At 45.9% G+C, this 57,671-nt stretch carries 52 protein-coding genes, 1 tRNA gene and 1 other RNA gene (1 of these 54 running past the window's edge); 20 read left to right on the forward strand and 34 right to left on the reverse strand.

The genetic code is table 11. The features are described from left to right. Positions 1 to 217 precede the first annotated feature (217 nt). The 3 genes from NDI42_RS07050 to lgt form a co-directional block, all read right to left on the reverse strand. Positions 218 to 1,051 carry a dienelactone hydrolase family protein gene (locus tag NDI42_RS07050; protein WP_190452139.1) on the reverse strand — a complete coding sequence of 278 codons (834 nt, stop codon included), beginning with the start codon at positions 1,049 to 1,051 and terminating at the stop codon, positions 218 to 220. Between the two features lie 138 nt (positions 1,052 to 1,189). Then, positions 1,190 to 2,032 (reverse strand): precorrin-4 C(11)-methyltransferase, encoded by an 843-nt coding sequence (gene cobM / locus NDI42_RS07055; protein ID WP_190452328.1) that lies wholly within the window; start codon positions 2,030 to 2,032, stop codon positions 1,190 to 1,192. Positions 2,033 to 2,473: 441 nt separating this feature from the next. Further along, positions 2,474 to 3,352: a prolipoprotein diacylglyceryl transferase gene (gene lgt, locus NDI42_RS07060; RefSeq protein WP_190452141.1), complete on the reverse strand. Its 879-nt coding sequence runs from the start codon at positions 3,350 to 3,352 to the stop codon at positions 2,474 to 2,476. A gap of 178 nt (positions 3,353 to 3,530) precedes the next feature. Here lgt and rlmN point away from each other — a divergent pair, with 178 nt between their 5' ends. Then, a complete protein-coding gene (gene rlmN / locus NDI42_RS07065; RefSeq protein WP_190452143.1) occupies positions 3,531 to 4,592 on the forward strand; it encodes a dual-specificity RNA methyltransferase RlmN in 1,062 nt (353 codons plus the stop codon). A 54-nt stretch (positions 4,593 to 4,646) separates the two neighbouring features. On the opposite strand, the gene NDI42_RS07070 is transcribed toward rlmN, so the two are convergent. Further along, positions 4,647 to 4,826 carry a replication restart DNA helicase PriA gene (locus NDI42_RS07070; RefSeq protein ID WP_190452330.1) on the reverse strand — a complete coding sequence of 60 codons (180 nt, stop codon included), beginning with the start codon at positions 4,824 to 4,826 and terminating at the stop codon, positions 4,647 to 4,649. Between the two features lie 680 nt (positions 4,827 to 5,506). Beyond that, complete coding sequence (locus tag NDI42_RS07075; RefSeq protein ID WP_190452145.1) at positions 5,507 to 7,840, reverse strand: glycoside hydrolase family 31 protein; 2,334 nt, start codon at positions 7,838 to 7,840, stop codon at positions 5,507 to 5,509. Positions 7,841 to 8,175: 335 nt separating this feature from the next. Between NDI42_RS07075 and NDI42_RS07080 the strand changes: the two genes are divergently transcribed. Further along, the gene (locus NDI42_RS07080) at positions 8,176 to 8,784 is read left to right on the forward strand and encodes a hypothetical protein (protein WP_190452146.1); all 609 of its coding nucleotides are present in this window, start codon (positions 8,176 to 8,178) and stop codon (positions 8,782 to 8,784) included. 18 nt (positions 8,785 to 8,802) lie between these two features. Here NDI42_RS07080 and NDI42_RS07085 read toward each other — a convergent pair whose 3' ends face one another. The 3 genes from NDI42_RS07085 to NDI42_RS07095 form a co-directional block, all read right to left on the reverse strand. Continuing rightward, positions 8,803 to 9,804 (reverse strand): zinc-dependent alcohol dehydrogenase family protein, encoded by a 1,002-nt coding sequence (locus tag NDI42_RS07085; protein ID WP_190452147.1) that lies wholly within the window; start codon positions 9,802 to 9,804, stop codon positions 8,803 to 8,805. 258 nt (positions 9,805 to 10,062) lie between these two features. Beyond that, the gene (locus NDI42_RS07090) at positions 10,063 to 11,016 is read right to left on the reverse strand and encodes a type II secretion system F family protein (RefSeq protein WP_190452150.1); all 954 of its coding nucleotides are present in this window, start codon (positions 11,014 to 11,016) and stop codon (positions 10,063 to 10,065) included. Positions 11,017 to 11,102: 86 nt separating this feature from the next. After that, complete coding sequence (locus NDI42_RS07095; RefSeq protein ID WP_190452152.1) at positions 11,103 to 12,407, reverse strand: endonuclease/exonuclease/phosphatase family protein; 1,305 nt, start codon at positions 12,405 to 12,407, stop codon at positions 11,103 to 11,105. Positions 12,408 to 12,590: 183 nt separating this feature from the next. Between NDI42_RS07095 and coaD the strand changes: the two genes are divergently transcribed. Together coaD and NDI42_RS07105 are read left to right on the forward strand one after the other, a co-directional pair. Further along, positions 12,591 to 13,142: a pantetheine-phosphate adenylyltransferase gene (coaD, locus tag NDI42_RS07100; protein ID WP_190452153.1), complete on the forward strand. Its 552-nt coding sequence runs from the start codon at positions 12,591 to 12,593 to the stop codon at positions 13,140 to 13,142. Next, positions 13,052 to 13,756: a F0F1 ATP synthase subunit B gene (locus tag NDI42_RS07105; RefSeq protein WP_190452155.1), complete on the forward strand. Its 705-nt coding sequence runs from the start codon at positions 13,052 to 13,054 to the stop codon at positions 13,754 to 13,756. The genes coaD and NDI42_RS07105 overlap by 91 nt, the downstream gene beginning before the upstream one ends. A gap of 198 nt (positions 13,757 to 13,954) precedes the next feature. Here NDI42_RS07105 and cysC read toward each other — a convergent pair whose 3' ends face one another. Then, positions 13,955 to 14,545: an adenylyl-sulfate kinase gene (gene cysC, locus NDI42_RS07110; RefSeq protein WP_190452157.1), complete on the reverse strand. Its 591-nt coding sequence runs from the start codon at positions 14,543 to 14,545 to the stop codon at positions 13,955 to 13,957. Positions 14,546 to 14,881: 336 nt separating this feature from the next. Between cysC and gor the strand changes: the two genes are divergently transcribed. Beyond that, a complete protein-coding gene (gene gor, locus NDI42_RS07115) occupies positions 14,882 to 16,282 on the forward strand; it encodes a glutathione-disulfide reductase (RefSeq protein WP_190452159.1) in 1,401 nt (466 codons plus the stop codon). 312 nt (positions 16,283 to 16,594) lie between these two features. Here gor and NDI42_RS07120 read toward each other — a convergent pair whose 3' ends face one another. The 3 genes from NDI42_RS07120 to NDI42_RS07130 all read right to left on the reverse strand — a co-directional run bounded on the left by NDI42_RS07120 (position 16,595) and on the right by NDI42_RS07130 (position 19,328). Further along, a complete protein-coding gene (locus tag NDI42_RS07120) occupies positions 16,595 to 16,813 on the reverse strand; it encodes a hypothetical protein (RefSeq protein WP_190452161.1) in 219 nt (72 codons plus the stop codon). 274 nt (positions 16,814 to 17,087) lie between these two features. After that, entirely contained in the window at positions 17,088 to 17,261 is a 174-nt protein-coding gene (locus NDI42_RS07125) for a hypothetical protein (RefSeq protein WP_190452163.1), read from the reverse strand. A gap of 78 nt (positions 17,262 to 17,339) precedes the next feature. Next, positions 17,340 to 19,328: an eIF2A-related protein gene (locus tag NDI42_RS07130; RefSeq protein ID WP_190452165.1), complete on the reverse strand. Its 1,989-nt coding sequence runs from the start codon at positions 19,326 to 19,328 to the stop codon at positions 17,340 to 17,342. A 204-nt stretch (positions 19,329 to 19,532) separates the two neighbouring features. Between NDI42_RS07130 and NDI42_RS07135 the strand changes: the two genes are divergently transcribed. From NDI42_RS07135 to NDI42_RS07150, 4 genes are all read left to right on the forward strand, one after another. After that, entirely contained in the window at positions 19,533 to 20,123 is a 591-nt protein-coding gene (locus NDI42_RS07135) for a sigma-70 family RNA polymerase sigma factor (RefSeq protein WP_348253502.1), read from the forward strand. After that, positions 20,120 to 20,476 (forward strand): hypothetical protein, encoded by a 357-nt coding sequence (locus NDI42_RS07140; RefSeq protein ID WP_190452167.1) that lies wholly within the window; start codon positions 20,120 to 20,122, stop codon positions 20,474 to 20,476. Before NDI42_RS07135 ends, NDI42_RS07140 begins: the two co-directional genes overlap by 4 nt. 73 nt (positions 20,477 to 20,549) lie before the next feature. Beyond that, positions 20,550 to 21,044 carry a Spy/CpxP family protein refolding chaperone gene (locus NDI42_RS07145; RefSeq protein WP_190452169.1) on the forward strand — a complete coding sequence of 165 codons (495 nt, stop codon included), beginning with the start codon at positions 20,550 to 20,552 and terminating at the stop codon, positions 21,042 to 21,044. A 78-nt stretch (positions 21,045 to 21,122) separates the two neighbouring features. After that, positions 21,123 to 21,758 carry a YqiA/YcfP family alpha/beta fold hydrolase gene (locus NDI42_RS07150; protein WP_190452171.1) on the forward strand — a complete coding sequence of 212 codons (636 nt, stop codon included), beginning with the start codon at positions 21,123 to 21,125 and terminating at the stop codon, positions 21,756 to 21,758. A 592-nt stretch (positions 21,759 to 22,350) separates the two neighbouring features. On the opposite strand, the gene NDI42_RS07155 is transcribed toward NDI42_RS07150, so the two are convergent. The 8 genes from NDI42_RS07155 to NDI42_RS07190 all read right to left on the reverse strand — a co-directional run bounded on the left by NDI42_RS07155 (position 22,351) and on the right by NDI42_RS07190 (position 29,601). Then, positions 22,351 to 23,349 (reverse strand): hypothetical protein, encoded by a 999-nt coding sequence (locus NDI42_RS07155; protein WP_190452173.1) that lies wholly within the window; start codon positions 23,347 to 23,349, stop codon positions 22,351 to 22,353. Positions 23,350 to 23,399: 50 nt separating this feature from the next. Beyond that, positions 23,400 to 23,777, reverse strand: a complete 378-nt coding sequence (locus NDI42_RS07160) for a hypothetical protein (protein WP_190452174.1) — start codon at positions 23,775 to 23,777, stop codon at positions 23,400 to 23,402. Between the two features lie 242 nt (positions 23,778 to 24,019). Next, positions 24,020 to 24,799, reverse strand: a complete 780-nt coding sequence (locus tag NDI42_RS07165; RefSeq protein WP_190452184.1) for a peptidoglycan-binding domain-containing protein — start codon at positions 24,797 to 24,799, stop codon at positions 24,020 to 24,022. Positions 24,800 to 24,829: 30 nt separating this feature from the next. Further along, entirely contained in the window at positions 24,830 to 26,110 is a 1,281-nt protein-coding gene (locus NDI42_RS07170) for a M16 family metallopeptidase (RefSeq protein ID WP_190452186.1), read from the reverse strand. 68 nt (positions 26,111 to 26,178) lie between these two features. After that, positions 26,179 to 27,444 carry a M16 family metallopeptidase gene (locus NDI42_RS07175; RefSeq protein ID WP_190452187.1) on the reverse strand — a complete coding sequence of 422 codons (1,266 nt, stop codon included), beginning with the start codon at positions 27,442 to 27,444 and terminating at the stop codon, positions 26,179 to 26,181. A gap of 196 nt (positions 27,445 to 27,640) precedes the next feature. Further along, positions 27,641 to 27,823: non-coding RNA, 6S RNA (gene ssrS / locus NDI42_RS07180), on the reverse strand. Positions 27,824 to 27,937: 114 nt separating this feature from the next. Beyond that, positions 27,938 to 29,113 (reverse strand): 5-(carboxyamino)imidazole ribonucleotide synthase, encoded by a 1,176-nt coding sequence (locus NDI42_RS07185; protein WP_190452189.1) that lies wholly within the window; start codon positions 29,111 to 29,113, stop codon positions 27,938 to 27,940. Beyond that, the gene (locus NDI42_RS07190) at positions 29,110 to 29,601 is read right to left on the reverse strand and encodes a pentapeptide repeat-containing protein (RefSeq protein WP_190452191.1); all 492 of its coding nucleotides are present in this window, start codon (positions 29,599 to 29,601) and stop codon (positions 29,110 to 29,112) included. Before NDI42_RS07190 ends, NDI42_RS07185 begins: the two co-directional genes overlap by 4 nt. A 297-nt stretch (positions 29,602 to 29,898) precedes the next feature. On the opposite strand from NDI42_RS07190, the gene NDI42_RS07195 reads away from it, so the two are divergent. Further along, positions 29,899 to 30,249 (forward strand): phage holin family protein, encoded by a 351-nt coding sequence (locus NDI42_RS07195; protein WP_190425022.1) that lies wholly within the window; start codon positions 29,899 to 29,901, stop codon positions 30,247 to 30,249. A gap of 1 nt (position 30,250) precedes the next feature. Here the strand turns inward: NDI42_RS07195 and cobJ are convergent, their stop codons facing one another. The 3 genes from cobJ to NDI42_RS07210 form a co-directional block, all read right to left on the reverse strand. Further along, positions 30,251 to 32,161, reverse strand: a complete 1,911-nt coding sequence (gene cobJ / locus NDI42_RS07200; RefSeq protein WP_190452193.1) for a precorrin-3B C(17)-methyltransferase — start codon at positions 32,159 to 32,161, stop codon at positions 30,251 to 30,253. Further along, on the reverse strand, positions 32,162 to 32,572 hold the full coding sequence (locus NDI42_RS07205) for a hypothetical protein (protein ID WP_190452195.1): 411 nt from the start codon (positions 32,570 to 32,572) through the stop codon (positions 32,162 to 32,164). Between the two features lie 558 nt (positions 32,573 to 33,130). Then, positions 33,131 to 34,708 carry an NAD(P)H-quinone oxidoreductase subunit N gene (locus tag NDI42_RS07210; protein WP_190425014.1) on the reverse strand — a complete coding sequence of 526 codons (1,578 nt, stop codon included), beginning with the start codon at positions 34,706 to 34,708 and terminating at the stop codon, positions 33,131 to 33,133. A gap of 227 nt (positions 34,709 to 34,935) precedes the next feature. Between NDI42_RS07210 and NDI42_RS07215 the strand changes: the two genes are divergently transcribed. After that, a complete protein-coding gene (locus NDI42_RS07215) occupies positions 34,936 to 35,490 on the forward strand; it encodes a Uma2 family endonuclease (RefSeq protein WP_190452332.1) in 555 nt (184 codons plus the stop codon). Positions 35,491 to 35,731: 241 nt separating this feature from the next. Here NDI42_RS07215 and NDI42_RS07220 read toward each other — a convergent pair whose 3' ends face one another. Next, positions 35,732 to 36,025: a hypothetical protein gene (locus tag NDI42_RS07220; protein ID WP_190452197.1), complete on the reverse strand. Its 294-nt coding sequence runs from the start codon at positions 36,023 to 36,025 to the stop codon at positions 35,732 to 35,734. A gap of 307 nt (positions 36,026 to 36,332) precedes the next feature. Between NDI42_RS07220 and topA the strand changes: the two genes are divergently transcribed. Then, positions 36,333 to 38,984 (forward strand): type I DNA topoisomerase, encoded by a 2,652-nt coding sequence (gene topA / locus NDI42_RS07225; protein WP_190452199.1) that lies wholly within the window; start codon positions 36,333 to 36,335, stop codon positions 38,982 to 38,984. Between the two features lie 149 nt (positions 38,985 to 39,133). Here topA and ald read toward each other — a convergent pair whose 3' ends face one another. Then, the gene (gene ald, locus NDI42_RS07230) at positions 39,134 to 40,225 is read right to left on the reverse strand and encodes an alanine dehydrogenase (RefSeq protein ID WP_190452201.1); all 1,092 of its coding nucleotides are present in this window, start codon (positions 40,223 to 40,225) and stop codon (positions 39,134 to 39,136) included. 522 nt (positions 40,226 to 40,747) lie between these two features. On the opposite strand from ald, the gene NDI42_RS07235 reads away from it, so the two are divergent. From NDI42_RS07235 to NDI42_RS07255, 5 genes are all read left to right on the forward strand, one after another. Then, entirely contained in the window at positions 40,748 to 40,918 is a 171-nt protein-coding gene (locus tag NDI42_RS07235) for a chlorophyll a/b-binding protein (RefSeq protein WP_190425002.1), read from the forward strand. A 225-nt stretch (positions 40,919 to 41,143) separates the two neighbouring features. Next, entirely contained in the window at positions 41,144 to 41,437 is a 294-nt protein-coding gene (locus NDI42_RS07240) for a hypothetical protein (protein WP_190442646.1), read from the forward strand. Between the two features lie 21 nt (positions 41,438 to 41,458). Next, complete coding sequence (locus NDI42_RS07245; protein WP_190452203.1) at positions 41,459 to 41,887, forward strand: heavy metal-responsive transcriptional regulator; 429 nt, start codon at positions 41,459 to 41,461, stop codon at positions 41,885 to 41,887. A 236-nt stretch (positions 41,888 to 42,123) separates the two neighbouring features. After that, positions 42,124 to 43,035, forward strand: coding sequence for a WD40 repeat domain-containing protein (locus NDI42_RS07250; RefSeq protein ID WP_199311018.1), 912 nt, complete (start codon positions 42,124 to 42,126; stop codon positions 43,033 to 43,035). 280 nt (positions 43,036 to 43,315) lie between these two features. After that, positions 43,316 to 47,026 carry a PAS domain S-box protein gene (locus NDI42_RS07255; protein ID WP_206755900.1) on the forward strand — a complete coding sequence of 1,237 codons (3,711 nt, stop codon included), beginning with the start codon at positions 43,316 to 43,318 and terminating at the stop codon, positions 47,024 to 47,026. Positions 47,027 to 47,039: 13 nt separating this feature from the next. On the opposite strand, the gene NDI42_RS07260 is transcribed toward NDI42_RS07255, so the two are convergent. The 5 genes from NDI42_RS07260 to NDI42_RS07280 all read right to left on the reverse strand — a co-directional run bounded on the left by NDI42_RS07260 (position 47,040) and on the right by NDI42_RS07280 (position 49,511). After that, a complete protein-coding gene (locus NDI42_RS07260; protein ID WP_348231389.1) occupies positions 47,040 to 47,270 on the reverse strand; it encodes a hypothetical protein in 231 nt (76 codons plus the stop codon). Between the two features lie 71 nt (positions 47,271 to 47,341). Continuing rightward, a tRNA-Leu gene (locus NDI42_RS07265) sits at positions 47,342 to 47,425 on the reverse strand. Next, the gene (locus NDI42_RS07270) at positions 47,404 to 48,279 is read right to left on the reverse strand and encodes a M48 family metallopeptidase (protein ID WP_190452334.1); all 876 of its coding nucleotides are present in this window, start codon (positions 48,277 to 48,279) and stop codon (positions 47,404 to 47,406) included. The genes NDI42_RS07265 and NDI42_RS07270 overlap by 22 nt, the downstream gene beginning before the upstream one ends. A gap of 349 nt (positions 48,280 to 48,628) precedes the next feature. Then, entirely contained in the window at positions 48,629 to 49,048 is a 420-nt protein-coding gene (locus NDI42_RS07275; RefSeq protein WP_190442616.1) for a tetratricopeptide repeat protein, read from the reverse strand. Positions 49,049 to 49,154: 106 nt separating this feature from the next. After that, on the reverse strand, positions 49,155 to 49,511 hold the full coding sequence (locus tag NDI42_RS07280; protein WP_190424984.1) for a HesB/IscA family protein: 357 nt from the start codon (positions 49,509 to 49,511) through the stop codon (positions 49,155 to 49,157). 305 nt (positions 49,512 to 49,816) lie between these two features. Here NDI42_RS07280 and NDI42_RS07285 point away from each other — a divergent pair, with 305 nt between their 5' ends. The 3 genes from NDI42_RS07285 (at position 49,817) to NDI42_RS07295 (ending at position 53,702) form a co-directional block, all read left to right on the forward strand. After that, complete coding sequence (locus NDI42_RS07285; RefSeq protein WP_190452209.1) at positions 49,817 to 51,496, forward strand: DUF6930 domain-containing protein; 1,680 nt, start codon at positions 49,817 to 49,819, stop codon at positions 51,494 to 51,496. A gap of 247 nt (positions 51,497 to 51,743) precedes the next feature. Further along, positions 51,744 to 53,207 (forward strand): 9,9'-di-cis-zeta-carotene desaturase, encoded by a 1,464-nt coding sequence (zds, locus tag NDI42_RS07290; protein ID WP_190452212.1) that lies wholly within the window; start codon positions 51,744 to 51,746, stop codon positions 53,205 to 53,207. 36 nt (positions 53,208 to 53,243) lie between these two features. After that, positions 53,244 to 53,702, forward strand: a complete 459-nt coding sequence (locus tag NDI42_RS07295) for an SRPBCC family protein (RefSeq protein WP_190452214.1) — start codon at positions 53,244 to 53,246, stop codon at positions 53,700 to 53,702. 59 nt (positions 53,703 to 53,761) lie between these two features. Here NDI42_RS07295 and NDI42_RS07300 read toward each other — a convergent pair whose 3' ends face one another. The 4 genes from NDI42_RS07300 to NDI42_RS07315 all read right to left on the reverse strand — a co-directional run. Continuing rightward, entirely contained in the window at positions 53,762 to 55,414 is a 1,653-nt protein-coding gene (locus NDI42_RS07300; protein WP_190452216.1) for a site-2 protease family protein, read from the reverse strand. 28 nt (positions 55,415 to 55,442) lie between these two features. Then, positions 55,443 to 55,682 carry a 2Fe-2S iron-sulfur cluster-binding protein gene (locus tag NDI42_RS07305; protein WP_190452335.1) on the reverse strand — a complete coding sequence of 80 codons (240 nt, stop codon included), beginning with the start codon at positions 55,680 to 55,682 and terminating at the stop codon, positions 55,443 to 55,445. 70 nt (positions 55,683 to 55,752) lie between these two features. Beyond that, on the reverse strand, positions 55,753 to 57,255 hold the full coding sequence (gene cobQ, locus NDI42_RS07310) for a cobyric acid synthase CobQ (protein ID WP_190452218.1): 1,503 nt from the start codon (positions 57,253 to 57,255) through the stop codon (positions 55,753 to 55,755). 94 nt (positions 57,256 to 57,349) lie between these two features. Further along, positions 57,350 to 57,671, reverse strand: partial view of an Npun_F0494 family protein gene (locus NDI42_RS07315; RefSeq protein ID WP_190424963.1) — the 3' portion only. It continues 83 nt past the right edge of the window; the window shows 322 of its 405 coding nt (coding positions 84-405); the start codon falls outside the window, past its right edge; it ends in the stop codon at positions 57,350 to 57,352.

Genomic DNA, 57,671 nt, shown 5'->3' on the forward strand with positions numbered 1-57,671 from the left:
TAACTCAGGATGGTTAGCATTGACCATTTTTTGAATTTTTCTCTACGCCCTTTTTTTCAGATTTTTACCCGCTTTGCAACCCCACTTCTTGAGAATGGTGCAAGATGTCAGTTTTAACGGGTTTTAGCTTTGAGCCGTGAAATAAATTTCACGGCTTTAGTTCACGACTCAAAAGTTAAGTGCCATTCAACCTACACGGGTTTTTAACTCAAGCTTCTCAAGCGACACCATGCTGCTTAAACCATGCCTGTAGGCGTTTCCAACCATCCTCAGCTTCCTCTTTCCGGTAGCTGGGGCGGTAGTCGGCAAAGAAACCGTGCGGAGTGTCTGGGTAAAGTACAATTTCCGAAGGACTCTCTGCGGCTTTGAGAGCTTGACGCATCTTTTCTACCGTCTCATTAGGAATTCCGTTGTCACTGCCGCCATAGAGTCCCAGAACTGGCGCTTTCAACTCATCTGCAATGTCAATGGGGTGTTGGGGAGTAAGGGGACTAGACTCGCTAACTAAGCGTCCGTACCAAGCAACTCCAGCTTTTAGATTCGGGTTGTGAGCAGCATACAGCCAAACGACGCGCCCACCCCAGCAAAAGCCTGTGATTCCGAGTTTATCTGCGTTCCCCTTACTTGATTTGGCTGCCCAAGCGACAGTTGCATCCAGATCAGACATGACTTGAGCATCTGGAACTTTTGAGACAACTGTGCTGATAATTTCCTGAACGTCGGTGAGTTTGGAGACATCGCCTTGACGGGCATAAAGTTCAGGCGCGATCGCTAAATAACCCATTGTGGCAAAGCGGCGGCATATATCTTGCAGATGTTCGTGTACGCCGAAGATTTCCTGCACTACTAACACTACCGGGAAATTGCTGCCAGTCGCAGGCATTGCCCTATATGCTGGAATTTCCCCATCTCCTACCGGAATCTTCACCTCACCCGCCACCAAACCTTTAGCATCTGTGGTGATAACTTGGGCAGAAATCGGGTGAACTGCTAGGGCAAATCCTGCGGCCAGCGTGGTTACAGCGATAAATTGTCTGCGTGTGAATTGCATTAGCGGTTTTTCTCCAACATATTCTTACAAAAGTGCGCTTATGTCACATGGTGGCGCTACACAAGCAAAGCCTGCCAACGCAAAGGCTTTATATAATTTAAGGCAGCAAAGACAAACTTCGTTGGCAAAGCATCCCGGCTAAGGCGATGTGGGCGACTGGCGAAATAGGTGGCTGTGTTCGGGATGGTAAAGACGCGAACGGCGTTTCTCCGTCGCCAGAGGCTCTTGCCCTGCCACATTCCCTAAAGCTGGACTAATTACATAAAGTGTGGTACGGATTAAATTTTCCTGCCTAGTTACAGCTGCCATTTGGTGCAGGGGAACTACCCAAATTTTTTCATCATGCCACCCTAAGCGAAAGCAAATCGCTACTGGTGTCTCGGCGGGGTAATGTTGCATCAGTTTCGCTTGTGCATCTTCGACATGACGCGCCGCCAGGTAAAGACATAAAGAAGCTTGATGCGCTGCCAGAGATGCTAACTCTTCTCGTTCTGGTACGGCGGAGGCGCTACCACTGATGCGAGTCAGGATAATAGTCTGTACCAATTCTGGTACAGTTAGTTCAACTTTGAGTTTGGCAGCAGCAGCTTGGAAGGCGCTGATGCCGGGGACGACTTCAAAAGGAATATCTGCCTCATTTAAGGCTTGCATTTGCTCGTGTACGGCACCGTAGAGACTAGGATCGCCAGAGTGGAGGCGGACTACAGATTTATGCGATCGCACTCTTTCGATCATCACTGGTAAAATCTCTTCGAGAGTTTTATTGCCAGTGCGGATAATCTCCGCGTCCGCACGCACACCCTGCAAAATCTTCACAGGAACCAGGGAATCAGCAAATAAAATTACATCTGCAACAGCCAGTAATTTTTGCGCCTTGACAGTCAATAAATCTGGATCTCCCGGCCCTGCACCGACGATGTAAACTGCTGGTGCCAAGGGAGGCAATGATTTTTCACAGATAGATTCAGTTACATCAGACACTGTAAAACCTCGGAAATGGGGATTGGGGATTGGGGATTGGAGAAACAGAGATTTTAATTTGTTGGTTTTGATGAGCCGCACCCGTGGTATCTATTATCTGAGATGCTGTAGAACAAAAAATTTGGCTTATTTGCGGCAATGTTCCGGGTTTTTCCGATTTTCCTAGTAATCAAGTAATGGTAGATGCACCCTGGTTTGGCTCTAGAGTTAATCTCTAGGGCTTTTTTTTTTGCAAAATTTCCTTTATCTTTTGAGGAATTGCTAATGTTGTGACCGCGTCCTTCAGATACCCGACTTCTTGAAGAAGTCGGGTATCTCGCCTTCTCACCTTCAGATTTGTGGACTTTTTCAAATCAATTAAATACACAGGAAAGAGGGAACAGAGAAGTTCATCAATTCTGCAAGGATTACTATATCCTGGTTATTCCGATTACCTAATGGCTAATGACTAATTTCATCAGCATTCTGATTATTGGGGGATGATACAACATCTGGCAGAGAGCGGCGGAATAGATAAAGCCAAGCTAAACCAGCTAATCCTAGAGTCATTCCACTCAGACTTATTACTTGAGCAATCCGCAGTGGGCCCAGCATCAGACTATCGGTACGTAATCCTTCAATCCAGACGCGGCCGGCACTATAAGCCACCATGTAAATTAAAGCGAGAGTACCCAATTTGAGGCGTGGTCTCTTCAAATCCCGAAAAAACAAAGTTATCAGTAATCCAAACACCATTAAATTCCAAAGGGATTCATAGAGAAAGGTAGGATGGAAATACTCAAAATTTTTGTACCCAGCCGGACGATTAGGGTAAGGAATAAAGAGTTTCCAGGGCAGATTTGTCGGACGACCGAAGGCTTCAGAATTGAAGAAATTGCCCCAACGTCCGATTGCTTGACCGAGAATCAAAGAGGGCGCTACCAAGTCGGCTAATTGCCAGAAGGGAATTTTTTGAAGTCGGGCAAAAATCAAAGCTGCCAAGCTACCGCCGATTATGGCTCCGTGAATGGCAATGCCACCTTTCCAGATCGCAATAATATCACCTGGCTTTTGGGCGTACTCTGACCACTGAAACAAAACATAGTAGAGTCGGGCGCTGGGAATTGCCGAAACGATTAGCCATAGTGCCAAGTCGCTGATTATGTCTGGGTTGACTTTACGGCGCTTTGCCAGATATTGAGAAAGGCTTACCCCAATTAATACTGCTGAGGCAATTAAAAGGCCGTACCAACGGATGGCTAAAGGCCCTAGTTCAACTAGAGTCGGGCCTGGGGAGGCAAATTGAAAAGCTAGAGGCAAAGTGGAAATATCAAGAAGCATGGGCTTTGGTTGATCGTATCTTGGGGATCGACCCGTTAATGTGCTTTGCTTTCATGTGAGCATCGCACTTCAATAGTGTATCGGATGCTTGCTTCGAGTCTTGTATTTCATGAGCTATACCCTACTCCACTTTTAAGCCAGAAGCTATAGCATAGAGATCCTAGAAAGATTTGCTGCTATGTCTCAAGTTACTCCTATGATTACTACCGATTCGTCTACCAAAACCTTAACTCGTCCCCTGTTGGGATTAACCCTGTCAGAATTAACCCAATGGGTTCAGGAACAGGGACAACCCGCTTACCGGGGACAGCAACTATATCAGTGGATTTATCAAAAAGGGGCGCGATCGCTTTCTGACATTACTGTATTTTCTAAACAGTGGCGCGACCAAGTAGCCGATTTCCCCATCGGACGCTCCACCCTACATTACCGCTCGGTCGCCCCAGACAAAACGGTAAAATATCTGCTGCGACTTGCTGACGGTCAAATTATCGAAACTGTTGGTATTCCCAGCGAAAAACGCTTCACTGTCTGCGTATCGTCTCAGGTGGGTTGTCCGATGGCGTGCGACTTCTGCGCCACTGGTAAGGGAGGTTTCATCCGCAACCTCGCCAAACATGAAATCATCGATCAGGTGTTGACGGTTCAAGAAGACTTCGGGCGACGAGTTAGCCACATTGTATTTATGGGGATGGGCGAACCGTTGCTGAATACAGATAATGTACTCGGTGCAATTGAATCTTTGAACAAAGATGTGGGAATTGGACAGCGGTGGATGACAGTTTCCACAGTGGGAGTACGCGATCGCATTCACCAACTCGCTAAACATCAACTGCAAGTCACTCTCGCCGTCAGCCTGCACGCCCCAAATCAGCCGCTACGCGAAAAACTCATCCCTACCGCACACCGCTATCCTCTAGACGAGTTATTAGCAGAATGTCGCGAGTACGTAGAGATAACTCGTCGTCGCATCTCTTTTGAATATATCTTGCTGGCGGGTGTAAACGACCTCCCAGAACACGCCGAACAATTAGGCAAACACTTGCGGGGTTTCCAGTGTCACGTTAACTTAATTCCCTACAATCCTATTCAAGAAGCCGATTATCAGCGTCCTAGTTCTATGCGGATTCAATCTTTTGTTTCCGCTTTGAAAAAGCAACATATTGCTGTTAGCATCCGCTACTCGCGTGGTTTGGAAGCAGATGCAGCTTGCGGACAACTTCGTGCCAGTAAAAAGTAAACTCTCATCGGTAATGTAAAAAGGCAAAAGAATTCTTTTGCCTTTTTTTACTGTTTATTTATGGGCGTATAGTCCAGGCGCATAAGCTTCTATCACTTTGCCCGTGAGAGAGCAAGTCACCATCAAGTAGTCGCAGCTGTGGCATTGTGTCCGAGTCAGATTACTACTATTAATATAGTAACGTTCCGCCGGACTGCCACAGTTTGGGCATCTAATTGCTTGGACTATTTCCATTTTTAAAGTCTTCATTTGAGTCAGTTTCTTAAAGTAAAAATTTGTCAAATTTAGCAGCAATGCCGCTAGATAAAAATGAGCTAAATTAACAATTTAGCTAAACTCAATGTTTTAAAAATTGTAAAGATTCAGAAGTAGAAATACAAAATTAATTGTATTGGTGTATGCCCTACGCCTCTACGCATAATGACTTTTTCTTGCTCTTTACTCCTGAAGGCTTACATAAAAAAGATTGAGCTTTCTTTTCTATTATGTCCCTATGATTCCTAATTAGCCAGCATATTTAAGGATTTTTAATTAATTCAGTCCTAAGAAATATAATCTATATCCTTTGATCCCCAGGCGGATTACCTGCATATAAAGGGCGTATTCGCCATAAATAGCCGTATTTAGACCTTTGAAAAGCCAATATAATTTAAAGATTGTGTAAAGTTTGCCTTACATTAAGCGCCGATTTGTATGTTTTTTTACACCAGTTAGAAATGTTTCTTTGCTAAAAATACAACCAGAAGGATATTTTTTTTATTAAAAATAAAAATATTGAAGGTTTAATTAATATTTTTCATCAGCCTGTGGATATATTCAAAAGTGACAAAAGATAGAGATAGACGCGATCGCCTACTTCAACGCACCTCTGCGTTAGCGTTGCGGCGCGACCGCGCTATCGCCAGCGTTTAAACTTAAAACCTCAGCTGGCGCGAAGTGCCATCATCAACGAAACGCTGTTCGCCCACACCAACAACTTGTACAATGGTTTCGCGACTTGGTGTCCATTGCCCTTGACGCGCTTCGATATCTACAATTGTTTCCAGCCCCTCAGAACTAACACGGTAAGTTGTAGTCGCCCAAGCACCATTTTGATATTCAAAAGTATGCCCATCATCTTCGTAAAGCGTAAATTCGCCATTTCCGGGGAAGATGCGAAGAGTAAGTTCCTCTAATGGACGCTCATCAACATACTGCATCACAGGCTGCATTGGGATAATCGCACCAGCACGCACGTAAAGCGGCATTTTTTCTAACGGTGCGTGTGCTAAAATATGCGTCGCTCCTTCGTAACGCTCTCCAGTCCACCAGTCGTACCAGGTACCTTGGGGAAGATACACAGCGCGGTATTCAACTCCCGGACGATAAACGGGTGCAGCCATCAGCGACGAACCGAGCAATACCTGATCGTAAAGTTTATAAGTGTGGGTATCGTTGGGGAAATGATACAGCAAAGGGCGCAAAATCGGTGCGCCTGTGGTCGCGGCTTCCCAGAAAAGAGTGTAGAAATAAGGTAGCAGCTGGTAGCGGAGATTAATGTATTCGCGGCAGATATTTTCTGTGCGATCGCCAAATACCCAAGGTTCGTGCTGCGCTGTCGTCATCGCCGAGTGTCCGCGCATCAGTGGGTACAGCATCCCCACTTGCATCCACCGCGCAAATAACTCAGCGGTGGCATTTCCGGCAAAACCGCCAACATCGCACCCGACAAAAGCCACACCCGATAGTCCCATATTACAGAGCATCGGCAGCGAGTTTTCCAGGTATTCCCACAACGATTGATTATCGCCCATCCATACGGAAGAGTAACGCTGAACGCCGGCAAAACCGGATCGGGTTAAGATAAACGAGCGCTGATTAGGACGCAATTTTTTCATGCCTTCATAAGCAGCTTGCGCCATTGACTGTCCGTATAAGTTATGAGTTTCGGTGTGGGTAGTGCGTTCTGCTTCGGAACCTTGCGGCGCATCGGGGGGAAACCAAATTTTTTCCCCCGGATCTCCGAAAGGACGATCTGCGATCGCTGGTTCGTTCATATCATTCCAAATCCCAGCAACACCCGCCTCAGTTAAGCTGCGGTGCAAATCACCCCACCACTCTCGCACTTCCGGACGCAAAAAGTCGGGAAAAACAGCTTTATCCGGCCAAACGTAGCCGTGGAATAACTCACCATCTGTCTTTCGCACAAAGTAGTCTTTTTCAACACCCGCGTCGAAAACGTGATAATCGCCTTCTGGCTCATACTTCACTCCCGGATCTATAATAGTCACCGTCTTGAAGCCATCCTGCGCCAGTTCGCTTACCAATTTTGCTGGTTCAGAGAATCGCTTCGGACTCCAGGTAAAAACCCGGTAGCCGTTCATGTAGTCGATATCTAGATGAATTACATCGCAGGGAATGCGACGTTTCCGAAATTCGGCTGCAAGTTCCCGCACCACATCTTCTGACTCGTAACTCCAGCGACATTGGTGATAACCAATAGCCCACTTCGGCGGTAACGGCATTCTACCGGTTAACTGGGTGTAGGTGCGAAGAATTTGCGCGGGTTCGGAACCATAAACGATGTAATAATCCAACTCATCGCTTCGCGTTTCCATCCGCAAGACTCCTGGTTCTTCTGCACCAATGTCAAATTGACTCCAGAATGTGGTGTTGAAGAAGATGCCATAATTAACATTTGGGCGCAGGGCGATAAAAAATGGGATGCAAGTGTACATCTCATCAGTGAGCGAGTCATAATCTAGAGCATCAAGTGTCCAGTTCGTCTTAACTTCGCTTAGTTTGTCGAGTAGTCGGGTGCGTTCGCCAAAGCCATAGAAATGTTCGTCAGCTTCGATGCGCTTCCAAGTTACGATCGCGCCTGTACGCCAAGCCATTCCCATACCAGTATCGTGCGCGATCGCTTGACCTGCTTGATCAAAACACTCTACACGACACTCGTTACGTTGAACGCGCACGCGAAGCTGTTCTGTTAAAATTTCTACCGCTGCATCAGTTTCTTTTACTTCAAACGGTACAACTGACCATTCTGCATCATCGGGTGTCACCGCCCAAGACCGACGCGGCATAAATTCGCCCTTTGGTGCCAAGCGTACCCGAATTAAATTTGCTGCTAGTATGCTGATGGCAAGACGCGAACCACCACAATCAAAATCTACACCCTGCTGGTGACGTTGTATTCCTTGTACTGCCCCTATAGTTGACCAAGATGCCCCTGTTGTGGGAAGTTTTCCAAAATATTGCGGCATAGTTTCTGGTTTTACAAATCAATATCGATTCCACCAGTTCCAATGGACAATATACCCACAGGCTGAATTACTTCGTCTGTAGGTTGGCGAATAAAAAACCTAACCCCCAACCCCTTCCCACCTCTTTCTAACCCTCTCCTAAGAGGAGAGGGAAGCCAAATAAATGTTTTATACGAGGAAGGGGAGAAAAAAACTCCTCCCCTAGCACCTGGTGGGCTGGGGAGAGGTCACAAACTCACAATTAATCCTGCAAAAGTTGTGTTGGAAACAGTACAGATTGCCCGTCCAAGGGTTAATAAAGATATAAAATCGAGCAAATTAAGTAACGCTGTCTTATGCTTTCGCAAATTGTGCGCCCAATGGTTCGCACTCAAATTCGGTCACTGGCTAACTCTTTGGCAACACGTTCCACACTGATTTCGACGATAGCCCAATGGCTGGGATTTCTTGGTGTACAGGCACAGGTGACTCACCTGGAGGCGGACTCTGACCAAAAAATTTCTATTTGTTTGACAGTAGGGAAACCCGAAGGGTGCGACTCTCACGACTGGCAGCAAATTGTCCACAATCTCAACCAAGGAGCAAATGATGTCCCAGTCGAGTATTTACAGCCTCAGTTGACACCTCAGCAACAAAGTAAGCTACAGCGGTTGTTTGCTTATTTAATTCAAGTTGCCGAACCGGAGGTGAGAGTTGGTTGGGAAATCCGATCTCATCAGCTGCAAGCACTGGGTTTAGATGAGCAAATGCTACTAGGCATCAGGTCGGCCCTGAAAGTTCCCCAGTCGCTTGACCGCCTGATGGCAGGAATTGATCCAGACTTAGCAGCGATCGCACTTCCCAAAGCTGTCAGCATTGCTTGGCTTGATGGACAAGTTAATTCCTCGGAAGACGACGCTTTAACTGCACTTTTGGAGGTGATGAAGCAACCTGCAAAAGTGTAGTCCATAGTCGAATTATTGCTAATCAATTACTAAGGCAATTTTCCCTGTAACTGACCCAGCTTCTAACATTTTGTGAGCTGCTGCTGCTTCTGCTAAAGGGAAGGTTTTACTAAGGTGAATTTTCAGCGAACCTTCATCAATCCAGGTTGCACATTGTTCTAAAATTTCTCCGTGATGCTGTTGCGCTTCCACAAGTCCCTGCAACATCGGAGTTAGCATCAGTTCAAAGCTGATTCTGAGATTGCGCGATCGCGCTGTCTTCCAATTAATATAAGCTGGGTCAGGCTCCAAAATCGTCACGACATCCCCGTAAACCCGCACCGCCGGAAAAGTTTTATAAAATGTTTCCCCGCCTATCGTATCAAAAGCTAAATCTACGCCCTCTCCTCCAGTCCAATCCAGAGTAGCTTGCACAAAGTCTGTTTCTTTATAAAAAATTACCTGATCCGCACCCAACTCGCGGACAAACTCAGCCTTTTCTTCAGAACTGACAGTAGTACAAACATCCGCACCTTTCAATTTAGCTAGTTGAATTGCTACATGACCAACACCACCAGCACCAGCATGAATTAATGCCTTCTCTCTAGGTTCCAAACGTCCTCGTTCATATAAGGCTTCCCAGGCGGTAATTAAAACTAGAGGTGCAGCAGCAGCTTCAGCAAAGTCCAACGATGCAGGTTTCTTAGCAACAAAATGCTCATCTACCACAGCTTTTTGTGCATAATTCCCCAATTTAGCACCCAGTCCACCACAGCAGAAATACACCTCATCCCCTACTTGAAATCGCTGCACCGCATCACCCACAGCTTCCACCACGCCAGCACCATCACAACCTAAAATAGCTGGCATTTGATCGGGATAAAAAGTGCCGCGTCCCCGCAATTTCGTATCAATTGGGTTAATTCCTGCTGCATGGAGACGCACCAAGATTTCTGTATCTTTTTCTATGGTGGGATCTGGTACTTCTTGAAGTTGTAAAACTTCAGCTTCGCCGGCTTCTGTCATCAAGACTGCTTTCATCTTTAATTCCGATAGCTTTTTGATAATATTTTACGCGATGTGCAAGTTTTATTAATTAAAATTATATTTTATTCTTTTGAATAAATTTTGATGGTTCTATAGTAATCCTAAATGATTCGTGAAACCCTGTAGGGACACGGCACTGCCGTGTCCCTACGCCAAGGCGAATACTCATTCACAACTTAAATAGGATTGCTATATAGTAGAATATTGCTTGTATAGAAGGAAAAAATATTCGATTAACTTCCTCCTCTCAGCTTAAGTTGGTAGCGAGTTTATTAGCGAGTTAATCGCTCTAATTCCTACTAACGCCACCAAACATCCTAAGCTTATAATACTCGCAGGGCGCAAGATGCCCTGTAACTGTTGCAAGCTTCGATCTAACTCGCTTTCGTAATATTCCCCCATTTTTCGCAACGCCTCGTCGAGATTTCCTGTTTCTTCGCCAGTACGAATATACTGAATTGCAACTGGCGGTAATTTGCTTTGTAAACTTTCGCTGAGGGTTCTTCCGGCGCGAATTTGTCGAGAAGCTTTCGCGACATGGGTTGATATTTGAGGATCGGGGATATGCGATCGCAATAATTCTAAGGCGGTGAGGATAGGGATACCGCAACTTAAGGGCAACGCCAACTCGGTAAAATAAAGTAGCGATCGCGTTTGGATTATTTTCCCCAAAACGGGAAGTTTCGCTGCTAACCGCTGTAACCCTCTACCTGGAAAGCGAAAACTCAACAAACTTACACCAACTAAAAGCAATGCTAACCCAATACTGCACAGCCAAAAACCAGGATGGGTGAGATTTTGGGGGTTACGTTTAAAAATTGCAGCTGCGAGTACCAACAGACTCCAAATCAGCGCGATCGCGCTTTGCAGTACCGAACGATACAGGCGTTCTCGTTTGGCTTTGGTAAAGTGTGCGATCGCTAGTTTTTTAAAAGCTTCTGTTAGCGATCCACTATATTCTGAATAGCCTATCAAGCTTATCGTCCAACTGTCAAAATATCGAGAATCAAGAGCAAGCGCCCCCGCCAAACTTTGACCTGCTCCCACAGCTACTGCTACTTTCTGTAAATAGCTTCCAAAAGCAGAATTTTGACCTTTTCCCGCCAAGTTTAAGCTTTGCTGTATCGACATGGCATTCAGCAAACTTGCGAATTGTTGAAAAAATAGAGCCTTTTGTTTGGTTGTTAATTTTGCTGGTAGAGGCACTGTTAAATTTATTATTGCTGTTTACAATAATTCTAGTAGGTTGAGGGGCGCGGTGTTTCAAGTAACAAAACCCCCCAAATCCTACTTTAAGCTTTTTTAGGCATTACTAGATCGGCAATTACGGGCAGATGATCTGACCCCACATCCCTACCTCTGCGAAAATTTTTAACCTGAATTTCTGGACTGACTAAACAATGATCTAAGGGAATATAAACCCACGGAATAGGAGTTTTCCATGTTGGTAGGATGCCAAATCCCTGCCGAGTGTTAATAAGTCCGGCATTATCTACCATTCTTTGGTAGAACGGCGACCACATAGTTGTATTCAAATCTCCAATTAACACAACTAGATTTTTAATTCTAGGAACATAATCTCCTATCGCTTTAAACTGCTGATTACGCTGTTTAAAAGAAGAGTTTGTAGTGGGGATATTAGGATGAGTGGCGATAATTGACACCACTTTTCCTTGAATAGTTACATCTGCCAGTAAAGCAGGTCTACCTTCTCCCAAAGATTTTATTTGGGTGTTTTCCAGAGGCACTTTACTATAGATTTGTAGATTTAGGCTTTTTTCGGGCATTTTTGATGTAAAAGTGTATGGAAGAATATCTTGTAATTTTTCTAACTCTTTTGACCAAAGATTGTTGACTTCTAAAAAAACAGCAACATCTGGTTTTTCTTCTCTGACTAGCGAAATGACTCTAGAATGACTTTCATTTTTATAATATACATTCGATAGTAGAAATCTAGAACTTTTTTGTAATTGTTCAGATGCTATTGCTGGCTGAGGAATATACCAAGGCAGAACCTCAAGCAAGTTTAAAATTATACAAAGTATCGTAATAATAAATAAAAGTTTTTTCCTGCGTTGTCTGAGTAAAAATAAAATAAAAGGACAAAAGCTAAGAATTAAATATTGAAGCTTGAAATGGGAAGTAAGTTCTAATAATTTGTGGAATCTTCCAAAATAACCAGCCAGAGAGAAAAGGGCTAGGACAACAGTTAAGAAGGTAAATTCTTTTTTGAGGAGGCGTTTTCCTTGAGGAAAAGGGCGGATAGGGTTTTTAGTGACAGCCCATTTGAGCTTAATTTTTAAGTCAGTAGAAAGTGGGAAATTGTCAATCTCTTTAAGGAGGGTTTCTTCGGGTTCAGAGTTGCAGCGCTTTTGATAAAACCAGATTAGCAAACCATCAACAACAATTTTACTCAAAGCGTTGGCAATTAATCCGGCAATTACTAAAATTATCAAACCAGCCCCTGCACCCAAGGGAGAACCGAGCTTTCCCAGCGCTGTGCTAATAGTTGCGTCACCGACTGAACCAGGCAATTTCGTCAGGAGTATGAAACCTGGCAATGATAGAGTGATTAGGATTCTGGCGATCACATCCATCGATTATCTTGGTGTATAGTGCGTCCGGTAGTATAGCTATTCCCCAAAGAGTGCTGGATACGTTCTTTCAGGGGAGCAAAAAGCGATCGCGCTGGTGACAATCGCCAATAACATTTAAAAATTCGCAGTTTTTGGGCTAAGGAACCAGTAAAATTGCCTTAAGCTAGCTGAGACTTATCCCCCGTGATTGCAATTTATCCAGGCAGCTTCGATCCGATTACCCTCGGTCACTTGGACATCATTAAGCGCGGCTGTCGCCTTTTTGAGCAGGTGATCGTCGCCGTGCTGCGTAATCCTAACAAAACGCCACTGTTTACAGTGGAGGAGCGGATAGAGCAGATACGCATATCTACCCAAGGCTTGCAAAATCTAGAAGTAGACAGCTTTGATGGTTTGACGGTTAATTATGCCAGAATACGGGGGGCAGGTGTGCTGCTGCGCGGTTTGCGGGTGCTTTCTGACTTTGAACATGAGCTACAGATGGCTCACACTAATAAAACGCTTTTCGAGCAGATTGAGACGGTTTTTCTGGCTACTTCTAACGAGTACAGTTTCTTAAGTAGTAGCGTAGTGAAAGAGATTGCCAGATTTGGCGGCTCTGTTGATCATCTTGTTCCCCAGCACGTCGCCTTAGATATCTACCGATGTTACGCCAAGACTCTTCCCGACTCGACCCCGACAGTAGTGGACGCTTCCCGGAAAATGAATTACCCGATAGTGGATCATCCGGTGTAGATATTCAGGGGGAACTCGACCGAATTGAGGAAATGATTCTCGATAGTAGGCGCATCCCTTTAACTGGTATCCGCTTGATTGATGAGGAACCGTTGCTGGATCAGTTGGATCTGGTGCGGATTAATTTGCCATCGGCTTTTCAGGAAGCGGAAGAAATTGTCCGCCAGAAAGAAGAAATTCTCCTGCAAGCTGAGGAGTATGCACAGCAGATCATTGAGGCGGCTGAACGACGCGCCGATCAGATTTTGGATGAAATGGGCATTATCCGACAAGCCGAACGGGAAGCTCAACAAATCCGGCAAGCTGTGCAGCAGGAGTGCGAAGCGATGAGCGAGCAAACAATCTCTGAGATTGAGCGAATGCGCCTACAAGCACAACAGGAACTACAAGAGATGCGATCGCTTGCTATGCAAGAAGCTGAAGACATTCAAAACGGAGCTGACGATTACGCCGATCGAGTTCTGGTAAATATCGAGCAGCAGCTTAACGATATGTTAAAGGTAATCCGCAACGGTCGGCAACAGTTGCAAAGTGATGTTCCGACTCCACGTAACTCCCATACTGATGCTGGTGGTTCCTCAACCCGCACTTCCCCAAATTCACCTAAAAAATAAGCAACGTTAGTTTCTTTCGAGCCTCTGCCTCCCCCAAAGGCGAGAAAAGCTCTAGTAGTAAGGCAGTCGCTTCACTACTAGAGCTTTCTTCGGCAAAGTTGTTTCAAAAGACCCGACTTCTTAGAGAAGTCGGGTCTTTTGCCTTCACGAATTATTTAGGACTGCTGTAGCATTCCCAGTCGGAGACTCTTAACGAGACTAGATTACATAACTATTTGCTACTAATTTGCCATTGTTGCTAAAAATGCCTAATGGTTTAACATAGCCCATTTCTTCTAGCTTCAATATCACTTTTTCCATGCTTTGAGCTATGCTTTCGGCGTTTGTACAACATTCTACTTCCGGGTTGAGAGGCGGCTCATAAGGGTCATCAATACCAGTGAACTGTTTAATCTCTCCAGCCCTAGCTTTCTTATACAAGCCTTTAACATCGCGCTGTTCGCAAGTTTCTAGCGGTGCATTGACATAGACTTCAACAAAATCCCCGATACGCGATCGCACTTCTTCTCTAATTTCCCGATACGGTGAAATTGCTGAAGTAATTACTATTACCCCATTCCGCGTCAGCAGTTGAGACACAAAACCAATGCGGCGGATGTTCTCGTCCCGATCCTGTTTACTAAATCCCAAATCCTTAGTTAGGTTTTCGCGCACAATGTCACCGTCGAGAATCTCAACCTTGTATCCCCGTGCCTGTAAAGCTTGGGCTACTGCCTTGCTAATGGTGGTTTTACCTGCACCGCTTAAACCCGTAAACCAAACGGTTACACCACGCTGTTGTCTTTCCATTTTGCCTCACTGAATTTTTAAGTGTGCTTCCCTGTGAATACAGGCGATTCCAGAAAATTTAGCTTAAGAGCATCGGTAGATCAAATAAGCTTTCTGTACGCCTCAATTTAGTATTCCCCGCCATAAAGACGAAATTTGCACCCTAAAAGTTTTCAAGTAACAAGTATAAGCTAAGACTTTCATTTGCTTTGGCTACGGGGAAACTGGACAGAAGGGGACAAGAGACTACAAGCGCTACAGAGGAAATTCCCAATCCCCACTTCCTTTTTGCTCAAGATAAACACCCTCAAAGCCTGTGTCTTTTACACTGGTTAAGAAAAGAGAGTATTTGCCATCATGACATTTGATTACGATTTATTTGTGATTGGGGCGGGTTCTGGCGGTCTAGCGGCATCAAAACGGGCGGCTAGCTATGGGGCAAAGGTAGCGATCGCAGAAGGAGATTTAGTCGGCGGTACCTGCGTCATCCGTGGCTGTATTCCCAAAAAGCTCATGGTCTACGCCTCTAAATTTTCCCACCTGTTTGAGGATGCCGCAGGCTATGGCTGGACTGTGGGAGAGAGAAGCTTAAACTGGGAGCATCTGATGACGACTATCGACAAGGAAGTCCACCGTCTGAGTCAGTTGCATATTGGATTTTTGGGAAAAGCTGGGGTGGAGTTAATTAAGAGTCGTGCCACTTTGGTAGATCCTCATACCGTAGAAGTTGATGGAAAAAGGTACAGCGCTGACAAGATTTTGATTGCAGTGGGTGGGGAAGCCATCAAGCCGAATTTACCAGGGATGGAACACGCCATCACGTCCCGCGAGATATTTCTCCTCAAGGAACAGCCGAAGCACATCGTCATTATTGGCGCTGGCTATATTGCTGTAGAATTCGCTTGTATTATGCACGGACTGGGATCGAAAGTCAGTTTGTTGCTTCGAGGCGATCGCATTCTCAAAGGTTTTGATGACGATATTCGCGCTAGCATTCAGGATGCCATGAGCCATCACGGCATCAACATTATCACGAATGTTACCGGGAAAGGCATTGAAAAAACCCCAGAAGGTCTGAAGGTTGCCTTTACCGAAAAAGGCAAAGACGTGGATACAACCCTGACCGCAGACCAAGTTCTAGCCGCCATTGGTCGCGCACCTTTGTTGGGAAAACTTGGTTTGGAGAATGCGGGGGTTAAGGTTGTTAATTGTGAGGACGAAGATTTACCCAGGTTGCACGGCTACAGCGTCAACTGTGCCATTGAAGTCGATGAGTACAGCCGCACCAACCAGCCGAATATTTTCGCTGTAGGCGATTGCACGAACCGGATCAATTTAACGCCCGTCGCCATTGGCGAAGGTCGCGCTTTTGCCGATACTGAATTTGGCAACAATCGCCGGGTATTCAATCACGAAAATGTTGCCTCCGCCGTATTTACCCAGCCAGAAGCCGCTACGGTGGGAATCAGCGAAGCCGATGCGCGGAAAAAGTTGGGCGATGACAACGTACAAATTTATCGCGCCCGATTCCGTCCTCTGTTCCACAGTTTGACGGGCGCGGATGAGAAAGTCACGGTCAAGTTAGTAATTGACAAAAATACCGACCGCGTGCTAGGTGCTCACATGGTGGGCGACTATTCAGCGGAGGTGATTCAAGGAATCGCGATCGCAGTCAACATGGGAGCCACCAAAAAAGACTTCGATGCTACCGTTGGCATTCATCCTTCGACAGCAGAAGAGTTCGTCACTCTGCGATAAATTCCCCCTACTGTGTTATTATCCCCCCGCTCCTGAAACTTTCTAGGGGCGGGTGTTGCTATTTAAGTTATCTGTTGGACTTAGAGAATCTCAATCGCTATTAAATTATGTTATGTAGCAATCCTATTTGAGGTGTGAGCCAGCCCTTCAGTTCCCCGACTCTAAGAAGTCGGGGATCTAGCCTTGAGGAATCATTTAGGAGTGCTATATCTATGGCTGCTAATGAGTGCCTCGGCTGCTCATGAATAATTACTAACTATTAATCGACCATCAACGAAGCAATTATCGAGACATAGTATTATATTTAATCTATTATTCCTCGTTCTCACCAAAGTTAAGTGTTTCTTCGGATGCTCTTTCTGCACTTCTTTGTATATCGATAGGTCTATTTAACACGCATCCGGCATTATCCGGACTAAGATTACAACCATTTATATCTGGAGTTAAACTAGATAAAAAACCTGCGCCCATTCCCAGCATTAAAGCAGTTCCAGCAGTAGCTATAGATAAATTTTGGTAAGTCTTAATCATATTTACTGAGATTGGCTAAACACGTAAATCAATATACTTATAATTACGAAATTTTCAGGTAAAGTTTTAGCAAATAGAATCAAAAATCAGTAAATTTTCGATAAAGGCTTTAAGGACTTGGGCAAATTTTAAGTAGATATTTTTGACAGGTTGCCATAAATAATTAGAGATAACAAATAAAAGCCGTATTTATACTTAAGTGTTTACCACATTCTTCCGCCTTCAGTTTTGAGTGCTTACGTAGTTATACGGATAAAGTTAAGAATAAGCATAGCTACTTAAAATTCTCTGAGTGAATTTGAAAGCGGCGGTATGGTGTATTAGTCATAAAAGAGCGATCGCCTGCACCAGCATCAAAAGAAGTTAGCGATCGCAGAAGGATATCTAGTCTGCGGTACCTGCGTTCATCCGTGGCAGCCTTCTCGAAGAGTAAGCCAACAAATTGCACCAGTGCTGGGTTGAGTTCACGAAACCCAGCCTACACATCCGAGATTTGTCAGTCAATCAGCCCATCTAACCTACCGCCTCAATCACACTGCCAAATCTTGATAGTTTTGTCATTACTACCACTGACAATCGTTTTACCATCAGGACTAAAGGCAACTGACCCAATACTCTCTGAATGTCCCGAAAGAGTATTGATCAATTCTCTTGTCCCCAAATGCCACAATTTAATTGTTTTGTCGTTACCACCACTAGCAATAATTTGCCCATCAGGACTGAAAGCAACACTGCGAACACCGCTTGTATGCTCAGAGAATGTGTGGAGTAGGCTGCCAGTGTGAAAACTCCAAATTTTGATGGTGTTGTCCGCACTGCCACTAGCCAAAGTCTTTCCATCAGGACTAATGGCGACTGACCAAACATAATTTAAATGTTCAGTGAGGGTTCGGATTGCTTTTCCAGTGCTTAAATCCCATATTTTGATAGTTTTGTCGCTACTCCCACTAATTAAGTTCTGTCCATCGGAACTAAAAATAATAGGACAAACAGCCTCTTTATGACCCGTAAGAGTACAAATTACCTCGCCAGTGTTAAAGTCCCATATTTTGATAGTTTTGTCCTTACTGCCACTAGCGACAGTTTTACCATTGGGGCTAAAAGCAACACAATGAAGCTCGTCTGAATGTTCAGTAAATGTTACCCCTGTACGTGAATACCACAGTTTAATAGTATTATCGGCACTGCCACTAGCGAGAGTTTGCCCATCAGGGCTAAAAGCAAGTGAAGAAACACTACCTGAATGTCCGGTGAAGGTGCAAATAGAATCTCCAGTGGTCAAATCCCAAATTTTGATGGTGTTGTCTGCACTGCCACTAGCAATTTGACCATCAGCGCTAATAGCGACAGAATAAACATGATTTGAATGCCCAGAGAGAGTATTTGCACATCTCCAGGGCTGAGTTTTACTAGTTTCCCAATCTGCCAGCAATTTTAAGTCAGTATTATAGGCTTTTTGATACTGTTGCTGAGTCAGCTTAAGCTTATCAGTAATTGTTTTTGACCAGGCGTTCGGAATCTCTGAGTCTAAATTAAATAGCTGAGGTTCATAATTTGGGTCGATGTTGAGGTAGTACCAATCTGCTAAAAAAGCTGCTAACAGCTTGTGAAGGGTGACAATTGTCTGCCGAATGATGCGAAGACTTTGAATTTCATCATTTCCGGCTTCCTGTAGTTGCTTTTTTGCCTCTTCCCAGTTCCAAGGCTCAAACGACAAGGAAACTGTATCTTGCAGTCCCCAGAACCGAACATTAAAGTAAACTTCATGATCGGTAATGTCGCTGTAAATAATTGCCGTAGGGACAGCAGCCAAAATAGTCTCCAACTGTTTGACTTCTGCATCAAAAATCGAACGCTCAAAATACTTCCCGTAAAACTCAACAGGGCAGATTTCGCCGTCTAGGGAATAATGTCGTTCCAGAAATCCTTTTAATTGATTGCGAACCTCTTTTTTTAGGCTGTCACGGAATGATAGTGGAAAATCATCGCTGATATCTGGTGGTGGAACCAACATCAGTAATCGAGGTTTTTTTTGCTCATCACCAAAAATCCGTTCAACTTCATCACGACTCAAAACACCAGGCCATTTTTGCTGATCGAAAATAGCCTGAATTTCTTTTTGCTTGAGTTCAATTTCTTTTGCAGTCTTCTCCCGCATCAGTTCTAGATACAAGGAACTCATCTGACGCTTGTCTGCCAATTCCTCTGCTTTTAGTTGCAGTTCTCGTTCTGTGAGCTTAAGGGAGCGTTCTTCGCGTTCAGCACTTGCCGATTCAATCTGGAGGTCTGCTTTCAAGCGGAGGTCTTGAAGTTCTAGTAAATTCTGCTCTCTTGCCTCTCTGCGCCGATAGTAGTCAATTTCTGCCTGACGCGCTCGCTGATCTAATCTAACTTCCTGAACTTTAGTAGGAAGATTAGATGTCTCATCGACAACATTTTTAAAAAATGTTGAAGCAATTCTACCAGCAGCACTAGCAACAAATCCGACGACAGCACCAATAATATTAAATGGCATAAAATTTAAATTTGAGAAAATTTCTAGTTATCGCTAAATCTGGGTCATTAGCTTGATATGTTCAAGTGTAGCCCAGCCCTAAGTGGGAGTCACTGGTTGAGAAGAGCGTGGGATGGAGTTGTGCGATCGCATCTTTGAACCTTTTGGCCAGCAGCCCAGTCTAAAGTCTCGTCCATCAAACAGCGGTGAGTGGAGATGCAATCGGTGTCATCTGTACCAATCGATGCGCTAACCAACGATCAACCCAACGACAAGCGCGACACCGACGCCAACCTCATCAAGCGTTGCAAGGAAGGCGACACACAGAGCTTTCGACAGCTTTATCTGCGTCATCAGCAGCGAGTCAGGTCAACTATTTATCAACTTTGTGGCACCTCATCCCTGGATGATTTAGTGCAAGAGGTCTTCCTTCGCGTCTGGAAAGGATTACCAAAGTTGAGGGAAACATCTCAATTTTCCACCTGGCTTTATCGCATCAGCTGGAATGTCGCGTCCGACCAGCGGCGACAGTTTGCACAAGCGTATTCCCAGAGGCAAACCCTGACAAATTCTCTGCCAGTCGAGCAGTCAGCTCCCGATTTGATGCACCTGCACTATCAGGATATTGTGCAGCGCGGACTCAATGAACTAAGTTTCGATCATCGCGTTGTACTGGTTTTGCACGACTTGGAAGACGTTCCGCAAAAAGAGGTAGCAACTATCTTGTCGATTCCAGTAGGTACAGTGAAGTCTCGCCTCTTCCATGCTAGAACGTTGATGCGGCAATTTTTCCAGCAACAAGGAGTCCAACTATGACTCAGTTTCCTAATGATGACAAACGTTTGGTAGAGTTTCTACGCCAAAACCAGGGTGATGTTCCAACGGCTGCACCAGGTTTAGAGAGCAAGATTATGCAGGCGGTGGCGTCTTCGCCTAGACAATCGCACAAGCGGCGGCAGATGTGGATTGTACCACCAGCGATCGCTGCTTGTCTGCTAGCGGCTGTAACAGGATATCTGATGCTGGTGCCTACCACAGCATCCGTTAAAACTGCCGAGTTAGAAGCATTTATGGAAAATAACTGGGATAGCGTCGTAGACGAAAGCCCAGAGACATCCAAAAGCCAAGATCCAGAAGCCTCTTGGTGGCTTGCAGACAATAACAATTAATTAGTCAGTAGAAAATAACTGATAACTGACAACTCACAATTAACAACCAACCCTAACAAAGGATTTCATTTCCATGTCACTAAGTCGTGTTTCTCTTGTAGCCGTTCTCATGCTATCTATGGGTAGCAGCGCGGCTTTTGCCACTCCTACGCTGTTACCCCAAACGGTTGCACAAACCCCCGGCGATTCCACCAGTCCTCAACCGCAGCGTCGTAAAAATCGGGATTCGTTCCTTCAGGAACTTAATTTAACCCCGCAGCAAATGCAGCAGATGCAGGCAATGCAGGCTAGATACAAACCCCAAATTTCCCAACGCGCACAAGCCATGCGTCAAGCTAAGCAAGAGCTGGCTTCGCTGATGAGCAGCACTACAGCTTCCACTAGCCAAATTACCGCTAAAAATCAGCAAGTTGAACAGTTGGCGCAGCAGATAAGACAGTTGAAGTTTGAAAGCATGATGGCGATGCGGGAAATTATGACTCCAGAGCAACGCACTAAGTTTGCCCAACTGATGCAACAGCGTCGGCAAAATTACCAAAATCGGGCTGGGAAAAGAAACGCACAATAGGGGCTGGGGGCTGGGGACTAGGGACTAGGTAAGACTTTTCCTAATCCCCAATTCTCAATTCCCAATCCCCTATCCCCAATGACCAATTACATTTATCTACACGGATTTGCTTCTAGCCCGAAATCTGCAAAAGCTGAATATTTCTTACGTCGCTTCCAATCTCTAAATATTTCCCTAAAACTCCTCGACCTCAATCAAGGCGACTTTTCTCACTTGACAATAACACGACAAATAGAACAAGTTGCCGCCGAATTTCCTACAGATGAAACACCAGTAACTTTAGTTGGTTCCAGTTTAGGCGGTTTAACTGCTGCACATACCTCACAAAAATATTCAAAAGTCAAACAATTAGTTTTATTAGCTCCAGCCTTTGGGTTTCTCTCCCACTGGGTGCCAAGATTAGGGGAAGAACAAGTGCAACGCTGGCAGGAGGAGAAGTATTTGCAGGTGTATCACTATGGAGACAAGCGATCGCTTCCTCTACATTACAAGTTTGTCACCGACGCTTCCCAATATCTGGACGAACACCTACAACGGCCAATTCCCACCCTGATCCTACACGGGCGTTACGATGAAGTCATTCCGATCACAGCCAGCCGTAACTATGCAGCCTCACGCCCTTGGGTGGAATTAATCGAACTAGAAGACGATCACAGCTTGGGCAACGTCCTGTCTGAGATGTGGAAATTGATTCAAGCCTTCTGCCAGTTGTAGTAGGTTGACTCCTTGGAACCTCACCCAACACCGAAACTTTCTTTTTACTGCACCCCGATTTATCGGGAAGTTTAGGCGATCGCATGAGTACCTAAAAAAATTAAACCCGCCACAAGAGAGGCGGGTTTATCAACGAAATGAACGGTCAGAATACTCAAACGAAAGACAAAAAGTTAATGACAATTAGGATTACTTTAACTTACTAGAGTGGGCTGAACTCGCAACGAACCTTTTTCTAACTTTGCCTCTCTTCCACCAATTCAGGCAGTAATTTTAGCTCTACGTCCAACAACTCAATAAAAGAAGCGAATGAGTTTGAACGCCATGCTAATTTGTATTGATAGCAACCAGATTCGGCGTTGCGTGGGATGAGAGCGGGAGGCACAGGCTCAAATCCGAAGTTTGTTATCGAAGTTTCGTACTTCGTTGTGCCTATATTTAAGTTACCACCTAATTTTGACTAAAAGCTCGATATTTAATAAAATTCATACTCCTTTATCTGATGCAACGATTTGAAAATGTTTGTTTATAAACTGAAGAATAAGGGCGGGTTTCAAACCCGCCCTTATTAGAAGAAAGTGGCTTTTAACGCTTACTGACCTGAAGAACTACCGCCTGATGTAGTGCCAGTTGTCCCACCAGTGGTAGAAGTGCCGCTTGGCGTGGTGCCAGTTGTCCCGCCAGTGGTAGAAGTGTCTCCTGGTGTGGTGCCAGTTGTTCCGCCAGTGGTGCTACCCGGTGTCGTAGTAGTGCTGCCGTTGGTGGTGCTGCTACCTGGTGTCGTAGTAGTGGTGCCGGTGGTGCTGCCACCCGGTGTCGTAGTAGTGGTGCCGTTGGTGCTGCCACCCGGTGTCGTAGTAGTGGTGCCGTTGGTGGTGCTACTACCTGGTGTGGCACCATTGGTAGAAGTGCGACCTGGTGTGGTAGTGGTGCTGCGGTTGGTAGAAGTACCAGAAGTACCTGTTCGGTTTTGGCTTTGTGGTTGAGCAGGAGCTTCGTTAATAATTGTCGTGTTGTTTGGTCGAGCTGGCTGTTGGCTAGAAGGCGCAGGAGAAACATTAACGTTAACATCTGGCGCTTTTTGAGCAGGCGGTGCTGCTTGTCGCTGAGGAACCGGAACTGGAACCGCTTTTTCAACAACTCTTTCTCTGATTATGGTGTTAGTTTCGCCTGACTCTTGAGAAGCATCAGATGAACTAGAAGGTGCCGTTGAGTTCGGCGAAACTGAAGGCACAGGTGAAGCTGTAGGTACAGGTACAGGTACAATCTGAGCTGGTGGATTGTATTGTTCTACCTGATTATTTCGCTGGTTGAGGAGGAAGAGACTACCGAGGGTTAGACCCAGCAGAGAGGTAAGACCAATTCCTAGCAATAAGCCACGAGCAGCATTGTTATTATCGCGGACTTCTTGTACTTCATCTTGGCGGTGGTGTTCAGTAACTCGACCATGTACGTAGCCATCCCGGTAAGAGTTCGCCTTGGCAGGATCTACGGTGTTATTTGTATGAACTGTTTTATTGGTGTGAACCTGACTGTTCGGGTTCGGGTTAACTTCAGGCTTGTCGTTATTGCGATTTTGTAGGTTAGACATGGTTACTACTAAAACTCCTGAATGAATAGATTTTTAAAACTTGTGTATTTTCAGTAGATGTGAGCAACATCTGATGTACTCCATCGCCCTTGCTTTATTTGATTTTTGATGCTTGACTCTTTGTTACTGCTTTGAGATGGAGTATCGTTGAGGGCAGGCACTATAAGCAGAGAATCTTCATTTTTGTGAGCTATAAAGAAGAGAGCGGCAACAAGAAAACTTATAATCGACGTGAGGCTAAGATTCATTAGCCCATTAATAACGGCATTGTTATTTTTATCAGCTAAGTAACTCCGTTCCTGAAAACGACGCTCAGAAGCTCGATTTTGAAGGTTGCTATTCCGGGAGGTAAACCGATGAGGATTAGCTTTTCCCTGATTCACCGATTCTGGCGTCTGATTTGTATCGGTTTTAGGGTAGTTGCACATGGGGAAAAGATCGAACTTGTAATTTAGCTGAGGACACAGAGAACACCCTGAAATTCGTAGGCGATCGCATTCGGCTAAGAAGTTATTTCACCTAGCTTTTTGTCCTGTAAGCAATAAGATATCCGCTGGAAACTACCAAATCGCTCTATCTGGAAAGGTATTATGTACTACACCCAAGGATTGACCTTCCTCAGTAGTTCCTTGGCGTTGTCAGGTTCTAACAACCTTTCAATGACTGATCTCTAACGCAATAGAGCGCTCCAGGTGGCGGGGCCAACAACACCGTCGGCGGTTAGCTTAAATCTCTGTTGAGCGGCTATGACGGCTGCTTGGGTAGGAGCATCAAAGACACCGTTAACTGCTCTTCTGTAAAGGCCAAGAGTTCGCAATCGCTGTTGCAATGTGGTGACGGCGGGGCCTTGCATTCCCACTCGGAGAATGGGAAAGTCAGTCGCGGATCTGGTAGCCTGGTTTACCCGTGCTTGTGGAGTTGGGCGGGGTGTTGGCTGACGGTTGGGGGTTCTGGGGGTTCTGGGGGTTCTGGTAGGTGTTGTCTGACGCTGGGGGACTCTAACTGCGGGACGGGGAGTTGCTGCTGGAGTAGGAGTGGCGGCGGCTGTTGTTGTGGTTGGGACAGGAAAAGATGCGGCTCCTGTAGTTGATGTGGGTGCTGGTGTTGGGGCGGGTGTCGTTGCTGCGACTGTTGCTGACGGTGGGGATGTAGGAAATAAGCGTCTCCAGGTTTCTGCACCAACGACTCCATCAGGCTTTAATCCAGCTGCTTGCTGAAACCGGGAGACTGCGATCGCTGTACTATCTCCATACACGCCATTCACTTCGCCAGTATAGTAACCCAAGAGTTTGAGAACTGCCTGGAGTTCACTCACTGCACCACCTTGGCTTCCAGTTTTTAAGTTTGGGCGGTTGATTGCTGTCGGAGTTGTCTGGGCAAAAGAAGGCAAATTGTTAAAGGCAAAAGGCAAAAGTAAAAAGGCAAAAGGCAAAAGAAATAATTTTTTCATCGTCACTTTTTCCTCTTTACTTTTTCCTTTTTAAGCTTGAATTTCTATCTTTTCAGATGGGCCAACTAGCGATACGTAAGGCTCTATGAAGTATTGGGAAGCCGCTGTTTGTGCCATTTCTGGGGTGACACTGGTGATTTTTTCCTGAAACTGGGTGTCAAACTCTATTCCCAATCCTAAAGTTTCGTACCAGCCGAAAACCTGGGCAATTTGGGAATTTGTTTGTTTGCCTAGAGCGTACTGACCGAGCAGTTTGTTCTTGGCAGATTGCAGTTCCGTGTCGCTCAGTTGAGTGGTGCAAAGTCGTTCCACTTCGGTTCGCAAGCCTTCATAAGCGATCGCAGTGTTTTCCGGTGCCGTACCCATATATACTACAAACTGCGACGTTTCTAACCGTGTGGGAAAAAAAGCTGACACATCGTAAGCCAATCCTCGCTTTTCCCGCAGTTCTACAAACAATCGGCTGGAAAGACCGTTACCCAGGTAAGTATTCAGCAATTTCAGGGCTGAATAGTCGGTTTCTTTCACTGATGGGGCTATGTGTCCCAACATTACAATTGATTGCTGCGTCTCTTGCGGAGTTTTTGCCCAGTGGGGTTGGGGGGTAATTTTGGGTAGAGTTAGGGTAGGCAAGGGTGTTGGGGGAGCTTGCCAATCTCCAAACACTTGATTAACCAAATCTACCGCATCTTCTGGGGTTAAGCGGCCGACTAAACTAATTACGACGTTATCGGGGCGGAAATAAGTTTGATGGTAGCGCTGGAGGTGGGCGCGATTTAGCCCAGACATAGTGGCTTCTGTTCCCAGGCTGGATAAGGCGTAGGGATGATCTTGATACATCGCCTGTCGCAACTGGTCAAAAGCAATTGTAAACGGCTGCTCCTGCTGGGAACGAATATCTTGCAAGGCGAGACGGCGTTCCAGTTCCACTTCCGCTTCAGGGAAAGTAGGCGATCGCATAATTTGCCCCGCCAGACTTAACATATCGGGAAAGTCTGCGGAAACTGTCTTGAGACTGAGTAAAAAATAATCCGCAGCCGCATCAGTACCTAAACTGGCTCCGACTGACTCCACTCGCTCAGCAATTTCCAGGGAAGAAAGTTTTTCAGTCCCTTTGGTGATTACTGCTGCTAAGAGGTGAGATACTCCAGCCTCTTCTCGTGCTTCCCAAGCCCCTCCAGCCCGCACAAAAATGCGTCCGGCAATGATATCAGCCGCTGGATTCTCTACTGTAATTAATACGATGCCATTATCTAAAACGGTGCGATGAATATTTGGATGAACAAGCGATCGCGTCACACTTTGAGCCATTGGTAATTGAAGGATTGCTAATTAAAGTATGGCTAATTGCTAGTTGCCAATTGCCACCTCTATTCACGCTAACAGGCTTTGAGGCTTGTGACTGCATATCGATAGGGTGAGAGATACTGCTGCGCTAGTTGCTGGAGTTGGCAACTCTCAAAAGACTCAATTTTCTCTGGATAGGTGACTGCTAGTTCAGCAGTGGCGATGGTGTTGTAGTAACCATACAAGCCTGCTAGTTGGCTGGGTGTCTCTGTAGAAAAAGCATAGTCATTACACAGCAGGCGCTTACACCGAGCAACTTCTGCCTCCGAAACAGGTCTATTCTGCAACTCGGAGATCGCATCGCCGATGAGTGCTTCGACTCGATCTAAATTCTCTGGCTCTAAGTAGGCACTAATTGTAAACAAACTTGAGTCTTGCTGAAGCGAGAAACTACTACTAATGTGCTGCACTAATTGTTGTTCTTCGCGCAAGTTTCTTACTAAGCGGGAAGTTCGCCCTTCTGACAACAGTACGGCTAGCAAATCTAAACCACAAGCGCTTTGCAGCTGATCTACCCCTGGCCCCGTCCATGCCATCATTAGACGTGCCTGCTCTAGCCTGGGTAAGTAGAATTCCTGGCGGCGAATGTCGATTATCGGAGGTTCGGCTTCGGCTAGGTTTAGGGGACAAGCAAGCGGGGAACAGAAGTGTTGGAATGACCGATTTATCAGTTCTAGTGCTGGTTCTTTAGCAACTCCGCCGATAATTACCACGGTCATGTTTTCGGGTTGGTAATGGGAACGGTGGAAGCAGCGCATCTCGTCAGGCGATCGCTCCATCAGTATTTCTTCCGTTCCCAAAACCGGGCGTCCGTAAGGGTGACGCTGGTAAATGCTTTCTGTTAGTGCTTGGAATCCTAGAAAATCGGGATTGTCGTATGTCTGGCGGATTTCCTCTAAAACTACATCCCGTTCCCGCTCAAATTCTAAATCGGGGATGGCGGCGTTTAAGAGAATTTCTGCTAGTGCAGGCAGAGTGTCTTCTAAATACTGCGCTGCTGTGGTAATGAAAAAATGTGCATAATCGTGGCTTGTCGCAGCGTTTGTCATCCCGCCGCGACTTTCTATTACATGGTCAAATACACCAGGCGGTAGCCTTTCGGTGCCTTTGAAAATCATGTGTTCCAGAAAGTGCGCCATTCCCAACCACTCTTGGGGTTCTCGCGTCGCACCTGCTTTAACCCAAACATCTACCACCACTACCGGGGTGGCTGGTAGATGTTGATGAATCACGGTTAAACCGTTGTCCAGCGTTACTACATCAGCTGGGAATTGTGAAGTCTTTAATAGTTGTAACAAACTCTTTTATCTCTAACCCAAGTTAGATGCGCTTTAAATTACCTTATCTTTATCCCAACACAAATATTAAACTGTGTTGATCCAGAGGTTAAATCTCTGTAGTTATGTATTAACAATTATGAGGAATCCCTCACAATTTCTGTAGCTAGTTATACAAAAATCCCCTTATCGTGAAGACAAGGGGATTTAATTTTTTAAGTTCACCGCAACGCCGTCTTACCTCAGTTTATGACCTGGTGAAAACCAGGTGGGTACCGTGGCTCTGGCTTAAAGTTTCCGGGTACTTGCCCGGTTTACTGCTGCCAGAACACTTTGGTTCCCTTAAGAACAAAGCATAGTCAAAAAACGTTATTGGCAGTCACCAACGCCGCAGTAGAACTTTTTTTATTGTAGCAGGGGAAAGGGTAAATAAGAGAAGGCAGGCAGAGCCTCGCTTACATGGTTCTCAGGGACAGACTGGGATCGAGTAGGGCTGGGGGTTCCCGGCTTTAGATCAGCGCTGTTGGGGGTACCAGATGGACTCGATGGTTTGCGCGATCGCTTCTGCTTCTGCTCTATTGGCTATATCTAGCAAAACTGTAACATGACCCAACTTGCGACCGGGGCGGGATTCGGTTTTGCCGTACCAGTGGACGTAAGAAGCGGGTAACTCGGCTAGTTGTTGCCGTTTGGCAAAATAGTCATTCTGGGAATGCTCGTAACCGAGTAAGTTTACCATGACGGCACCAGCGCTCTTGAGGGCGGGATTGCCCAATGGTAAACCGCAAACGGCTCTTAGATGCTGCTCAAACTGGGATGTAACAGAAGCATCCAGGGTGAAGTGTCCGGAATTATGAGTGCGGGGGGCAATTTCATTTACCAACACTTTCCCGTCATTGGTCAAGAATAGCTCAATGCCGAAGATGCCAACGGCTTGTAGACTGTTTAGCAAAGAGTGCGCGATCGCATTTACCTCTTCCTCCACTGCTAGACTAATCTCAGCTGGCACCAAAACACGACGACAAACTTGGTCTTCCTGCTGGGTTTCCACAACTGGATAAACAACAATTTCCCCATCCACAGAACGCGCCGCCATCACAGCCAATTCTCGCTCAAAAGGGACAAATTCTTCTAACAAAACTGGCGCATATTTGAGCTTTTGCAAAGTTGACTGCAAAGCTTCACTATCTTTAATAATGAAAGTTCCTTGACCGTCGTAACCGTGACGGCGGGTTTTCAGAACCAGGGGGAAATCCAACTGCGGAAGATTCAGTGGTTGAGGGAATGATTTGGTCAGATTTAATTCATCATTCCCAACTTCTCCCTCAAGCGTCATAAAACTGGGAGTTGGTAAGCCGATATCCTCTAAATAACAACGCTGATCGTATTTATCTAACAGGGGAGCTAATACTTCCAACCCAGGACGAAAAGAGATACCTTGTTGTGCCAATTCCCTCAAGGCTGGCAGATTAATAAACTCATTTTCAAAGGTAATTACATCGCAGCGATTCGCCAACTCAAGTGTAGCGGCGGCATCATCAATTGCAGCAAAAATCGTAGAATCAGCAATTTCCACAGCCGGATCTGTCGAATGGGGAGTTTGCACTATTAATTTCACCCCCAAAGACTCAGATGCACCAGCCATCATCCAAGCTAATTGTCCGCCGCCAATTACACCTACACGTTTCATCGACACCCCAAAGAATCGCGAGTTGCAACGCCTGTTTTAGAATTTACACCAGATGCTTTGGCACAGAGTTCTTTTATTTGCGCTCTATTCAAAATCGCATCAGAAAAGTCTGCGCCAGTGATATTTACATCATCAAAAATCGTCCGTAATAGAATACTTTCCACTAAAACGGCATCGCTTAAATCAGAGCCGATTAATTTTACCTGATCTACCATCGCATGAGTTAAATTTGCCCCGTGTAAATTAACATTTGTCATCACAGAGGCACTAAAAATTGCGCCCCGCAAGTCAGCACCCTCCAAGTTAGCTAGTTCCATATTAGCGTTGGAAAATTCAGCTACTTCTAGGGTTTGACCGGAAAAATCCCTTCCTTTGAGTTCCGCGTTGCTAAACGACAGGGGAGGAGGATAATCTGATGCTTGTGCTGGTAATGCCCAGATTAAGAGAATTATTGCCAGTAAGAATGCTGCTAGTTGGCGAAGGTTCATAAAAAAGTGCTGAGTGTTAACAATAATTGTAGGGTAGGGCGATCGCTATATTTGCCGCCTATAGCAGTCGTATTTCATTTGTATGTCGCGAAACCCATCAAATCCCTTCCCTTGTTGGGTTTCGTTCCTATTTGAAATGTAGAGACGCGAAATGCAAGTGTCTCGACTTGAAACGAAGCGCCCAGACGTGGAGGAAGAGGAAAGAAGGAATTTCATAAATAAATTAGGATTGCTACATCAGTTTCCAGATTGGGGGGAAAGGGTTAAAATTTTGAGAGTTAGTTTCAACTAAAGCTTATGCCATATTTTTTGGTAACTTGGCTGATTACAGCGATCGCGCTGGTGATTACAACTTATATTGTCCCTGGTTTTGCGGTCAAAACTTTTGTTGATGCCCTTATTGCTGCGATTGTTTTGGGATTAGCGAATGCAATTGTCAAACCTCTATTGGTACTTTTGACATTGCCCCTGACGCTGGTGACTCTGGGGCTATTTCTATTTGTTGTGAACGCACTTACTCTTTGGCTGGTAGCATATCTTACGCCTGGTTTTGTAATTACAAATTTATTGTCTGCTTTGGTGGGTTCAATTGTGTTAACTGTGGTGGCTAGTGGGCTGAACTTTTTGTTCAACAGAGCCGCCCAATGAGTTAACAATTTTCGTTATCAAATCCCAAGTAACCGCGTGGGGTAATCATCCACTCGGCGTGGGTGCGGGTGCTTTGATTACCAATTAACACGGTAGTCAACATATCGATTGACATGGTGAGCAATTTGTCAAGTGTCGTCAGAGCAATTTGTTCGTCTTGTCGATAAGCAGATTTGACAATTGCTACAGGTGTTTTGGGGTCGCGGTATTGCAGAAAGATTTCTGTAGCTGTGGCAATTTGTTGGGTGCGAGTTTGCGATCGCGGGTTATACAAAGCTGTGACAAAATCAGCTTGGGCAGCTGCTTTTAATCTCTTCTCAATCACTTCCCACGGTGTCAGCAAGTCGCTTAAACTAATCGCGCAGAAGTCGTGCATCAAGGGCGCACCGACGCGGGAGGCGGCTGCTTGTAGGGCGGTGATCCCCGGAAAAACCTGAACTGCGGGAGTTTTGCCATCCCAACCTTTAACTTGCAATTCTTCCAGCACTAACCCCGCCATACCATAAATACCGCAGTCGCCAGAGGAGACAACCGCTACAGTTAATCCCCAGTTGCCTAATTCAATCGCCCTTTCGGCGCGTTGACGTTCTTGGGTAATCGGTAAAGCTTCTACAATTTGTCCAGGGCGCAAAAGTGGGGTAATTAAGTCGATGTAGAGAGAGTAACCAATGACTGCATCGGCTTGAGAAATGGCTGTTTGGGCGGCTGGAGTCATCTGATCTAATTTTCCTGGCCCAGTACCAATTAGGAATAAACAGCCTGTGCGCCCAGTGTATTCTAAATTGGATTGCGCGATCGCTACCGTTACCGCCCCCGGTTGCCCTTCCAATCTAAAAATTTGTTTGGGAACCAGTAGTTTACTAACTTCAGGAAAACGGGCTTCTCCAGCTGCATATATTGCTGCTGCTTCTGCGACGCTGGGGGTTCCAACTTCTGCTTCTACAACATTTGAAGGGTTGGGAACTGTAACTGAACGTAGTATTTCTGCCCGAAAGGTTCGTAAAGGTAAATTGCGATCGCGACAAAATTCCACTAACCCAACTTCATCGGCTTTGATATCAATTGTACCGATACCTGCGATCGCGGCAATAGCCAAGTGATTCTTCCGAAAAACTTGCTCAATTGCTGTTTCAATTAATTCTCTAGACGTTCCCCGTTCGCAACCAATTCCTACCCATAAAACTCTGGGATGCCATTGTACTTTTGGTAAATCTGATTCTCTGGAAAATTGTCGCTGTGTGGAACTAATCCAAATTCTCGCTTTTGGTGAAACTGATTCTTCTTTATGTGCGGCGGTATATTCCGGAAATCCGAAATAAAACGGATGTTGGGGTAGATGATTTTGCCACAAGGTAGATCCAGCTTCTTGAATGACTTGAACGAGTTCGCCTCTTGCAACAGCTGCACTAACTTCTGTCCAATCTCCCTCGCCACGACTCCAGCCAAAGGGAACTCCGAGTATATCAACACCTGGTAATTTTAATGCAGATGATGCGCCCGTTAAAACTGGAGTTGCGCCAATAGAGTGCGCGATCGCTCTTGCCAATTGATCGGCTTTTCCCTGATGACCACTGCACAAACTAATAACAAATTTACCATTTTCATCCAACACCACCACAGCCGGATCGCGGGATTTATCCTGTAACAAAGGTGCAATCAGTCGCACCACCGCCCCTGCTGCTAAACAGAAAATAAACGCCTGATGTTGATGCCAAATTTCGATTAAATGGTCTTTCAGAGAACCGTGATAAACCTCTAGAGACGTTGAATGCAAAGCCTCTACATTGGTTAAGGAATCCGGTACCCAAAGGGTTGCACCAGCCGCCTGAGTTAGAGGCTGTAATATTTTGGTGGCGCTGGGGGTAGTGGCGATCGCAGCTATCGGCTGAAACTCGCGCCAAACTAATACCATCTATATTTCTTCGTCCTCTTCCTCGTCAAAATCTTCGTCGTCTTCGTCTAAATATTCTTCGTCTTCGTCGAAATCTTCATCGTCTTCGTCGAAATCTTCGTCCAAATCTTCATCATCCTCTTCGGCTGCCGAAATGTTTTCTATTCTCAGAACATCAGCCTTTATCGGGATGCCTTCCTTGAAAAAGTAAGGTTTCTTACCCAACATCTCTTTGGTTGCGTCGAGTTCGGTGACACTTCCGATTGTCTCCCAGTCGGAATAAACAAGATTGGTCATATAATAGCCGTCGGTAATATAAGAGCAATTTACATTAGTCAAAAGTGAATCGGGCAACAAAGCGATCGCGTGAGACTGTTGACCAGTTGAATGCTGGATAAATGAGGCTTTACGAGCATTGTCGCAAATCGACATAAAACCCCCCACAAAACCTGAAATTCGTAGCTTAGGCAACTATCAAGACACTATTAAACCTTAAAAGCTGAAAATTCGCTTATTTTTAGGATTTTTTTATTTTTGCCATCAATATCGCCTATTTTACGGTTAAGTACCAAGGGTTACAATTAGCCTTAATGTCTGCCCTAAAGTTCTGGCTAAGAGGATGTTTGAAAAGTGCTTTTTCAAACGCTATGGGTTAGAGATCCCCCTTGCATCCCCCTTAAAAAGGGGGACTTTGAAGATTTCCCCCCCTTAAAAAGGGGGGCTAGGGGGGATCTCCAAGATTTCAGCGTCACATAGATAACTTTTCAAACATCCTTTAATAGTTAAAGTCAGTTTTAACTGACTAAAATATAGAACTTATCAAAGTTTCAACTTCTTTTAACGGGTGTAGAGACGCTTTTATTCTACCAAGACTTACGCAGTTAATTAGTGAATGCCTGATTCTGTCGTAGGGGCATGGCATTGCCATGCCCCTACAGCGTGTTGACGTGCGTAAGCCCTATTCACGTCTCTACAATCTTGTGCTATTCCCTAACCACCAACCTGAATATTAACGGTTGAAGGCTGATGACTAATCGCTGGTGTCTGAGTGCTAACCACAGGCACTCCATGCAACATCGTTGTGCGGGTGACGGAACTGTTAGCTAAACTAAACAGCGGGTTAGAAAGAATTCCCGCTACAGATGTCGCTATTAACGACAGTACCAAAGTCACTTGTAAAGGACGCATTCCTGGTAAATTCCAGCGAATTTCTGGATAGTTCTTCACAGCTTCAGACATTTCTTGTGGTTCCTTGACTACCATCATCCTCACAACGCGGATGTAGTAGTAAATGGAGACGACGCTAGTAACTAAACCTAGCAATACTAAGCCGTAAGCACCAGCTTTCCAAGCTGCCCAGAACAGGTAAATTTTACCGAAGAAGCCAGCTAGAGGCGGAATTCCTCCCAGAGAAAGTAAGCAAATGCTTAAAACTAGCGTCAAGAGCGGATCTTTTTGATACAGTCCTGAGTATTCGCTAATTTGGTCGGTGCCTGTGCGGAGGCTGAATAGAATCACGCAGGCGAAGCCGCCCAGGTTCATGAACAGGTATACCAACAGGTAAAAAACCATGCTGGAGTAACCTGCTTCGGTTCCGGTAATTAAACCGATCATTACGAAGCCAGCTTGGGCGATGGAAGAGTAGGCGAGTAGCCGCTTCATGCTGGTTTGGGTGAGGGCGACGACGTTACCCAAAACCATGCTCAAAACTGCGAGGGCGGTGAAAACAAAGTGCCATTGTTCGGTGATCAGGGGGAAGGCTGTCACCATTAGGCGAATCGCGAGGGCGAAACCAGCGGCTTTGGAACCGACTGAGAGGAAGGCGACAACAGGCGTTGGCGAACCTTCATAAACGTCTGGTGTCCACTGGTGGAAGGGAACGGCGGAAATTTTGAAGGCGATACCCGCGATCGCAAATACCAAAGCTATGACTAACCCAAAGGATAAATCTGTGCTGGCGTTGGCCATTGCTGTGGCGATCGCGCTTAATTCTGTCTCTCCTCCAGATAATCCGTATAACAGCGACAGACCGTAGAGGAATATCGCGGAACTGGAAGCCCCAATCAGCAGATATTTTAACGCTGCTTCGTTGGAACGGGGATCGCGCTTCATGTATCCCGTCATCAAGTAAGAGGAGATACTGAGGGTTTCCAGGGAGACGAAAATCATCACCAGTTCATTCGCACCTGAGAGGAACATTCCCCCCAGCGTTGCGCTGATCATAATGCCGATAAATTCTGCCAAAGATGTGCCACTCTGCTCAATGTAGCGGATGGACATCAAAATGGTGACGGCACAAGACAGGGCAATGATACCGCGAAATACTACGCTCAGGGCATCTGAGTTGAAGCCGCCGAGGAAGGAGACGGTGTTGGTGTTATCCCATTGATAGTACAGGGCTACGATAGCGGAGAGTAACCCTGCGATCGCTATGTAGGGTGTGACGCGGGAGGATGTCCGCCCTACAATCAAGTCAACCACTAGAACTGCTAACAGGGTGACAATTACAATCCCCTCTGGCAATATTGTCCCAGCATTCAGCTGGGCTGCAAGTTCAGCAAAACTCATGAGTTATATAGGTTTTGGGTATCAGGCTTATTGTCTGGGACTCTTAATTATTATTGCGTCTCTGGCTGAGGTCTGCTCTAGTTTTTTTTGAGTGGACTGCCAAGACGCTCTCGGAGGTATCTTGTAGAGACGCAAGCGATCGCATCTGGAGATGGTGTTTAATTAAACACTAAAATAAGTCAAATAAGCGTTGATAAATCCAGAATATTTATCCCAGGTAAACAGCAATTGTGCAGTCTTGGTGGACTGTTACGGATGAAGAATTGATCCTCATCAGTTCTAAAAATCCCAATTCGCAATTTGAGCGCAATGCTGACGGCACATTGGTAATTATGCCACCAACCGGAGAAATTTCCGGTAATCGAGAGGCAAAAGCCGGAGCTTATCTGGTTAGTTGGCTAGAAAGTCAGGATTTAGGCGAGGTTTTTGACCCCAGTACAGGCTTCAAAGCAAATACAGCTATTAAATTGTCGGATGCTGCTTTTGTCGCTAGGGGAAGATTAGCCGAAGATTGGGATGAGCAAGAAGATAGATTTTTAAATTTAGCTCCCGATTTTGCGATAGAAATTCGTTCTAAAACCGATAGTTTAGAAACTCTTCAGGCAAAAATGCGAGAGTACATTGATAATGGGGTGCGATTGGGATGGTTGTGTGACCGCCAGAATCAGCAAGCTTGGGTGTATCGGGCGGATGGATCGGTGACGCAGTATCCCGCTACAGCCGTTTTAAATGGTGAGGATGTAGTGATTGGATTTACTTTAGCTGTGAGAAGTTTGTTGTAAGCGCGATCGCGTTTGGCGAAATCAACCTCCCTTGGAAGTTCATAAATTGAACTGCTAGTAATACCTTTAATCCAGTTATCAAAGTACCCTCTATTTTGATTTCAGGAATTTATTGGTTTTTAATAAATCGAAATTCCCAGCTAATCAAATTGTTTTTGAAAGCACCAGCTTTGCGATCGCTCTCCACTTCAGGCGATAAACTGGAATTAGCACTTCTTGCTCTAGCGTAAGTTTCTCAATCTTAATCAGCGACATATCGCCATCCTTTAGGCTCATATTCCCGCTGAATTCGCACCATCCAATCGCCTTGAGGAATAGAAATAGCGTTATGCTCCTCGTGGGTTAAAGTTGCTGTCTCCGAAAGGACGCGCAGATACAGTGTGCCATTTGCCTCGTAGAGTTCAGCTTGTCCGTCACTGATCCGGTGCTTGTGTCCAGTCACCTCGCCTTCCGCTAAAGTCAGGTGAGATAGCTTTTGTCCCTCGGTTTTCTCAACGCAAAGTAAAATTACATCGCCTTGTCGAATCGGTTGCATCGCTTATGCTCCTACTGCTAGGCGCGTTTAGCCTATATGTTGGCATCTATTCTGGCACAGGATAGAAAGTCGTCAAGGTCGCCATTAAGATTCCATATAAGTTAAACATTGAGATAGCTTTAAATTAAGTCTGGCGACGCAAGGGCATATGCCGCTCTTTTTGCGAGCCACCGCCAGTCTTAAAACCTCCTCCAGGCAAGCTTTAGCCGTGCTCCATCAGGCTTGAGTCTGTGGGCGCATCCCTTGACATTTGGCATAAATTAATTTAATAAGACTGTTCAGCCCAGCTGCTATTCCGGAAGTTCCCATGTCAACCCTCGTCATCGTCGAATCCCCCACCAAAGCACGCACCATCAGTAAATTTCTGCCCTCCACCTACCGCGTCGAGGCGTCGATGGGTCATGTGCGCGACCTTCCCCAATCTGGTAAAGAAATTCCCGAAGCTTACAAAGGGGAAAAATGGGCGCAGCTAGGGGTAAATGTGGATGCCGATTTTGAACCCCTGTATGTTGTCCCCAGCGATAAAAAGAAGATAGTCACTACCCTAAAAAACGCCTTGAAAGAGGCTGATGAGTTGGTGCTGGCAACTGACGAAGACCGCGAAGGCGAAAGCATATCGTGGCATTTATTGCAACTGCTGAAGCCGAAGGTTCCCATTAAGCGCATGGTGTTTCACGAAATCACCAAAGAAGCCATCCGCGATGCTTTGAAAAACTGCCGCAGTATTGATGAGCAGGTGGTACGCGCTCAAGAAACACGGCGAATTCTCGACCGACTGGTAGGTTATACCCTGTCGCCGCTGCTGTGGAAGAAAATCTCCTATGGGTTATCGGCGGGACGGGTGCAGTCTGTAGCGGTACGGTTGTTGGTGAACCGGGAACGCCAGCGTCGCGCTTTCCGCCAAGGTACTTATTGGGATCTGAAGGCAACTTTAAGCAAAGATAAGACCCCTTTTGAGGCGCGGCTTGTTAACTTTAGAGGAACTAGGGTCGCTACGGGAAGCGATTTTGATGAAGCTACGGGACAAATTGTTGCTGGTCGCAATGTGGTTTTGCTCTCGGAAGAGGAAGCCAGAAGCTTAGAGGCGGGACTGGCTGATAAAACTTGGACAGTGGCTGATTTGGAAGAAAGACCAGTTACTCGCAAACCTTCGCCACCGTTCACCACCTCGACGCTGCAACAGGAGGCTAACCGAAAACTGCACCTGTCGGCGCGGGATACAATGCGGACTGCTCAAAGTTTGTACGAGCAGGGGTATATTACCTATATGCGGACGGATTCGGTGCATTTGTCTGGGCAAGCGATCGCAGCTGCTCGCAGTTGTGTCGAAAAAATGTACGGCAAGGAGTTTCTCAGTCCGGAACCCCGCCAGTACACCACCAAAAGCAAAGGCGCACAAGAGGCACACGAAGCCATCCGTCCTGCTGGTGCCACTTTCCGCACTCCTGATGAAACTGGTTTGAGTGGTCGGGAAAAAGCTCTTTACGACCTGATTTGGAAGCGCACTGTCGCTACTCAAATGGCAGACTCACGCCAAACTCAAATTACCGTGCAGTTGCAAGTGGAAGACGCGGGTTTTCGCGCCAGTGGCAAACGGATTGATTTCTATGGCTTTTTACGCGCCTATGTGGAAGGTTCCGACGATCCAGAGGCAGCACTGGAAAACATGGAAGTAATTTTACCTTCTCTGAAAAAAGGCGATCGCCCAAACTGCACTAAGCTAGAATCCATCGGTCACGAAACTCAACCGCCCGCACGATACACCGAAGCTTCCCTAGTAAAAACCTTAGAAAGCGAAGGGATTGGTCGTCCTAGCACCTACGCCAGCATCATTGGCACGATTATTGACCGGGGCTATGCTCAGATGAATGGTAACGCCCTAGTTCCCACCTTCACAGCCTTTGCTGTCACGGCGCTGCTAGAAAAATATTTTCCCGACTTGGTGAATACCAGCTTCACTTCCAAGATGGAGCAAACCCTGGATGAAATCTCGACTGGGGAAGCTAAATGGTTGCCATATCTGCAAAAGTTCTACTTGGGAGACCAGGGTCTGGCAACCCAAGTTAAGGAACGGGAAAACGAGATCGATGCTACAGATGCCCGTACCATCGAATTAGACGATCTCGGTGGCGCAAAAGTCCGGATTGGTCAATATGGCCCTTACATTGAGGCGGAGAATGGCTCTGAAGCAGTCAAAGCCTCAATTCCCAAGGATCTTACCCCGTCAGACATTGATGCCGATTTAGTCGAGACGCTGCTACAGCAGAAAACCGAAGGCCCCGACAAAGTAGGCTTGCATCCGGAAACTGGGGAACCGATTTATGTGCTAATTGGCACCTACGGCCCCTATGTCCAGCTAGGCGATGCTACGGAGGAAAATAAAAAACCCAAACGTGCCTCCCTGCTTAAAGGTGTCAACATCGAAGATGTCACCTTAGACATGGCGGTAGGTTTGCTGTCTTTGCCGCGTAATTTGGGCATTAACCCAGCTACAGGGGGCAAAGTCCAAGCAGGGTTGGGGCGTTTTGGCCCTTACGTTGTCCACGACCAAGGCAAGGAGGGGAAAGAATACCGCTCTTTGAAAGCTGGCGATGATGTATTGACAATTGGGCTAGAACGCGCAATAGAGCTACTGTCGGAGCCGAAAAAGGGACGCGGCGGTACTCGCAGCAAGTCTAAGGCACCCTTACGGGAACTCGGTACTCACCCAGCAGACAATGAACCAGTGAATATCTACGATGGCCCCTATGGTGCTTATGTGAAACATGGCAAAGTAAATGCTTCGCTTCCAGAAGGGGAAACGGTGGAAAATATAACGCTCGAAACTGCACTGAAAGCTTTAGCAGAAAAGGCAGGTTCGACGAAAACCACTCGCAAGTCAACGGCTAAGAGTGGAACTACTAAGAAAACCACAACTACGAAGAAGACTACATCTACTACTAAGAAAAAATCTTCCTAGTAGAATTGATGCGATCGCTCTTTGAAAGCGATCGCATCTGCTGCTTCACAGTATCAGTAGTCATAGAAATTTACATTTGGTAATTGGTGGATTTTTTCCCAATTGTAGAGACGTTGTATACGTCTCTACAATATCCGATTATCAATTATCTAATGGGCTAAATCTGGGAAAACCTCCTGCACAGCAGGATGCACTAACCGATGATTCTGTACATTCACACCCCTCGCCAAAGCCGGGTCTAATTCTAATGCTTTCATGCCTTGATTCGCCAATTTCAAGACATAGGGTAAGGTACTATTATTAAGTGCCTGAGTTGCAGTCCAGGGAACTGCTCCCGGCATATTAGGAACACCGTAATGAACAACACCCTCCTCTATATATGTAGGATTAGTGTGAGATGTAGGGCGCAGCGTCTCCACACATCCGCCTTGGTCTACAGCCACATCTACAATTACCGAACCGGGAAGCATCTGTTTTACTAAACTTCTCGTTACGAGGATGGGGGCGCGACGTCCTAACATTAAAACTGCACCAATAAGTAAGTCTGCTTCTCTGACAACGGCTTCAATTTGCAGAGAGTTACTATAAAGCAGTTCAACTCTGGAACCAAAGAGGGTTTCCAAATAAGCTAAGCGCTCGACATTGACATCCAAAATCTGCACATGAGCGCCTACACCTACCGCCATTCTTGCGGCTTCTGTACCAACGACGCCGCCTCCTAAAATTACGACTTTACCAGGACGAACGCCGGGAACGCCGCCTAAGAGAACTCCGCGACCTCCTTGCTGGCGTTCGAGAAATCTTGCCCCAAATTGGACGGCGAGGCGACCAGCGATGATACTCATGGGGGTGAGGAGAGGCAGAGTTTTTTTGTCTGGTATTTCTACGGTTTCGTAAGCGATCGCGCAAACTCCACTATCAATCAAATTCTCGGTTAAAGTCCGATCTGCTGCTAAGTGTAAATAAGTAAACAGCAGCTGCTCTTTCTGGATAAACTCGTACTCGTGCTTGAGTGGTTCTTTCACCTTAACTACGAGTTCTCGATTCCAAGCGTCCTTAGCTTGGGAGACAATTTTCGCCCCAGCAAGAATAAAATCTTCATCGGTGAAGCCAGCACCAACACCAGCGCCACTTTCCACAAATACTGCATGACCATTTTCATACAATACCCGGACGCTGCTACGACTTAACCCGACTCGAAATTCTTGATCTTTGGTTTCCTTGGGAACGCCAATTTCCATTTCTCACCTCGATGATTAGCTTTGTTATTATTGGCCGTATCTACAACTAATATCTATTAGTTGCACATTGGAAAAGTTACTCTATAAAGGTATAGAGAGTTTAAGTTTTACTTTTCTTCTTTAACTGAATTTTTGTGTATTTGTCTCTAGGCAAAGAGTGAAGTTTTTCTCTCCTATTTGGGAGAAGCCCTTTAAGAAGGCTGCTATAACAATTATAATTGAGTTATAAAAGTTCCAATTTACACCAAAGTCGGTAACTTTATCAAAACCAGGTTTCTTTGGCTTCACAAAGCATAAAGGAATTGCTATATCCTATCGAAAGCATTTAAAACTCAAAACGGAAAATCTCAAAATTCCGTTGCAGATGAAGTGGCTGCCCCACCCAAAGCAAGCTAAGGCATGGTCATCACAGAAGTTTATGATATTTCGTGCTTTCCCATTGACTCAAGGACTAGCACCTTTAAAATATATTAAGGATTGTAAAATACTCTAGAAGCATCAAGACGTAAGGATTGCCAAACTATGACCCAACTTCAACCCACCGTCACTCCCAAGCTGGAGCAGCCAAAGTTTGGCTTTAATGATTACGCAGAGCGCTTGAATGGTCGAGCGGCAATGATTGGCTTTCTGCTGATGGTGATTATCGAATACGTCACTGGGAAAGGTGTACTATCCTGGCTGGGCTTGCAATAATCAGGAATCTTGACTTTAGGACTGAGGAATGAGGAAGAAGATAAGCGATAGGATGTGTCTTATTCACTCAGCACTCAGTCCGCGATAGAAGCGCCGTGAGAGCTATGATGGCTCAGTCTGGGAGCAACCGATGTGTGATGCTTGTTTTCTAACTTCAGGCTCCTGACTGCTAGATGAGATAACCTGAAATTAGAATAAATACTATAGGGAATAGAGTAAGTCGTGATGAATGCTTTGATGCCTAGATTTTTGAAGTCAGCTTACCGTAAAGAACCAATTACCAGTTTTATTGTCATTGTTGGTGCCGTAGATGCAGTGATTGGCGGAGTGGATCAAAGCTGGTCATTGCTGACCTTTGGAGTGGCGATGGTGGGGATAGCGATCGCTCTGCGGTGGTGGCAGCAGCAGCAACATGAAGTTGAACCCCAACCCCAAAAAGCACAACGCTATCTCCCCGCTTCTTCCCCCCGGACGGCTTTACCTACACTGAGTGCATCTAAGCACAATCCACGCCAGTAAAGACTTTGTAAGCATACAAGAATGATAGCCACTTCTACTTCAGGTAAATGGCTGAAAATTGGTGAAGTTGCACATCGTAGTGGTCTTTCGGTGAAAACTATTCGCTACTACGAAGATATTGGGCTATTGTCCCCAGTGGTGAAACGAACAGAATCCGGCTATCGACTGTTTAGTAGCGAGATAATTAATCGGCTGGCGTTCATCAAGCGATCGCAATCTCTCGGACTTAGTTTGGGCGAGATACAAGAAATTTTAGCTGTCCACGACGGGGGGGAGTTGCCTTGTGGTGCATTAAAACAGCATCTGCTTTCCAAAGTAGACGCGATCGCTTCTCAAATTGAATCCCTCGAAATCCTCAAAGCTGAACTACAAGGGTTACTCTCTGGTTGGCAAGACCGTCCACCCGCTCACCGCATCGATCGGACTATTTGCCCAAATATCCAAGATTAAAGGCAAAACAAAAAAGGTAGAAAATTAGAATGAAAAAGGAAAAGTGCCAAAATTTAAAGTTACGTATATCGAGAAAAACAGAAAAACGTAATTTTATTTACACTTTTCTCTTTTTCCCTACTTTTATATTTTGCCTTTTACCTTTCGCCTTTTTTCAAGTTAAGGCTCAGACTGAAATTCCCCAGGTTCTGCCGTCTGAAACTTCAGACACCTCACTACCTCAAGCCTGGAGAAATGTGCAGCTCATCCGCACACTCAAAGGTCACTCCACAACTGTTGAATCCTTAGCTTTCAGTCCTGATGGGACAATTCTTATTAGTGGGGGCAGTGACAATGAGGGCAGAATTAGATTTTGGTGGTTAAAAACAGGGAGACAAGTTTCTAACCTCCGGGCGCATCGTCGGGCAGTTCTTGCCCTAAAATTTAGCCCCGATGGAGAAACATTGACCAGTTCTAGTAATGACTCTTCACTCAATTTTTGGAACTGGAAAACTGGAAAATATACTCGTACCTTTTTAGACCACACGAGTAACATTTTGTCAACAGCAATCACGCCAGATAATGAAATTCTGGTGACAGGTGCTTTGGATGGAATTAGAGCATGGAATCTGAAGACACAGCGCCCTATATATACTTTGGTGCGGTTTGATAACCAAACCTACGCTGTAGCGGCTAGTTCGCAAGGAGATATCCTTGCAAGTGGGGGTAGAGACCCAGTAATTAAACTGTGGAACATAAAAACTGGAAGCTCCATTGGTTCAATTCCGGGGCATTCTGGTGCAATCAGCACCCTGGCATTTGACCCTAGAGGTAATATTTTGGTCAGTGGCAGCTATGACCGCACAATTAAAGTTTGGAATTTAACAACTGCGCGATCGCTCTACACGCTTTCGGGACATACAGGCTTGATTCGGGCTATTGCCATCCATCCTTCGGGAGAAATGCTTGCCAGTGCCAGCCGTGATGGTGTTCGCTTGTGGAACTTGAGAACTGGGGAGCTAATAGCCTTACTTGTAGGACATTCAGACTGGGTGAACTCGGTAGCTTTTAGTCCTGATGGAAGCACCCTTGCCACTGGCGGTTTTGATAGAACAATTAAAATTTGGCAAGTTCCCGCCACACAAACTGATACTCAAGTAAGGAAATAGATTGTTTGACCTCTCTCCCAACCCCTGACCTGGAAGGAGAGAAGAGTTTTTACCCGCTTCCCAGAAAAAAAGTTCTTCCTTGAGAGGCAGTTCTTCAGGTCTGTGTTGGGGGCTTCTGTAGGGACATTGCCATTTCCCTGCCAACGTGGACTGAACACTATAACCGCGATATATTCCAGCCAACGGAGAAACCCTATATAACGCTATATAGAGATTAGGAGTCCATTTTTGGGAAAACTAATTTTAGTTCTTTATAAGACTTAGGAAGTAAAGACTGGTGATGATTGACAATGCCAGCGAAGTAAGTAGTATAAATGATTACAAAAAACCAGGGGTAGAACGTTTTTTCAATCTATCCCTAGAAATGCTTTGTATCGCTGATGCTGATGGATATTTCCAGCATCTAAACCCGGCATGGGAAAAAACGCTAGGCTTCACTAAGGAAGAACTTAAAAGTAAACCTTACCTAGAGTTTGTTCATCCGGAAGACACAGAATCAACTATTTTTGAAGCCAGGAAACTACAAACAGGTGCTGACACAGTAGCCTTTGAAAATCGGTATCTGTGCAAAGACGGCTCGTATAAGTGGCTTGCGTGGGCTTCTACTTTTTGTGCCGAGGAGGGTTTGGTGTATGCAGTGGCTCGCGACATCAGTGACGCACGTGCCGCTCAAGAAGCACTGCACAAAACTCAGGAACGCTTGCAACATCTGCTGAATGCTAGTCCAGCCGTGATATATAGTTGCAAAGCTTCCGGCGATTTCGATACTACCTTCATCAGCGAAAACGTCACGGCACAGATGGGCTATGAACCAGAGGACTTTTTGGAAGATGGCAGTTTCTGGGAGAACCATATTCATCCGGAAGATGCGCCGCGTGTCTTTGCAGGGATGCCTTATGTGTTGGATCTTGGGTGTTACTCCCAAGAATATCGTTTCCGAAACCCGGATGGAACTTATCGGTGGATGCACGATGAGATGAAGCTGGTGCGGGATGCCGGGGGAAATGTGCTGGAAATTGTTGGTTGCTGGCGAAATATTAGCGATCGCAAGCTGGCAGAAGAGAAACTCAAGAAATCAAAAAAAAGACTTTCACTGCTGTTTGAGCAAACGCCACTGGCAATTGTGGAATGGAACGCAAATTTGGAAATTACCCGGTGGAACCCGGCGGCGGAAGCGATTTTTGGCTATGGGAACGAGGTAATGGGTTGTGACTTCGCCCAAATGCTTATCCCGGAAAGCTGTAGAGAGAATGCGCGAGCTATCCAAAAGCAACTTCTGACTCAAAAAAATACTACTCGCAGCACCACCGAAAATATTACCAAATATGGTGAAACTATTATTTGCGAGTGGTACAGCACGGCACTGATTGACGAGTGCGAAAACGTTATCGGAGTCGCCTCCTTTGCACAAGACGTTACCGAGAGCAAAGCTGCTGAGGAGCAACTTCGCAAGCTATATCGGGCTGTGGAACAAAGCCCAAGTATGGTTTTAATTACAGATAGCTTTGGTTGTATTGAATATGTCAACCCCAAGTTAACCGACTTGACTGGTTTCACCTGTGAAGAAGTTATTGGCACGAATGTAGATAATTTAGGCGAACAATCGCCGGAAGAATGCCAAAAGTTATGGGAGGCAATTAGTGCGGGTGGCGAGTGGCGAGGAGAATTTTATAACCGGAAAAAAAATGGCGAATATTACTGGGAACTTGCCTCTATTTCGCCAGTTTTTAACGATGCAGGCGAAATAACTCATTATGTTAAGGTTGCTGAAGATATTACTGAGCGCAAGTTGGCAGAGTCAGCTCTACAAAAAGCAAATGAAGCTTTGGAAATGCGAGTTGAGAAACGCACGGCTCAATTAAGAAATGCTTTCGAGCAGCTGGAAGAGGAAATTGCTGAGCGCCAGCAAGCAGAAGCGCGATCGCGTGAGAGCGAATCGCGGCTTAATAATATTATGAACTCGCTGCAAGACGTGGTGTGGTCGGTTAAATGTCATACCTTCGAGGTGCTTTACATCAACCCAGCCGCCGAAACTCTATATCAGCGTTCCAGACAAGATTTTATTGATAATCCGTATCTGTGGTACGAGGTGATCCACCCAGAAGATCGCGATCGCATTGAGACTACTAACAGACTCATGGAAACGGGCAGACAAGAATTAGAGTATCGGATTTTACGACCAGATGGGGAAGTGCGGTGGATTCGCAACAAAAGCTGGCTGATTTACGATGAAACTGATACGCCAACTCGCATAGATGGTTTGGTATCCGACATCACTCAGCGCAAGCAAGCAGAAGCAGCATTGCGCGAGAGTGAGTCACGCTTAAACAGCATGATGAATTCCTTGAAAGATGTGGTGTGGTCTACTTGTGCCAGCACTTCCAAGATACTTTTCCTCAACCCAGCTGCGGAAATTGTTTATCAACGCCCAACACAAGAGTTCTTCGACAACCCGCACCTGTGGCTGGAGGTGATTCATCCAGAAGATCGCGATCGCGTGGAGGAGAATTTCCAACAGCTTTCGGAACGGGGCAATTATGAAATCGAGTACCGGATTTTTCGCTTAAATGGCGAAATGCGTTGGGTTCACGACCGAGGCTGGTTAATTAACGATGAAACTGGCAAAGCAATCCGCGCAGATGGTTTAGTCGCCGACATCACTGAACGCAAGCAAGCACAAGAGGCATTGCAGCAGCGAGAAGAACAACTGCGCCGGGTTGTTCAAAATATGCCAGTGATGATGGATGCCTTCGATGCAGACGGGAACTTTACCGTCTGGAACCGAGAGTGCGAACAAGTAACGGGCTACAGCGCTTCGGAGGTTGTGGGCAATCCTCAAGCGCTGGAGTTATTTTATCCAGATCCCACTTATCGCGACTCAATGATGGCTGCATGGGCTGAACTTGGCAATGACTACCGCAGCTGGGAATGGGATGTCACTGCTAAGGATGGTAGTGTCAAGACAGTAGCATGGTCTAATATATCCGGGCAATTCCCGATTCCCGGTTGGGCAAGTTGGGGCATTGGCGTAGATATTACGGAACGTAAAGCTGCGGAAGAAGCACTGCGGCGAAGGGAAGCGCAATTACGAGAACAAGCGCAACAATTAGAACAAACTCTGCGCGAACTCCAACACACTCAAGCCCAATTGATTCAAACTGAAAAAATGTCTTCTTTGGGTCAACTTGTCGCTGGTGTCGCTCATGAAATTAATAACCCGATTAATTTCATTTATGGCAATCTCACTCACGTAGCTCAATACGCTCAAGATTTAATTAATCTCCTTCATCTTTACCAGCAACATTATCCTCATCCCGCGCCAGCGATTGTAAAGGAAGCCGAGGCGATTGACTTGGATTTCTTAATTGAAGATATGCCGAAAATTCTGGGTTCGATGAAGATGGGGAGCGATCGCATCCGCGAAATTGTCTTATCGTTGCGTAACTTCTCCCGTCTGGATGAAGCCGAAATGAAGGCAGTAGATATCCATCAAGGCATTGATAACACTCTGCTGATCTTGCAAAATCGTCTAAAAGCAAGGGTCAGCTATCCCGCCATTGAAGTTGTTAAAGAGTATGGCAACCTACCGCCCGTAGAATGCTACCCAGGACAGCTAAATCAGGTATTTATGAACATCCTGAACAATGCGCTTGATGCTCTCGAAGCGTTGGAAGGTTTAGACGAGTCGGAATCAAACCTTCCAACTTTCCCACGTTTGAATCCGCAGATTCGGATTTCTACCGAAGTTCGAGATAGAAATCACGTAACGATTAAGATTCGGGACAATGGTTCAGGAATGACAGAGCAAATAAAAGCCCGCTTATTTGACCCCTTCTTTACCACCAAACCTGTTGGGAAAGGTACTGGCTTAGGATTATCCATCAGTTATCAAATTGTGGTTGATAAACATGGCGGCATTTTGAAGTGTTTCTCAGAACCAGGAAAAGGAACTGAGTTTTTAATTGCCATCCCAATTTGCCAACGCCAATAGTGAACAAAAATTTTCATCCAACGCTTGTGCGCGCGAGAGTGCATGAACCTGTCACACAAAAAAACAGAGGGGAGTTAACCTTCCCTCTGTTTGATTTTTTGTTGTTTTCAGCTTCGCCCTGGTCTTTTAGCTTTTTCCGGAGCATCTGCTGTTGCTTTTTCAATTGTCTAGCTCTTGCAGACCCGCCTTTACCTTTGTCGTTTCTCCCCTGTTTGCGGGGAGATTCCCAGCTTTTTAGTCTCATTGTTATAACCCCTAATCCAACATCTGATACCCGCAGCCCCCTTTTTAAGGGGGGCTTCTAAAATTGAAGAGTGGGCAGGGAGAGAATCGAACTCTCACAACCTTGCGGTCGTCAGATTTTGAGTCTGATGCGTCTACCAGTTTCGCCACCCGCCCTTGGGTTTAGCTTTATCATTATAGCCTATTGAATGCTGTTCTAGCAAGTTTTGGTATTCTTGGCTACTTGCCCAGCGATCAATTTCTCTAGCCCGTAAAACTGGGACTGGGTGGGATAGTTGGGCTGTTTGGGCTGATTTGAGCATTTCACCTAGCTGGTTGTTGCTGATGTCGTCGTAAGCTTTGGCTTGGGCTAAAAATGCCTCCAGGTTTAGTTGAGGCGCGATCGCGGGTGAACCTCCCGCAAGTTTCATTAAAACGGAACTCACTACTCTGGGGTTTTGGGTGGCTAGTAGTGCAGCGCGATCGCACGTAAACTCCGCACATCGCAACCACTCCATCATCTGCGATCGCACGCTTTCAGCTACTACACTCCCCCAAGTGGGAATTAATCCCGCCGCTAACACGATAATATTCAACGGTGTCAGGTAAACCCCATGTTCGCACTTGAGGTGTCCCAATTCATGGGCAATTACTGCCTGAATTTCTTCCTGTGTCAGCATATCAATTAACGAGGTATGCAACACGATAAACGGTTGCTTGCCTCGCATGGCAAATGTGTAGGCGTTTGGCGCTGGATGCTGGCGCACATACAGTTGCGGTGGTTCGAGATCCAGAATCTGGCAAGCTTCTAACAGCAGTTTATGCAGATCCGGCAGCTGTTGAGGCCCGACTAGCACTCCGGCTGCTATATTTTCTAGGTAAAAAACTTGTTCTGCTAGCGGCCCCAGCAGATTCCGCACTAGCATATCCAACCCAGGCACCTGTTTCAAGGCTGTGGTTGCCTCCAAATCCAGCGGATGGCGGAACTTGTCTGCGGAAAGACCAATTAACGGTGTCTTTGTTGGCAACATGGAGACAATCTCAAAAAATAAGGCTTTTATGTGGTGCTGTTCTGGTTCTTGGCTTTGGTTATTGCCCCTAGAACAGGTAATACTCAATTAGTATAGCGAGGGATCTAGGATTTTCGTTGCTATTGTCTGCCTTCACGGTGACAAATTGTTGTAATTTTTTATACGTCTTTTTATACCGTACATGATATATTTAGATAATGGAAATCTGTACTTTAGGAGCAAATACACAGATTTCTATTATTAAGGAAATCACTTTCAAATAAATAATATCATCAAAATAGAGGAAAAAGATAGCTGTTTTTTCAAAGAAAAGAAAGTAAAAAAACAGCTTGATTTAATGAGAGTAAAATTAGGCAAATAACCAATTTTTGACTTTAGTTAAACTATCCCAGTCAGGTTTTCTGGAGAAGCCATCGGCAATACTTTCTTCAACGTCTTCGCGTAATTCAGATTCAATCGCGATCGCACGCCCAGCGACTTCAACATGTTGGCGGACACCCTTTTGCCCAGTTTCGAGCATAGCGAGCGCCAAGTTAATCCGAGCTTGAGGATCGGCGGGATTCAACTTGACAGCTTTTTGAGCAGCTTTGGCAGCCAAAGATGGGTTGTTATCCAACAAATATAACCAAGACAGACAAACCCAGGCAGCATTTGTTTTAGGGGAGCGATCGCAAATTTCCTTAAAAACAGGAATCAAAGTATCCGGGCCTTCACCCGCTTTATAGCGTTCCAGTCCGGTATCGAAAAGGTCGTTAACTTGCTCGGTCATTTTAAAAAGGCAATCAAGTAAAAAGTAATTCGTACTTGGGGACTGGGAAGAAGAAAAATTTGCATTCTTGTTTTACCCAGTCCCCAGTCCCTAGTCCCCATCCAATTTAGACACCAAAAGACTTACCACAGCCACAGTTTTGAGCAGCATTGGGATTGGTGAATTGGAAGCCGCCGCCAATCATAGCATCGCTGTAGTCAAGCACTAAGCCATAGAGATATAGCATACTCTTGGGGTCACAGACAATTTTGAAGCCCTCGTAGTCGTAAATCTCATCATTTTCCTGGATTTTGCTGGCATCTTCAAAATCCATCATGTAAGACATTCCCGAACAGCCTCCTTGGCGGACACCGACGCGCAGGCACAAATCCTTACCTTGTTTCTCCCGCAATTGAAGAACGTGCTTTAGAGCCGCTTCTGTCAACTGTATACCTCGTGTTTGCGACTGAGTTGCTTGTGTCATCGCGCTCATTCGACTCCTATTTGCTGTTTGTTATAGACGATTTTGAGTAAACCAGCCCACTTTATTAATTTTATCGAACATTGCTAACCATACAGGCACTAACGAAGCAAAGCTTTTTATTACCTATGTTGACGATGGCTCATATAGCAGGGCTATAGCCAAGAGAAATTGTATAGCACTGTACATAAAAGCGGGCAAAATAGAAGTTTATTAAGCAGACGGTATATAGACGATTAGTATTTAAAATGAGGATCTACCAACATAAAGCGCAGACCGCTTTTACCTTCACTCAGTTGGCTTAGTATATGTCTGTTCTCAATCGCTCTACCCTTCGTCGGCTCAAAACACTACACCAAATTCCCAGCGTCTGGGAGGGCGATCGCCGTCGATTATCCGCTGGCATGGCACAAAGCTTAGAGTCGGATACTCAGGAAGATGGTGACTGCATTGTTTGGTTAGATGGTGTCGAAGGCATGGTGCGGGCAATGGATATGGTAACGTCCGAAACCGGGCCCGAAGCAATGGTTCGCGCCTTGTTGCGTGCAATGGAGTATCCTCACAGCCCAGCAAAACCAGCCCGACCTCAGAAAATAATAGTCCGCGATCGCGAAGTACAGTTTTATCTGCGCGGTATTCTTCAGGATCTAGATATTGCTATTGATTATGTACCAGAGTTGCCTCTGGTTGACGAGCTGTTTCGCTCTTTTCAGGAGATGTCCAGCACTCGTCCGCCGAAGCTACCGCCAGAGTATGTGGAGTTACTGGAGGAAAAGGCTCAGGAAATTTGGGAAGATGCACCTTGGGAAATGCTGGCTGACCACCAAATTATCTCAATTGAAATTAACCAGTGGGATGTTGGTACTCTTTACGCCTCGGTGATGGGAATGCTGGGCATGGAGTACGGAATTTTGTTGTATCGTTCTCTTGATTCTCTGAAGCGATTTCGGGCTTCAGTCTTAGCAAAGGAGTCTTTTGAGGAACTCGAAGAAGCATTTTTAGGGCAAGATTGCTTGTTTATGACCTTCGAGAAGGCGGAAGATGACTTCGATGAAGATGAAGACGAGGACGGAATAGATTTATCTGACTTAGCCCTATCAGAAATAGGGCCAAGTTTCGGCAACGTGCATCCTTTGGAGGGAATGCGACCGTTTTTGTATGAAGAGGAAGCGATCGCAGTTTATTTTGCACTGGAAGCTTTGCATCGCTTTTTCCGCGCATCCCATCGCCAACTCTCCGACGACAAGTTCCCCAGCCTCACCAAACGCTTCCGCATCGCCACACCCCCAGCCGTAGAACCAAAGCAAACTCTCTCGGTAAAGGTGGAAACTGTGCCAGAAGTGGCGACGGAACTATTTAATATGGCCCAGTTGGCAGCGGAGGATGAGGACGACGACGAATTCGACGACGAATTCGACGATGAATTCGAGGATATGACGGTGCCGTTGCGGGATGATTTGATACCCAAAGGTTCTTTCTTCAGTCTGGGGATGATGACTTGGGAACGGCTGGACTTGCTGCGTCAGACAGCAGAACATTATCAGCCGAAGGATATCGCGGCGGCGGGAGAAGGTTTGCCTGTGATTTTGATTCAAACTTCCCGTCCGAAGGCAAAGGAGTTGATTGAAAAGATCCAGGGTGCCGGAGGGCTGAAAGGAGTATGCTTTAATCCGGGAGAAGATCCTGAAGAGGGGGATCTCTACGACTTGGGAATCTTACAAACTGAAAATGGCAATATGTACCTTTTTGGTGAGTTTACAGGAGATGACCCTGTTCATATTGAAGCCCGTCGCAAGTGGGATCAGCGTTGTCAGAAAACTAAAGGCTACTGCGGCGTGATTATTGCCAGAGGGCTAAAAGGCGCATCGAAGGGAAATCCTCAGCTTGGTGACATGATGGCATTATTTGAAGGGCGATCGCTCTCCTCTGAAGAATTGGGCTTGGGTATGCTTCAGCTAATCCCTCAGTTCGGCTTTGAGTTGGAATAAAGTTGGGGCAGTGTTTCCCCGCCCCTACTAACTTCGATACTCAACCGTTGATCCATTTATGGAAGCTGAAACTGGCTTGTCATTAGAGACATTTCCAATTCTCAATCCCTATTCTCTCTCTGAAGTGATTGATGATGATTTTTACCTGACTGCACTACAGAATCGGGGGAGTAATTTTAGCTGCTGCCCGTCTTGGAGTAACCATTCTTAGTTAAACTTTGTAAAGAAGTTGAAAAGGACAGATTGAATGCGGGTTGCAATCGTCGGGGCGGGATTGGCTGGAATGGCGGCGGCAGTCGATCTAGTCGATGCTGGTTATGAAGTCGAAATCTTCGAGTCTCGTCCGTTTGTCGGGGGAAAAGCTGGCAGTTGGGTAGATGCCGATGGCAATCATGTTGAGATGGGGTTGCACGTCTTCTTTGGTAACTACTACCAGCTATTTGAATTGTTTAAGAAGGTGGGGGCGTTTGAGAATCTGCACCGGAAAGAACACGTCCACACCTTTATCAACAAAGGCGGCGTTACGGGGGCATTAGATTTTCGCTTCATCACAGGTGCGCCTTTCAATGGCTTGAAGGCGTTTTTCACGACATCGCAACTGTCATTGCAGGATAAAGTACAGAATGCGATCGCTCTCGGCACCAGTACCATCGTGCGCGGTTTGGTAGATTTCGAGGGGTCGATGAAAACCATTCGCTCTCTTGATAAAATCAGCTTTGCCGACTGGTTCCGCAGTCACGGCGGTAGCAATGGCAGCATCAAGCGGATGTGGAACCCGATAGCCTACGCACTCGGTTTTATCGATTGCGAGAATATTTCTGCCCGTTGTATGTTGACAATATTCCAGATGTTTGCATCTAGAACTGAGGCATCGGTATTACGAATGCTGTGCGGTTCTCCTGATGAATATCTGCACAAGCCGATTATTAAATATTTGGAAGCAAGAGGCGCGAAAATCCACACTCGTCGCCAGTTAAGAGAAATTTTGTTTACCGGGGAAGGGAACGAAACGCGAGTTACTGGTTTCCGAATTGCCAAAGGCGATGGGGAAGAAACCATCACCGCTGATGCTTATGTCTGCGCCTGCGATGTGCCGGGAATCAAGCGCATTATCCCGCCAGATTGGCGGAAATGGTCGGAATTTGACAATATTTATAAACTAGATGCGGTGCCAGTGGCAACAGTTCAGTTGCGATTTGATGGTTGGGTGACTGAATTGCACAACCAGGCAGAACGGAAACAGACGGATCATGCGGCAGGGATAGATAATCTGTTATATACGGCGGATGCTGACTTTTCCTGTTTTTCCGATTTAGCTTTAACCAGTCCATCTGATTATTACCGAGAGGGAGAAGGTTCTCTGTTGCAGCTGGTGCTGACTCCGGGAGATCCGTTTATCAAGGAAAGTAATGAAGCGATCGCGCAACACGTCCTCAAACAAGTACACGATCTATTCCCCTCTTCCCGCGAGTTGAACATGACCTGGTACAGTGTGGTTAAGTTGGCTCAGTCTCTCTATCGCGAAGCACCAGGGATGGATGTGTATCGTCCGCAACAAAAAACTCCAATAGCCAATTTCTTCCTTGCGGGTAGTTATACGCAGCAAGATTACATCGATAGTATGGAAGGAGCAACTTTGTCTGGTCGTCGGGCTGCTAAGGAGATTTTGGAGAATATTAAGGTGGGGGTAAGTGAGTTGTCTGCGGTTTAAGAGAAACAACAAAAGGAATAATAAGTAGAAAAATAAATGTCAGATTGGTTAGAGCATAGTGTGCAGGTAGAAGTTCCAATTCCTATTGATGAGGTGTGGAATCTTTGGTCTGATTTGGAACAAATGCCGCGTTGGATGAAGTGGATTGATTCTGTTAAGGTTTTGGAAGAAGATCCAACTCTATCTCGCTGGAAACTAGCGACTGGTGGTTTAGAATTCAGCTGGTTAGCCCGGATTGTTAAAATGGAACCAAATCAGATTATTCAGTGGGAATCTGTTGATGGTTTGCCTAATCGGGGTGCAATTCGCTTTTACGATCGCAAGGATAGTAGTATCGTTAAACTGACCGTGGCTTACGGTATTCCTGGCTGGCTAGGCAAGCTGGTGGATAATCTATTTCTAGGGCGGGCTGTTGAATCAACGATCCAAGCTGATTTGGATCGTTTTCGAGAATACGCTATTCAATCTCAAGCTAAATCCTCATCAGGAAATTGAGTAAGCTGGCTTCGGAGAACGAAAACCAGCCTTAGGAACTCTTAACCGAGTATTGATAGTTAACGAACTGGTACGAAGCTGATACCTACAAGTATCAAACCCCCAACCAAACACACCAGATAGACGCTTAATAAAGACAGTCGGCTTCCCCAGTTAGAATGGGATTCCCGACAGCGTTGGGCGATATCTTTTACCATTTTGTATTTTTGAGCAAAAGGTAGGGAACCGTAACCAGACTTCTTAAGGGTGCGAAAAATAGCCAGTAGTACACTATCAGAATCGTCAGTTGATTGTGGTATTTCTCGCCGCAATTTCCTCAAGATTTTGGCGCTGCGGAAACTAGCAGGAATTGTGAAGGCAATTAGCAATCCCAGGAAAATAAAAATCGCACTCGCCGAACCCAAACTCACGCCTACAAAAACCAGAAGACCAACTGCGAAAAGTTTGAAGAAAACATCTGTGTAAGGGTGGCGGGAAAATATTAGTAAATCTAATATACGTCCGCCATCCAGCGGCAATATAGGCAGTAAATTGAAGTAATTAATGACCATCAGCAAGCCGATAGCCTCGTGCAACCCTAAAGAGCGTTGGAGAGAATCGGGAATTGCCAAAGCGATCGCACTCCCTAAGATTATCCCCGGAACCGGCCCTGCCAACAACACCATCACTTTTTCTTGCACCGTAGCATTATCTTTGCGTCCGGTAGCAGCAGCACCGAATAAGGGTAAGAAGAAAATCGAGGTGTCTTTATAACCAAAGGCTTTCATCGCCAAAAAGTGACCCATTTCGTGGAGAAATAGCACAGCGCTCAGGATAAGCAGTGTCTGCAAGTCGAAAAACGGTATAAAGGAAACAGCAAACACTGCCAAACTACCAAGCAACAACCAGGACTTTATCCCCTTTCTGGCGCGTCCCCGTTCTATGCGTTCCATCCGACGAAATCCCTCAACTTCGACCTCTTCAGGAATTTGTACGGTGACAGAGGGATTTGTTTTTGCCTTGGAAGTCCACTTTTTGAGAAGATTAGTATACTTGTTGCTTTCCCGTCCCATTTTGACGGCTGCTTTGAAAGCTGCAAGCCCTTTGAGTTCAAATAGCTGTGTGTTTTTGATTGGTGACAATTCGCCTAATTTTACCAGACTGTCGAGGTAGGCGGCATGATGCGATCGCAATGTCTCTATAAATTTCTCTGGAGACATTTCTTGGGGCGTTTCCGTCAATTCCAGCTTGGTTTTATGAACTTGCCACTGCTGTTGTGTTTCCACAACATACGGATCTTGAAGAATTGTATTCGGTATCGTTCCAATAACGCCGAAAGCCTGCCCGTTCATTGTTTGTAGCAGGACATTATCTTCCAAAAAGGTAAAAAAATTAATAGTAAAAAGCTTAACCGATTCAGGTAGACTACGAATATCTACACTGGCAAATGTCTTAAACTCCTCGTTATATAGCAGCATTTCCCAAGTCTTCGAGGCATCCAGATACGTCATCTGAGCGACATTCAAATAGCAACAGAACTTAAACTCTAATTGTTCAAGTTCTAGCAAGGGAATCTCAAATAAATCTCTAATATAGACGGGTATCTGGTCTTCATCTGTAAAATCGTAGTTGATGTACTGTAAAGTCAAACCTAAAAGGCGCTGAAAAATAATCAAATAGCGTCCTATTATCAGCAAACAATAGATTGCTAAACCGTAAAGTAAATATTCCATCTTTTTCCCCAACCTTGTGTCCGGTTTGCTACCAGGCGGGATCAACGTAGAGATTGATAGTTAACTGCTCGCTCCCTGCTGGGACTGCCGTAATACAAGCACAGATGGTATCTTTGCCCTCGACCTCCACTTCGCAGGCGTGACACGAACCCATTAGGCAGCCAGTGGGAATGAACACCCCAGCCCGCTCTGCTACCTGTAATAACGGTTCTCCTGCCTTAGCGTCAACCGTAACATCATCAGGTAAAAAATGTATGCGGATAGTCATACTCGCTAATTGAAGGATTGCTAATTGTTGAAAAGCCATTAGCTAATAGCTAATAACTAATAAGTTAGGCCTACAAAAATAGGTTTAAATCCAGGTGCGCCATAATCGCATCTGCCAGCAAGTCCAAAACTGCTTCTCGCTGTTCGCGGTAGTTAGCAACTCCTGTGGCAAGAGACGGAAGTCCCCGCTGCTGCCGCAAGTTATTTAACCAGGAGCGTCGCCAAGGGCCGTTATCAAAAATACCGTGCAGATAAGTTCCGATAACTGATTGATTTGCATCGACAATTCCCAAATTAGGATCGTCAAATAACGGTTTGCAGGAGGAGTGTTTTTGTGCGTATGCAGAGGCTGGGTTTATTTCTTCCGATTCCAGCAGCCGCGTGCGTCCCTGATGGATTTCGTAACCTGTAACTGGTAAACCAGACTGAGGATAGTTAGAAGTTACAAGTCGCTGGCGGGCGATTTTCTGGGCCGTGAGGACGGTTTTTACAGGTAACAATTCCAGACCTTTAAAGCGTCCCGTTTCTCCTTCAACTCCTTCTGGATCGGCGAGGAATTTCCCTAGCATCTGGAAACCACCACAGATTCCCAGAATAGTGCCACCTGCTGCTGCATAATTTTGAATTGCCTGTGCCATGCCAGTTTTTTGCAGAACCAGCAAGTCAGCGATGGTAGTTTTGGAACCGGGAATAATTACGGCATCCGGATGTCCCAAGGTATCTTTGGGGCTAAGGTATTTTACCGTGACGCTGGGTTCGGCTTCTAGGGGGTCGAAGTCGGTGAAGTTAGAAATTCGGGGAAGGCGGATAACGGCAATAGTCAGATCGCTCTGATTCTTGGTGGTGCGACGGTCGAATAAGCCTAAAGAATCTTCAGCGGGGAAGGCATTGTCTATCCAGGGAATCACACCAACAACGGGAATGCCAGTGCGTTTTTCCAGCCAGGTGATGCCGGAGTCTAGAAGCGATCGCTGTCCGCGAAATTTATTTATGACAACACCTTTAATTAGCGCCCGTTCCTCTGGTTCTAGCAACTCCAGAGTCCCCACCACATGGGCAAAAGCGCCGCCCCGGTCGATATCCACCACCAGCATAGTTGCGGCGTTTAAATGCTTTGCTACCCGCATATTAGCCATGTCGCGGTGCTTGAGGTTAATTTCTGCGGGGCTACCTGCTCCCTCGCACACCAGCAGATCGAATTCTTCCGAGAGACGTTGCAGGGATTCTTCAACTGCTTGCCAGCCGATGTCAAAATACTGCTCGTAGTATTCTGCGGCACCAGCTACCCCGACGGCTTTACCCTTGATAATAACCTGCGAAGTCATGTCCCCTTGGGGCTTGAGTAAAATCGGGTTCATCTCTACCCAAGGTGTCACCCCAGATGCCCAAGCTTGCACTGCCTGAGCATAACCAATTTCTCCTCCGGTGGGTGTCACGTAGGAATTGAGCGCCATATTCTGCGCTTTAAAGGGAGCAACCCGCCAACCGCGCCGCGACAGAATGCGGCACAGGGAGGCAGTTATTAGTGATTTTCCTGCGTGGGAAGTTGTCCCCACAACCATAATGGCTTTCATACGAGTTATCAATTAGGAGTTACGAGTTATCAATTAGGAGTTACGAGTTATCAGTTAGGAGCCAGGAGTCATTAGAAAACTGGCAACTGACAATTCAAAACAGTCGAAACCAACGATTTAACGCATTATAGAAGCGATCGCTTAAAGACGGAGCAGGCACTACGCCTCCCTGTTTCTCCCATTGTTCTACCAGTTGGCGTCCCAACGGTGTGAGGCGGAAGCTATCGGTGATGCCTTGTCCATCCACTTCTCGTCGCAGAATGCCCACCTGGATCAGCCACGATAGATAATTTTCGGCGGCTAACTCGCGCAATGGCTTGCGGGTGTATTGGCGCTGCACACCTGAAGAAACGATTGCTCCCAAAGGAACGCTTGTAGAACGCATCGCCGCAAACAAAGGCAGCAGGAAGGGAGAA

Origin of the sequence: Funiculus sociatus GB2-C1, assembly GCF_039962115.1 — a bacterium.
GTDB classification, from domain to species: Bacteria; Cyanobacteriota; Cyanobacteriia; order Cyanobacteriales; family FACHB-T130; genus Funiculus; species Funiculus sociatus.

Bases quoted from the DNA above. Each gene is read 5' to 3' on its own strand.
- NDI42_RS07050 (WP_190452139.1), bottom strand. From the start codon at position 1,051: ATGCAATTCACACGCAGACAATTTATCGCTGTAACCACGCTGGCCGCA.
- lgt (WP_190452141.1), bottom strand. From the start codon at position 3,352: ATGCTTCTTGATATTTCCACTTTGCCTCTAGCTTTTCAATTTGCCTCC.
- rlmN (WP_190452143.1), top strand. From the start codon at position 3,531: ATGTCTCAAGTTACTCCTATGATTACTACCGATTCGTCTACCAAAACC.
- NDI42_RS07070 (WP_190452330.1), bottom strand. From the start codon at position 4,826: ATGGAAATAGTCCAAGCAATTAGATGCCCAAACTGTGGCAGTCCGGCG.
- NDI42_RS07075 (WP_190452145.1), bottom strand. From the start codon at position 7,840: ATGCCGCAATATTTTGGAAAACTTCCCACAACAGGGGCATCTTGGTCA.
- NDI42_RS07080 (WP_190452146.1), top strand. From the start codon at position 8,176: ATGCTTTCGCAAATTGTGCGCCCAATGGTTCGCACTCAAATTCGGTCA.
- NDI42_RS07085 (WP_190452147.1), bottom strand. From the start codon at position 9,804: ATGAAAGCAGTCTTGATGACAGAAGCCGGCGAAGCTGAAGTTTTACAA.
- NDI42_RS07095 (WP_190452152.1), bottom strand. From the start codon at position 12,407: ATGGATGTGATCGCCAGAATCCTAATCACTCTATCATTGCCAGGTTTC.
- NDI42_RS07105 (WP_190452155.1), top strand. From the start codon at position 13,052: ATGTTACGCCAAGACTCTTCCCGACTCGACCCCGACAGTAGTGGACGC.
- cysC (WP_190452157.1), bottom strand. From the start codon at position 14,545: ATGGAAAGACAACAGCGTGGTGTAACCGTTTGGTTTACGGGTTTAAGC.
- gor (WP_190452159.1), top strand. From the start codon at position 14,882: ATGACATTTGATTACGATTTATTTGTGATTGGGGCGGGTTCTGGCGGT.
- NDI42_RS07120 (WP_190452161.1), bottom strand. From the start codon at position 16,813: ATGATTAAGACTTACCAAAATTTATCTATAGCTACTGCTGGAACTGCT.
- NDI42_RS07130 (WP_190452165.1), bottom strand. From the start codon at position 19,328: ATGCCATTTAATATTATTGGTGCTGTCGTCGGATTTGTTGCTAGTGCT.
- NDI42_RS07140 (WP_190452167.1), top strand. From the start codon at position 20,120: ATGACTCAGTTTCCTAATGATGACAAACGTTTGGTAGAGTTTCTACGC.
- NDI42_RS07145 (WP_190452169.1), top strand. From the start codon at position 20,550: ATGTCACTAAGTCGTGTTTCTCTTGTAGCCGTTCTCATGCTATCTATG.
- NDI42_RS07150 (WP_190452171.1), top strand. From the start codon at position 21,123: ATGACCAATTACATTTATCTACACGGATTTGCTTCTAGCCCGAAATCT.
- NDI42_RS07155 (WP_190452173.1), bottom strand. From the start codon at position 23,349: ATGTCTAACCTACAAAATCGCAATAACGACAAGCCTGAAGTTAACCCG.
- NDI42_RS07160 (WP_190452174.1), bottom strand. From the start codon at position 23,777: ATGTGCAACTACCCTAAAACCGATACAAATCAGACGCCAGAATCGGTG.
- NDI42_RS07165 (WP_190452184.1), bottom strand. From the start codon at position 24,799: ATGAAAAAATTATTTCTTTTGCCTTTTGCCTTTTTACTTTTGCCTTTT.
- NDI42_RS07170 (WP_190452186.1), bottom strand. From the start codon at position 26,110: ATGGCTCAAAGTGTGACGCGATCGCTTGTTCATCCAAATATTCATCGC.
- NDI42_RS07185 (WP_190452189.1), bottom strand. From the start codon at position 29,113: ATGAAACGTGTAGGTGTAATTGGCGGCGGACAATTAGCTTGGATGATG.
- NDI42_RS07190 (WP_190452191.1), bottom strand. From the start codon at position 29,601: ATGAACCTTCGCCAACTAGCAGCATTCTTACTGGCAATAATTCTCTTA.
- NDI42_RS07195 (WP_190425022.1), top strand. From the start codon at position 29,899: ATGCCATATTTTTTGGTAACTTGGCTGATTACAGCGATCGCGCTGGTG.
- cobJ (WP_190452193.1), bottom strand. From the start codon at position 32,161: ATGGTATTAGTTTGGCGCGAGTTTCAGCCGATAGCTGCGATCGCCACT.
- NDI42_RS07205 (WP_190452195.1), bottom strand. From the start codon at position 32,572: ATGTCGATTTGCGACAATGCTCGTAAAGCCTCATTTATCCAGCATTCA.
- NDI42_RS07210 (WP_190425014.1), bottom strand. From the start codon at position 34,708: ATGAGTTTTGCTGAACTTGCAGCCCAGCTGAATGCTGGGACAATATTG.
- NDI42_RS07220 (WP_190452197.1), bottom strand. From the start codon at position 36,025: ATGCAACCGATTCGACAAGGCGATGTAATTTTACTTTGCGTTGAGAAA.
- topA (WP_190452199.1), top strand. From the start codon at position 36,333: ATGTCAACCCTCGTCATCGTCGAATCCCCCACCAAAGCACGCACCATC.
- ald (WP_190452201.1), bottom strand. From the start codon at position 40,225: ATGGAAATTGGCGTTCCCAAGGAAACCAAAGATCAAGAATTTCGAGTC.
- NDI42_RS07235 (WP_190425002.1), top strand. From the start codon at position 40,748: ATGACCCAACTTCAACCCACCGTCACTCCCAAGCTGGAGCAGCCAAAG.
- NDI42_RS07240 (WP_190442646.1), top strand. From the start codon at position 41,144: ATGAATGCTTTGATGCCTAGATTTTTGAAGTCAGCTTACCGTAAAGAA.
- NDI42_RS07245 (WP_190452203.1), top strand. From the start codon at position 41,459: ATGATAGCCACTTCTACTTCAGGTAAATGGCTGAAAATTGGTGAAGTT.
- NDI42_RS07255 (WP_206755900.1), top strand. From the start codon at position 43,316: ATGATTGACAATGCCAGCGAAGTAAGTAGTATAAATGATTACAAAAAA.
- NDI42_RS07260 (WP_348231389.1), bottom strand. From the start codon at position 47,270: ATGAGACTAAAAAGCTGGGAATCTCCCCGCAAACAGGGGAGAAACGAC.
- NDI42_RS07270 (WP_190452334.1), bottom strand. From the start codon at position 48,279: ATGTTGCCAACAAAGACACCGTTAATTGGTCTTTCCGCAGACAAGTTC.
- NDI42_RS07275 (WP_190442616.1), bottom strand. From the start codon at position 49,048: ATGACCGAGCAAGTTAACGACCTTTTCGATACCGGACTGGAACGCTAT.
- NDI42_RS07280 (WP_190424984.1), bottom strand. From the start codon at position 49,511: ATGACACAAGCAACTCAGTCGCAAACACGAGGTATACAGTTGACAGAA.
- NDI42_RS07285 (WP_190452209.1), top strand. From the start codon at position 49,817: ATGTCTGTTCTCAATCGCTCTACCCTTCGTCGGCTCAAAACACTACAC.
- zds (WP_190452212.1), top strand. From the start codon at position 51,744: ATGCGGGTTGCAATCGTCGGGGCGGGATTGGCTGGAATGGCGGCGGCA.
- NDI42_RS07295 (WP_190452214.1), top strand. From the start codon at position 53,244: ATGTCAGATTGGTTAGAGCATAGTGTGCAGGTAGAAGTTCCAATTCCT.
- NDI42_RS07300 (WP_190452216.1), bottom strand. From the start codon at position 55,414: ATGGAATATTTACTTTACGGTTTAGCAATCTATTGTTTGCTGATAATA.
- NDI42_RS07305 (WP_190452335.1), bottom strand. From the start codon at position 55,682: ATGACTATCCGCATACATTTTTTACCTGATGATGTTACGGTTGACGCT.
- cobQ (WP_190452218.1), bottom strand. From the start codon at position 57,255: ATGAAAGCCATTATGGTTGTGGGGACAACTTCCCACGCAGGAAAATCA.